97 protein-coding genes and 1 pseudogene (1 of these 98 only partly in view) are annotated in these 52,352 nt (G+C 29.3%); 1 reads left to right on the forward strand and 97 read right to left on the reverse strand.

Features of this window, described 5'->3' with window-relative positions; all coding sequences use genetic code 11:
* The 22 genes from MWJ95_RS24625 to MWJ95_RS09920 form a co-directional block, all read right to left on the reverse strand.
* A protein-coding gene (locus tag MWJ95_RS24625; protein WP_249074021.1) for a DnaB-like helicase C-terminal domain-containing protein crosses the window boundary here: on the reverse strand, positions 1-955 show its 5' portion. The gene continues 512 nt to the left of window position 1, outside the view; the window shows 955 of its 1,467 coding nt (coding positions 1-955); it begins with the start codon at positions 953-955; the stop codon falls past the left edge of the window.
* A gap of 12 nt (positions 956-967) precedes the next feature.
* On the reverse strand, positions 968-1,528 hold the full coding sequence (locus MWJ95_RS09825; RefSeq protein ID WP_249074020.1) for a hypothetical protein: 561 nt from the start codon (positions 1,526-1,528) through the stop codon (positions 968-970).
* A 65-nt stretch (positions 1,529-1,593) separates the two neighbouring features.
* Positions 1,594-2,712, reverse strand: coding sequence for an AAA family ATPase (locus MWJ95_RS09830; RefSeq protein ID WP_249074019.1), 1,119 nt, complete (start codon positions 2,710-2,712; stop codon positions 1,594-1,596).
* Positions 2,713-2,804: 92 nt separating this feature from the next.
* Positions 2,805-4,049 carry a P-loop NTPase family protein gene (locus tag MWJ95_RS09835; RefSeq protein ID WP_249074018.1) on the reverse strand — a complete coding sequence of 415 codons (1,245 nt, stop codon included), beginning with the start codon at positions 4,047-4,049 and terminating at the stop codon, positions 2,805-2,807.
* A 240-nt stretch (positions 4,050-4,289) separates the two neighbouring features.
* Positions 4,290-4,934 carry a RuvC family protein gene (locus MWJ95_RS09840; protein ID WP_249074017.1) on the reverse strand — a complete coding sequence of 215 codons (645 nt, stop codon included), beginning with the start codon at positions 4,932-4,934 and terminating at the stop codon, positions 4,290-4,292.
* Positions 4,931-5,299, reverse strand: coding sequence for a hypothetical protein (locus MWJ95_RS09845; protein WP_249105248.1), 369 nt, complete (start codon positions 5,297-5,299; stop codon positions 4,931-4,933). Before MWJ95_RS09845 ends, MWJ95_RS09840 begins: the two co-directional genes overlap by 4 nt.
* A 27-nt stretch (positions 5,300-5,326) precedes the next feature.
* Positions 5,327-5,494, reverse strand: a complete 168-nt coding sequence (locus MWJ95_RS09850) for a hypothetical protein (RefSeq protein WP_249074015.1) — start codon at positions 5,492-5,494, stop codon at positions 5,327-5,329.
* A gap of 82 nt (positions 5,495-5,576) precedes the next feature.
* Positions 5,577-6,143, reverse strand: a complete 567-nt coding sequence (locus tag MWJ95_RS09855) for a hypothetical protein (protein WP_249074014.1) — start codon at positions 6,141-6,143, stop codon at positions 5,577-5,579.
* Positions 6,144-6,186: 43 nt separating this feature from the next.
* Positions 6,187-6,585: a hypothetical protein gene (locus tag MWJ95_RS09860; protein WP_249105250.1), complete on the reverse strand. Its 399-nt coding sequence runs from the start codon at positions 6,583-6,585 to the stop codon at positions 6,187-6,189.
* 41 nt (positions 6,586-6,626) lie between these two features.
* The gene (locus MWJ95_RS24465) at positions 6,627-6,761 is read right to left on the reverse strand and encodes a hypothetical protein (RefSeq protein ID WP_283175738.1); all 135 of its coding nucleotides are present in this window, start codon (positions 6,759-6,761) and stop codon (positions 6,627-6,629) included.
* A gap of 266 nt (positions 6,762-7,027) precedes the next feature.
* Positions 7,028-7,282 carry a hypothetical protein gene (locus MWJ95_RS09865; protein WP_249105252.1) on the reverse strand — a complete coding sequence of 85 codons (255 nt, stop codon included), beginning with the start codon at positions 7,280-7,282 and terminating at the stop codon, positions 7,028-7,030.
* A gap of 44 nt (positions 7,283-7,326) precedes the next feature.
* Positions 7,327-8,310, reverse strand: a complete 984-nt coding sequence (locus MWJ95_RS09870) for an AAA family ATPase (protein ID WP_249105254.1) — start codon at positions 8,308-8,310, stop codon at positions 7,327-7,329.
* Positions 8,303-9,115 (reverse strand): nucleotidyltransferase domain-containing protein, encoded by an 813-nt coding sequence (locus tag MWJ95_RS09875; protein WP_249105257.1) that lies wholly within the window; start codon positions 9,113-9,115, stop codon positions 8,303-8,305. The genes MWJ95_RS09870 and MWJ95_RS09875 overlap by 8 nt, the downstream gene beginning before the upstream one ends.
* 11 nt (positions 9,116-9,126) lie before the next feature.
* The gene (locus MWJ95_RS09880) at positions 9,127-10,035 is read right to left on the reverse strand and encodes an RNA ligase family protein (RefSeq protein ID WP_249105260.1); all 909 of its coding nucleotides are present in this window, start codon (positions 10,033-10,035) and stop codon (positions 9,127-9,129) included.
* 60 nt (positions 10,036-10,095) lie between these two features.
* The gene (locus tag MWJ95_RS09885) at positions 10,096-11,343 is read right to left on the reverse strand and encodes a Gabija anti-defense Gad2 family protein (RefSeq protein ID WP_249105262.1); all 1,248 of its coding nucleotides are present in this window, start codon (positions 11,341-11,343) and stop codon (positions 10,096-10,098) included.
* A 47-nt stretch (positions 11,344-11,390) separates the two neighbouring features.
* Positions 11,391-11,747, reverse strand: coding sequence for a hypothetical protein (locus MWJ95_RS09890; protein WP_249105265.1), 357 nt, complete (start codon positions 11,745-11,747; stop codon positions 11,391-11,393).
* The gene (locus MWJ95_RS09895) at positions 11,713-12,177 is read right to left on the reverse strand and encodes a hypothetical protein (RefSeq protein ID WP_249105266.1); all 465 of its coding nucleotides are present in this window, start codon (positions 12,175-12,177) and stop codon (positions 11,713-11,715) included. The genes MWJ95_RS09890 and MWJ95_RS09895 overlap by 35 nt, the downstream gene beginning before the upstream one ends.
* Complete coding sequence (locus tag MWJ95_RS09900) at positions 12,177-12,782, reverse strand: hypothetical protein (RefSeq protein WP_249105268.1); 606 nt, start codon at positions 12,780-12,782, stop codon at positions 12,177-12,179. Before MWJ95_RS09900 ends, MWJ95_RS09895 begins: the two co-directional genes overlap by 1 nt.
* Positions 12,783-12,842: 60 nt before the next feature.
* Positions 12,843-13,217 (reverse strand): cold-shock protein, encoded by a 375-nt coding sequence (locus MWJ95_RS24695; RefSeq protein ID WP_481817348.1) that lies wholly within the window; start codon positions 13,215-13,217, stop codon positions 12,843-12,845.
* 36 nt (positions 13,218-13,253) lie between these two features.
* On the reverse strand, positions 13,254-13,649 hold the full coding sequence (locus MWJ95_RS09910) for a hypothetical protein (protein ID WP_249105270.1): 396 nt from the start codon (positions 13,647-13,649) through the stop codon (positions 13,254-13,256).
* A 12-nt stretch (positions 13,650-13,661) separates the two neighbouring features.
* Positions 13,662-13,892 (reverse strand): hypothetical protein, encoded by a 231-nt coding sequence (locus MWJ95_RS09915; protein WP_249105272.1) that lies wholly within the window; start codon positions 13,890-13,892, stop codon positions 13,662-13,664.
* 82 nt (positions 13,893-13,974) lie between these two features.
* The gene (locus tag MWJ95_RS09920; protein ID WP_249105274.1) at positions 13,975-14,244 is read right to left on the reverse strand and encodes a hypothetical protein; all 270 of its coding nucleotides are present in this window, start codon (positions 14,242-14,244) and stop codon (positions 13,975-13,977) included.
* 175 nt (positions 14,245-14,419) lie between these two features.
* On the opposite strand from MWJ95_RS09920, the gene MWJ95_RS09925 reads away from it, so the two are divergent.
* Positions 14,420-14,581, forward strand: a complete 162-nt coding sequence (locus tag MWJ95_RS09925; protein WP_249105275.1) for a hypothetical protein — start codon at positions 14,420-14,422, stop codon at positions 14,579-14,581.
* Between the two features lie 13 nt (positions 14,582-14,594).
* Here MWJ95_RS09925 and MWJ95_RS09930 read toward each other — a convergent pair whose 3' ends face one another.
* The 75 genes and pseudogenes from MWJ95_RS09930 to MWJ95_RS10300 form a co-directional block, all read right to left on the reverse strand.
* Positions 14,595-14,855 carry a hypothetical protein gene (locus MWJ95_RS09930; protein ID WP_249105277.1) on the reverse strand — a complete coding sequence of 87 codons (261 nt, stop codon included), beginning with the start codon at positions 14,853-14,855 and terminating at the stop codon, positions 14,595-14,597.
* A 44-nt stretch (positions 14,856-14,899) separates the two neighbouring features.
* On the reverse strand, positions 14,900-15,523 hold the full coding sequence (locus tag MWJ95_RS09935) for a sigma-70 family RNA polymerase sigma factor (RefSeq protein WP_249105279.1): 624 nt from the start codon (positions 15,521-15,523) through the stop codon (positions 14,900-14,902).
* Positions 15,524-15,534: 11 nt separating this feature from the next.
* Positions 15,535-15,792: a hypothetical protein gene (locus MWJ95_RS09940; protein WP_249105281.1), complete on the reverse strand. Its 258-nt coding sequence runs from the start codon at positions 15,790-15,792 to the stop codon at positions 15,535-15,537.
* A 129-nt stretch (positions 15,793-15,921) separates the two neighbouring features.
* Positions 15,922-16,113, reverse strand: coding sequence for a hypothetical protein (locus MWJ95_RS09945; protein ID WP_249105283.1), 192 nt, complete (start codon positions 16,111-16,113; stop codon positions 15,922-15,924).
* A 178-nt stretch (positions 16,114-16,291) separates the two neighbouring features.
* Positions 16,292-16,549, reverse strand: coding sequence for a hypothetical protein (locus MWJ95_RS09950; RefSeq protein ID WP_249105285.1), 258 nt, complete (start codon positions 16,547-16,549; stop codon positions 16,292-16,294).
* 50 nt (positions 16,550-16,599) lie between these two features.
* Positions 16,600-16,740 (reverse strand): hypothetical protein, encoded by a 141-nt coding sequence (locus MWJ95_RS09955; RefSeq protein WP_249105287.1) that lies wholly within the window; start codon positions 16,738-16,740, stop codon positions 16,600-16,602.
* A gap of 49 nt (positions 16,741-16,789) precedes the next feature.
* Entirely contained in the window at positions 16,790-17,221 is a 432-nt protein-coding gene (locus tag MWJ95_RS09960) for a hypothetical protein (protein WP_249105289.1), read from the reverse strand.
* Positions 17,222-17,246: 25 nt separating this feature from the next.
* Complete coding sequence (locus tag MWJ95_RS09965) at positions 17,247-17,510, reverse strand: hypothetical protein (RefSeq protein ID WP_249105291.1); 264 nt, start codon at positions 17,508-17,510, stop codon at positions 17,247-17,249.
* Positions 17,511-17,789: 279 nt separating this feature from the next.
* On the reverse strand, positions 17,790-18,029 hold the full coding sequence (locus MWJ95_RS09970) for a hypothetical protein (protein WP_249105293.1): 240 nt from the start codon (positions 18,027-18,029) through the stop codon (positions 17,790-17,792).
* A 29-nt stretch (positions 18,030-18,058) separates the two neighbouring features.
* On the reverse strand, positions 18,059-18,448 hold the full coding sequence (locus MWJ95_RS09975; protein WP_249105295.1) for a ribonuclease H family protein: 390 nt from the start codon (positions 18,446-18,448) through the stop codon (positions 18,059-18,061).
* 26 nt (positions 18,449-18,474) lie between these two features.
* Positions 18,475-18,684 carry a hypothetical protein gene (locus MWJ95_RS09980; RefSeq protein WP_249105296.1) on the reverse strand — a complete coding sequence of 70 codons (210 nt, stop codon included), beginning with the start codon at positions 18,682-18,684 and terminating at the stop codon, positions 18,475-18,477.
* A 102-nt stretch (positions 18,685-18,786) separates the two neighbouring features.
* Positions 18,787-19,230: a hypothetical protein gene (locus tag MWJ95_RS09985; RefSeq protein WP_249105299.1), complete on the reverse strand. Its 444-nt coding sequence runs from the start codon at positions 19,228-19,230 to the stop codon at positions 18,787-18,789.
* Positions 19,231-19,496: 266 nt separating this feature from the next.
* A complete protein-coding gene (locus MWJ95_RS09990; RefSeq protein WP_249105300.1) occupies positions 19,497-20,471 on the reverse strand; it encodes a phage lytic cycle repressor MrpR family protein in 975 nt (324 codons plus the stop codon).
* A gap of 18 nt (positions 20,472-20,489) precedes the next feature.
* Positions 20,490-21,824 (reverse strand): ParB N-terminal domain-containing protein, encoded by a 1,335-nt coding sequence (locus MWJ95_RS09995; protein WP_249105302.1) that lies wholly within the window; start codon positions 21,822-21,824, stop codon positions 20,490-20,492.
* 52 nt (positions 21,825-21,876) lie between these two features.
* A complete protein-coding gene (locus MWJ95_RS10000; protein ID WP_249105304.1) occupies positions 21,877-22,953 on the reverse strand; it encodes a tyrosine-type recombinase/integrase in 1,077 nt (358 codons plus the stop codon).
* Positions 22,954-23,322: 369 nt separating this feature from the next.
* Entirely contained in the window at positions 23,323-23,637 is a 315-nt protein-coding gene (locus tag MWJ95_RS10005; RefSeq protein ID WP_249105305.1) for a hypothetical protein, read from the reverse strand.
* 37 nt (positions 23,638-23,674) lie between these two features.
* Positions 23,675-23,908: a hypothetical protein gene (locus MWJ95_RS10010; protein ID WP_249105307.1), complete on the reverse strand. Its 234-nt coding sequence runs from the start codon at positions 23,906-23,908 to the stop codon at positions 23,675-23,677.
* A 36-nt stretch (positions 23,909-23,944) separates the two neighbouring features.
* On the reverse strand, positions 23,945-24,217 hold the full coding sequence (locus MWJ95_RS10015) for a hypothetical protein (protein ID WP_249105308.1): 273 nt from the start codon (positions 24,215-24,217) through the stop codon (positions 23,945-23,947).
* Between the two features lie 185 nt (positions 24,218-24,402).
* Positions 24,403-25,083 (reverse strand): hypothetical protein, encoded by a 681-nt coding sequence (locus MWJ95_RS10020; protein WP_249105310.1) that lies wholly within the window; start codon positions 25,081-25,083, stop codon positions 24,403-24,405.
* A 166-nt stretch (positions 25,084-25,249) separates the two neighbouring features.
* Positions 25,250-25,498, reverse strand: coding sequence for a hypothetical protein (locus tag MWJ95_RS10025; protein WP_249105312.1), 249 nt, complete (start codon positions 25,496-25,498; stop codon positions 25,250-25,252).
* Between the two features lie 125 nt (positions 25,499-25,623).
* Positions 25,624-25,902, reverse strand: coding sequence for a hypothetical protein (locus MWJ95_RS10030; RefSeq protein ID WP_249105314.1), 279 nt, complete (start codon positions 25,900-25,902; stop codon positions 25,624-25,626).
* Positions 25,899-26,264, reverse strand: a complete 366-nt coding sequence (locus MWJ95_RS10035) for a hypothetical protein (RefSeq protein WP_249105316.1) — start codon at positions 26,262-26,264, stop codon at positions 25,899-25,901. The genes MWJ95_RS10030 and MWJ95_RS10035 overlap by 4 nt, the downstream gene beginning before the upstream one ends.
* Positions 26,265-26,310: 46 nt before the next feature.
* Entirely contained in the window at positions 26,311-26,481 is a 171-nt protein-coding gene (locus MWJ95_RS10040; RefSeq protein WP_249105317.1) for a hypothetical protein, read from the reverse strand.
* Positions 26,482-27,370: 889 nt separating this feature from the next.
* Positions 27,371-27,667 (reverse strand): annotated as a pseudogene (locus tag MWJ95_RS10045) (transcriptional regulator); the annotation flags it as partial.
* 36 nt (positions 27,668-27,703) lie between these two features.
* Positions 27,704-28,321 carry a hypothetical protein gene (locus tag MWJ95_RS10050; RefSeq protein WP_249105319.1) on the reverse strand — a complete coding sequence of 206 codons (618 nt, stop codon included), beginning with the start codon at positions 28,319-28,321 and terminating at the stop codon, positions 27,704-27,706.
* A gap of 12 nt (positions 28,322-28,333) precedes the next feature.
* Positions 28,334-28,519: a hypothetical protein gene (locus MWJ95_RS10055; protein ID WP_249105321.1), complete on the reverse strand. Its 186-nt coding sequence runs from the start codon at positions 28,517-28,519 to the stop codon at positions 28,334-28,336.
* Positions 28,520-28,570: 51 nt separating this feature from the next.
* Positions 28,571-28,735 (reverse strand): hypothetical protein, encoded by a 165-nt coding sequence (locus MWJ95_RS10060; RefSeq protein ID WP_249105322.1) that lies wholly within the window; start codon positions 28,733-28,735, stop codon positions 28,571-28,573.
* 29 nt (positions 28,736-28,764) lie between these two features.
* Positions 28,765-28,965, reverse strand: coding sequence for a hypothetical protein (locus MWJ95_RS10065; RefSeq protein WP_249105324.1), 201 nt, complete (start codon positions 28,963-28,965; stop codon positions 28,765-28,767).
* A gap of 47 nt (positions 28,966-29,012) precedes the next feature.
* Complete coding sequence (locus MWJ95_RS10070) at positions 29,013-29,189, reverse strand: hypothetical protein (protein ID WP_249105326.1); 177 nt, start codon at positions 29,187-29,189, stop codon at positions 29,013-29,015.
* Between the two features lie 28 nt (positions 29,190-29,217).
* Positions 29,218-29,781 (reverse strand): hypothetical protein, encoded by a 564-nt coding sequence (locus MWJ95_RS10075; protein ID WP_249105327.1) that lies wholly within the window; start codon positions 29,779-29,781, stop codon positions 29,218-29,220.
* 48 nt (positions 29,782-29,829) lie between these two features.
* Positions 29,830-30,018 carry a hypothetical protein gene (locus MWJ95_RS10080; RefSeq protein WP_249105330.1) on the reverse strand — a complete coding sequence of 63 codons (189 nt, stop codon included), beginning with the start codon at positions 30,016-30,018 and terminating at the stop codon, positions 29,830-29,832.
* A 37-nt stretch (positions 30,019-30,055) separates the two neighbouring features.
* Positions 30,056-31,006: a hypothetical protein gene (locus MWJ95_RS10085; protein ID WP_249105331.1), complete on the reverse strand. Its 951-nt coding sequence runs from the start codon at positions 31,004-31,006 to the stop codon at positions 30,056-30,058.
* A gap of 34 nt (positions 31,007-31,040) precedes the next feature.
* Positions 31,041-31,217 carry a hypothetical protein gene (locus MWJ95_RS10090; RefSeq protein WP_249105333.1) on the reverse strand — a complete coding sequence of 59 codons (177 nt, stop codon included), beginning with the start codon at positions 31,215-31,217 and terminating at the stop codon, positions 31,041-31,043.
* Positions 31,218-31,260: 43 nt separating this feature from the next.
* The gene (locus MWJ95_RS10095; RefSeq protein WP_249105335.1) at positions 31,261-31,614 is read right to left on the reverse strand and encodes a hypothetical protein; all 354 of its coding nucleotides are present in this window, start codon (positions 31,612-31,614) and stop codon (positions 31,261-31,263) included.
* A 142-nt stretch (positions 31,615-31,756) separates the two neighbouring features.
* On the reverse strand, positions 31,757-31,996 hold the full coding sequence (locus tag MWJ95_RS10100) for a helix-turn-helix domain-containing protein (RefSeq protein WP_249105337.1): 240 nt from the start codon (positions 31,994-31,996) through the stop codon (positions 31,757-31,759).
* A gap of 112 nt (positions 31,997-32,108) precedes the next feature.
* Positions 32,109-33,011 (reverse strand): ATP-dependent DNA ligase, encoded by a 903-nt coding sequence (locus tag MWJ95_RS10105; protein WP_249105339.1) that lies wholly within the window; start codon positions 33,009-33,011, stop codon positions 32,109-32,111.
* Between the two features lie 92 nt (positions 33,012-33,103).
* Positions 33,104-33,445 carry a YhjD family protein gene (locus MWJ95_RS10110; protein WP_249105341.1) on the reverse strand — a complete coding sequence of 114 codons (342 nt, stop codon included), beginning with the start codon at positions 33,443-33,445 and terminating at the stop codon, positions 33,104-33,106.
* On the reverse strand, positions 33,438-33,776 hold the full coding sequence (locus MWJ95_RS10115; protein ID WP_249105343.1) for a YolD-like family protein: 339 nt from the start codon (positions 33,774-33,776) through the stop codon (positions 33,438-33,440). The genes MWJ95_RS10110 and MWJ95_RS10115 overlap by 8 nt, the downstream gene beginning before the upstream one ends.
* 165 nt (positions 33,777-33,941) lie before the next feature.
* Positions 33,942-34,283, reverse strand: coding sequence for a hypothetical protein (locus MWJ95_RS10120; protein WP_249105345.1), 342 nt, complete (start codon positions 34,281-34,283; stop codon positions 33,942-33,944).
* 35 nt (positions 34,284-34,318) lie between these two features.
* On the reverse strand, positions 34,319-34,825 hold the full coding sequence (locus tag MWJ95_RS10125) for a hypothetical protein (protein WP_249105347.1): 507 nt from the start codon (positions 34,823-34,825) through the stop codon (positions 34,319-34,321).
* Positions 34,826-35,232: 407 nt separating this feature from the next.
* On the reverse strand, positions 35,233-35,865 hold the full coding sequence (locus tag MWJ95_RS10130) for a hypothetical protein (protein WP_249105349.1): 633 nt from the start codon (positions 35,863-35,865) through the stop codon (positions 35,233-35,235).
* Between the two features lie 420 nt (positions 35,866-36,285).
* Positions 36,286-36,579, reverse strand: coding sequence for a hypothetical protein (locus MWJ95_RS10135; RefSeq protein ID WP_249105350.1), 294 nt, complete (start codon positions 36,577-36,579; stop codon positions 36,286-36,288).
* 52 nt (positions 36,580-36,631) lie between these two features.
* A complete protein-coding gene (locus tag MWJ95_RS10140; protein ID WP_249105352.1) occupies positions 36,632-36,787 on the reverse strand; it encodes a hypothetical protein in 156 nt (51 codons plus the stop codon).
* A 4-nt stretch (positions 36,788-36,791) separates the two neighbouring features.
* Positions 36,792-37,166 carry a hypothetical protein gene (locus MWJ95_RS10145; RefSeq protein ID WP_249105354.1) on the reverse strand — a complete coding sequence of 125 codons (375 nt, stop codon included), beginning with the start codon at positions 37,164-37,166 and terminating at the stop codon, positions 36,792-36,794.
* Between the two features lie 203 nt (positions 37,167-37,369).
* Positions 37,370-37,717, reverse strand: a complete 348-nt coding sequence (locus MWJ95_RS10150) for a hypothetical protein (RefSeq protein WP_249105356.1) — start codon at positions 37,715-37,717, stop codon at positions 37,370-37,372.
* Positions 37,718-37,756: 39 nt separating this feature from the next.
* Positions 37,757-37,921 (reverse strand): hypothetical protein, encoded by a 165-nt coding sequence (locus MWJ95_RS10155; RefSeq protein ID WP_249105357.1) that lies wholly within the window; start codon positions 37,919-37,921, stop codon positions 37,757-37,759.
* A 166-nt stretch (positions 37,922-38,087) separates the two neighbouring features.
* Positions 38,088-38,909 (reverse strand): metallophosphoesterase family protein, encoded by an 822-nt coding sequence (locus MWJ95_RS10160; RefSeq protein WP_249105359.1) that lies wholly within the window; start codon positions 38,907-38,909, stop codon positions 38,088-38,090.
* 42 nt (positions 38,910-38,951) lie between these two features.
* Positions 38,952-39,236: a hypothetical protein gene (locus MWJ95_RS10165; RefSeq protein ID WP_249105361.1), complete on the reverse strand. Its 285-nt coding sequence runs from the start codon at positions 39,234-39,236 to the stop codon at positions 38,952-38,954.
* Positions 39,237-39,495: 259 nt separating this feature from the next.
* Positions 39,496-39,726 carry a hypothetical protein gene (locus MWJ95_RS10170; RefSeq protein ID WP_249105363.1) on the reverse strand — a complete coding sequence of 77 codons (231 nt, stop codon included), beginning with the start codon at positions 39,724-39,726 and terminating at the stop codon, positions 39,496-39,498.
* Between the two features lie 28 nt (positions 39,727-39,754).
* The gene (locus MWJ95_RS10175; RefSeq protein ID WP_249105366.1) at positions 39,755-39,961 is read right to left on the reverse strand and encodes a hypothetical protein; all 207 of its coding nucleotides are present in this window, start codon (positions 39,959-39,961) and stop codon (positions 39,755-39,757) included.
* 43 nt (positions 39,962-40,004) lie between these two features.
* Complete coding sequence (locus MWJ95_RS10180) at positions 40,005-40,202, reverse strand: hypothetical protein (protein ID WP_249105368.1); 198 nt, start codon at positions 40,200-40,202, stop codon at positions 40,005-40,007.
* A gap of 30 nt (positions 40,203-40,232) precedes the next feature.
* Positions 40,233-40,475 (reverse strand): hypothetical protein, encoded by a 243-nt coding sequence (locus tag MWJ95_RS10185; protein WP_249105369.1) that lies wholly within the window; start codon positions 40,473-40,475, stop codon positions 40,233-40,235.
* A 69-nt stretch (positions 40,476-40,544) separates the two neighbouring features.
* Positions 40,545-40,742 carry a hypothetical protein gene (locus MWJ95_RS10190; protein WP_249105371.1) on the reverse strand — a complete coding sequence of 66 codons (198 nt, stop codon included), beginning with the start codon at positions 40,740-40,742 and terminating at the stop codon, positions 40,545-40,547.
* Position 40,743: 1 nt separating this feature from the next.
* Entirely contained in the window at positions 40,744-40,953 is a 210-nt protein-coding gene (locus MWJ95_RS10195; RefSeq protein ID WP_249105372.1) for a hypothetical protein, read from the reverse strand.
* Positions 40,954-41,094: 141 nt separating this feature from the next.
* Positions 41,095-41,829, reverse strand: a complete 735-nt coding sequence (locus MWJ95_RS10200; RefSeq protein WP_249105374.1) for a tRNA(His) guanylyltransferase Thg1 family protein — start codon at positions 41,827-41,829, stop codon at positions 41,095-41,097.
* Positions 41,830-41,874: 45 nt separating this feature from the next.
* Positions 41,875-42,210 carry a hypothetical protein gene (locus MWJ95_RS10205; protein WP_249105376.1) on the reverse strand — a complete coding sequence of 112 codons (336 nt, stop codon included), beginning with the start codon at positions 42,208-42,210 and terminating at the stop codon, positions 41,875-41,877.
* Between the two features lie 43 nt (positions 42,211-42,253).
* Entirely contained in the window at positions 42,254-42,532 is a 279-nt protein-coding gene (locus MWJ95_RS10210) for a hypothetical protein (RefSeq protein ID WP_249105378.1), read from the reverse strand.
* 34 nt (positions 42,533-42,566) lie between these two features.
* Positions 42,567-43,025, reverse strand: coding sequence for a YopX family protein (locus tag MWJ95_RS10215; protein ID WP_249105380.1), 459 nt, complete (start codon positions 43,023-43,025; stop codon positions 42,567-42,569).
* A 16-nt stretch (positions 43,026-43,041) separates the two neighbouring features.
* Positions 43,042-43,287, reverse strand: a complete 246-nt coding sequence (locus MWJ95_RS10220; protein WP_249105382.1) for a type II toxin-antitoxin system HicB family antitoxin — start codon at positions 43,285-43,287, stop codon at positions 43,042-43,044.
* A 41-nt stretch (positions 43,288-43,328) separates the two neighbouring features.
* Positions 43,329-43,520: a hypothetical protein gene (locus tag MWJ95_RS10225; RefSeq protein ID WP_249105384.1), complete on the reverse strand. Its 192-nt coding sequence runs from the start codon at positions 43,518-43,520 to the stop codon at positions 43,329-43,331.
* Between the two features lie 169 nt (positions 43,521-43,689).
* A complete protein-coding gene (locus MWJ95_RS10230) occupies positions 43,690-44,925 on the reverse strand; it encodes a hypothetical protein (protein ID WP_249105387.1) in 1,236 nt (411 codons plus the stop codon).
* Between the two features lie 111 nt (positions 44,926-45,036).
* Complete coding sequence (locus MWJ95_RS10235; protein WP_249105389.1) at positions 45,037-45,351, reverse strand: hypothetical protein; 315 nt, start codon at positions 45,349-45,351, stop codon at positions 45,037-45,039.
* Between the two features lie 17 nt (positions 45,352-45,368).
* On the reverse strand, positions 45,369-45,536 hold the full coding sequence (locus tag MWJ95_RS10240; protein ID WP_249105391.1) for a hypothetical protein: 168 nt from the start codon (positions 45,534-45,536) through the stop codon (positions 45,369-45,371).
* A 35-nt stretch (positions 45,537-45,571) separates the two neighbouring features.
* Entirely contained in the window at positions 45,572-46,057 is a 486-nt protein-coding gene (locus tag MWJ95_RS10245; RefSeq protein ID WP_249105393.1) for a hypothetical protein, read from the reverse strand.
* A 41-nt stretch (positions 46,058-46,098) separates the two neighbouring features.
* A complete protein-coding gene (locus tag MWJ95_RS10250; protein WP_249105395.1) occupies positions 46,099-46,350 on the reverse strand; it encodes a hypothetical protein in 252 nt (83 codons plus the stop codon).
* 47 nt (positions 46,351-46,397) lie between these two features.
* Positions 46,398-46,778: a zinc-finger-containing protein gene (locus MWJ95_RS10255; RefSeq protein ID WP_249105397.1), complete on the reverse strand. Its 381-nt coding sequence runs from the start codon at positions 46,776-46,778 to the stop codon at positions 46,398-46,400.
* A gap of 369 nt (positions 46,779-47,147) precedes the next feature.
* Positions 47,148-47,768 (reverse strand): hypothetical protein, encoded by a 621-nt coding sequence (locus tag MWJ95_RS10260; RefSeq protein WP_249105399.1) that lies wholly within the window; start codon positions 47,766-47,768, stop codon positions 47,148-47,150.
* A 236-nt stretch (positions 47,769-48,004) separates the two neighbouring features.
* On the reverse strand, positions 48,005-48,190 hold the full coding sequence (locus MWJ95_RS10265) for a hypothetical protein (protein WP_249105401.1): 186 nt from the start codon (positions 48,188-48,190) through the stop codon (positions 48,005-48,007).
* 26 nt (positions 48,191-48,216) lie between these two features.
* Entirely contained in the window at positions 48,217-48,381 is a 165-nt protein-coding gene (locus MWJ95_RS10270) for a hypothetical protein (protein WP_249105403.1), read from the reverse strand.
* Positions 48,382-48,455: 74 nt separating this feature from the next.
* Complete coding sequence (locus MWJ95_RS10275) at positions 48,456-48,743, reverse strand: hypothetical protein (protein ID WP_249105404.1); 288 nt, start codon at positions 48,741-48,743, stop codon at positions 48,456-48,458.
* Between the two features lie 298 nt (positions 48,744-49,041).
* Positions 49,042-49,311 (reverse strand): hypothetical protein, encoded by a 270-nt coding sequence (locus MWJ95_RS10280; protein ID WP_249105406.1) that lies wholly within the window; start codon positions 49,309-49,311, stop codon positions 49,042-49,044.
* Positions 49,312-49,400: 89 nt separating this feature from the next.
* Entirely contained in the window at positions 49,401-49,697 is a 297-nt protein-coding gene (locus MWJ95_RS10285) for a hypothetical protein (RefSeq protein ID WP_249105408.1), read from the reverse strand.
* Between the two features lie 62 nt (positions 49,698-49,759).
* Positions 49,760-50,119 (reverse strand): hypothetical protein, encoded by a 360-nt coding sequence (locus tag MWJ95_RS10290; protein WP_249105409.1) that lies wholly within the window; start codon positions 50,117-50,119, stop codon positions 49,760-49,762.
* Positions 50,120-50,303: 184 nt separating this feature from the next.
* Entirely contained in the window at positions 50,304-51,353 is a 1,050-nt protein-coding gene (locus MWJ95_RS10295; protein ID WP_249105411.1) for a DUF262 domain-containing protein, read from the reverse strand.
* A gap of 487 nt (positions 51,354-51,840) precedes the next feature.
* Positions 51,841-52,170 carry a hypothetical protein gene (locus tag MWJ95_RS10300; protein WP_249105413.1) on the reverse strand — a complete coding sequence of 110 codons (330 nt, stop codon included), beginning with the start codon at positions 52,168-52,170 and terminating at the stop codon, positions 51,841-51,843.
* Positions 52,171-52,352 lie beyond the last annotated feature (182 nt).

A 52,352-nucleotide genomic window follows, 5' to 3' on the forward strand; every position in this document is an offset into this window, starting at 1 on the left:
TTACTCGTTTAACATCGTCAATGCTATAATCGAATATTTTAACAAATTTAATTCTGCCTTTATAATTCTCAGTTATGTATTTTTGAGCCTCTTTGATCATCGCTAATTGCTCATCTGTATATGATCCTGTTTTTTGTTTCTTTCTCGTCAATCCGAAGTAATTTAGCTTTTGAGATAGTACTGTTGCTAAGAATAAATGCCTCCATGCATCAATATTCATCTCATTTGCTATAATTGTAATACTTTCACCTGCATCCAATATAGCCATTACATATGAATTTACTACATAACTTGACTTCCCAGTTCCACTAAAGCCTGCGAATATTTGAACATTTGAACGATGTAATCCCATTGTATGATAATTCATTAATGGAGATGTCGAATGATAACTTAGCCCTCTCTCTTCTCCTGAGTTACATCTATCAACAAAATCATCAGGTATATCTAGGTCAACTATTTCCACTCCTGACCCCCTACCTAAGAAGACATTATCCAACTGATATTCATAATAATCGTATAGCTGAGAAGTTGTCATTTGTTTAAATTTTTCAAGCTTACTCAATACATTGAATCCTTTATCATATAAATTAATCAACATATTACTTTTTGTTAAAGTATCATAGTAAGATTCAACGTTGTCTAAACTAAGGATTTTACACATCTTATCTACGGTTTTAAATCCACCTTTTAAACTAAACTCTTCTGCAAGTAATTGATTATCCTTTAAATGAGCAAATACAGAAGCATTGTCTAATGATTTATATTCTAAGTCTTTCATTTGCTTTCCTATTGAGTAATAAAATTTTGAATCATTTAAAAGTAGTTCTGTGCTTGGATTGAAATCTGAATAGTCATCAAATAACTCTGGATTTTTCCATAAGCAAAACACAAATGAAGCTTCGATAATGTTTCTAGAATGTACTAATTGTTCAGGATATTTCTTTAATTCTTCCACTAACATTCCTCCCTACAAATCGTCATCTAAGAATTGGGAAATATCTTTATTATTTTTATTACTAATTACTGATACTGTGGTAATTTCATCAAATAAATCAGTATCAACTTTACTTGATTCTACTTCAATCTTCTTAATATGTTGTTGATTTCGTTTAAAATCTAGATAGATATCATTCACACTACCTTCAACTATTGTCATTACATAACATGTAGCATGAAATTCACTGGAGAAGTCTTTATTCTTGATTGCCCAAGAAAGAACCTCGTAGTTATTAACGAAAGCCTCTTTTACAACTTGTACTGGATAGAAATTAAGTAACTTTGATACTCTACCATTCAATGTCTTAGGAAACACCATTCCTTTTTCATAATTATAAATTTCATCCATGATCCATTGTATAAGATTGTTTCTTTCTTCTGTCTCTGCTTGTTTTTTAGTTTCATTCATTTCAAATAATTCGTATTCAACCTGATTGCAGAAATATTTATTCTTTCCTTTAATTACTTCCTTATAGAAAGTTTCATTTGTGCCATCTTTTTTACAGTATGTACATTTAACTTTTCTAGCCATTTATATGCACCTCTTTGGTATAAAAATAGGAGGAGAAATATATCCCCTCCTTATGTAATTATGTATTAACTAAATTGAGCTAACGTTGCTTCATAAACTGAAGTTGGAGTATTTTCCACTTCTTTAAGAGATACTTTATTTTCAGTCATATATGTAATTACTTTTTGTTTTACTTCATCTGTTGCTTCATTAGATTCTTCTAAAATTTTACGTGCTAATTCTTTATTACGCTCTACATCAATCTTATCTTTTGCTTTCTCTACTGCTTTTGAAACCTTTTCTTCATACTCTTTTTCTTGCTCTACTTTAACCTCTTCAAACGATTTACCTTTGTTGGATGCATCATTTTCTAGTTCCTTACGAATAGCTTCATTAAGCGCTTCGATGAATGCATCAGCATCTAATGGAATTTGTTCTACTACATCTGCAAATCGTGATTTCGAATCAATATTAAAGTTATTATCACGGAAAGTAACAATACGAGATTCGTCAACAACTTTCCCTACTACTTTATCTGCTCCAACTTTTTGTTTTACTTTTTGCTTCTCTATTGTTCGATCAATAGAAGCAACTCCTAAGAAATGAAGTTTAGTCTTAATTGCATTAAAGTATTTTGCCATCATATTAGAAGTAAGTGTTTCATACTCATCACCAGTAACCAAGTCATTTGCTGATTTACGTTTTGTATGTCCAATGAAATATGGGGTTACTCCAACATCTTTCAATTCCCATAACTTATCGATCACTAATTCCACTGCTTTATCCTCACCTGCTTGGAATCCTCCAAAAGCAGCTTTAATTGATTTAACACGTTTTTCAGCAGATGATTCACGATTGTGCATACGCACAACTTCAGGTTCAATAATGCGGAATAACTCATCAATAGTATCAATTACTACTACACGTAAATCTTTATAATCAGTCTCTTTGTTTTCTACAACGTCTTCTACAAATTCAACCAAAGTAGTGTAATCTGGAATATCCTCATACATTGCTCCTGAAATGGCATCTACACCATCTTCACGACCAATATTTAAAATTAAATAACCGTCTTCTCCTGCTAGTTTCTCGCAAACTTTTTTCATTAAAGTGGTCTTACCTACGCCAGATTCACCAATTAATCCAACGTTATATTTAAGTGGGTCAATTTTTACTACATTTTTCTTTCCGAATTTTCGTGCCATAAATAATATTCCTCCAATAATTTTATGTATTTTTATATTTATATAGAGAGTGAGAACTTAATCTCACTCATTTTTAATTACTATTTTTTTACTTAGAATGGCAAATCATCAGGAGAAATGTTGAATGGATCATCTTCTTTTTTCTCTTCTTTAGTACTTTGAACATCTGATACAGTTGACTGACGTTCTATTGTTGTATAAACTAACTCCTCTACTTCAAAATCTGTTTCAATTGCTCCTGCTGAGAAGTTAGCACCTTCACCCATGTCTTTAATCTTAGGGAACATTAAGCGAATTTCATTTAAATTATCTCCAAATGTTTGACCTTTTGGTTTAAAGTCATCCATTGTAGCCATACCAATTTCAATTAAAGTCTTTTGATCTTCAGTTAAATCTGTTTCAGAGAAGTCCTTAACCTCAGCACCACTAATTACTTTAGCTGAGTAAGGTAACTGGAATACTTTTTTACCTTTTACAGTAAAGAACTTTTCCACAATATTGATATGTGCGTTATGTTTTGTATTCTCTAAATCATATGTAGATGCATTAAGTACAGTTTGCAATGGGAAGAATACGTCTTTACGATGACCAGAATCGTATCCTAAAATATATGTATTAAATGTCATGACTTTTTCTGATTTGAATAAAGACTTATCAATTACATCTTTATCAAAGTATAAATCTAAATCTAACGCTAATTTATTTGCTTCTTCTTCATCAGCTAACTCAAAGTGACTAGGTACGTAGTTAGTGTAGAACTTACCATTCCAGTGTGAAACTTTTACTTCTCCCTTTACTTTGAACTTTTTACCGCTTAATTTATCTTTATATTTTTCAAAGAAATTAACGACATCTAATTCATGTAAAAACTCATAACGATGTGGAACTGTTTCTTCTACTTCTTTATATAGTTGCTCCAATTTAACCTTATCTTCATCTGTTGCATTTTCGTTGTTTTCAATTTTCCAGATCTCTTTTCGTAACTCTCCATACTTTTCTTTAACTTCTTTATCAGTAGTTAAATCAATTACTGTTTTACTAAAGTCAGCTACTGTATTAATAATTGATTTATTATTACGATCATCCCAAGTAAGCTCTAACTTACCACCTTTTTCACCGAACAACTTTTTAGTGAATGAGAAAACTTTATCTGGTTGCCCTTTTGATTTGTAGTAACCACCTTCAAGTGATAAGAATACGCCATTCGCTTTCGATTCATTTAATACAGCCTTTAATTCTTTCTTTGTCCATCCAGAATCAAACTCAGTAGTTTTTACAGGTTCTTTCATTAGATTTAATGCACCAACAAATTCAAATGTGTTTTGTAATTTTACCATATCAATAAATCTCTCCATTTCAAATTATGTATTTTATTCATTAACTATCGAACCAAATCACAATGTACCTAACTAAACTTTAAATAATATTAGGATTTTACTTTGAGAATATGTAATGAGCTTTGGCGAAACTCACTACTTAATAACATGCGATTGTTATATATTTTATCTTCATATGTATTAATTTTAATTATTTACATCATTCAAGGTTCGATAGTTTAAAATTATGTATAACATTAATTATTTTGCTTGTTGTTTTTCTTCTTTAAAGTTGCTGCCTTCTTCTAATCCTTCTCGCTTGAAGTAATATTTACTTCTCGGATTCATCCAAGGCGGAGGCTTAACTTCTTTCCACTCATCTTTATTCAAAATACTACTTTTAACAACTTTAACAACCTGCTTTTCATGATCCTTTAACTTTTCATATTCATTACCCTTATCAATAGCCTTAGCAATCTCTGATAATATGAATGCATCTGTAACATTATCACTAGGATGTTTGAATCCCCACCGTTTTTCTATAGGCTCAACCATAAGTTTTTTGGATGCATTACCGTTACCAGTTGCAAACTTCTTTAAACTTTTTGGACTAACATCGTAATATTTAAACCCTGCATTATGCAGATGTTCTCTAATTATCCAACCGACTCCGTATTGATAATCAATACTTTGTCCAACTGAATTATAACTGAAATTTTCAATGCAAATGATGTCTGTTTCTATGTTTAATTTCCTTACTATTTCTTCAGCAATATAAATCATTCTTTCTGGATCTTTTCTGTATGTATAGAATAAATCAGTTTCAACTATAATCTTACCTTTTTCATCTTGTATAAAGAATCCTGTCATTGATGATGGGTCAATTCCAACATATCGCACGGTCAATCAGCATCACCGTCTACATTTTCTTTTAACTTAGGATTATGTTGAAGAAGATTTACTTTGTCTAATACATGTTGCACAATTTCATCTCGTAACTTTTCAATTCGTAAATGAGCATCTTCAATTTTCCCAGTCATTGTAGCAGATAAAGGTATTTCATAATTCACTAAGCCGTTTAGTAATGATTTTAAATTACCGAAGTATCCAACATCTTTGTAGTCGTACTCATTAATTAATGGAGCATTTCGACCTTTGCCTTCACGTTTTTGATAACGTTTCTGTAAGATGATGTTACGTTGATCGCTTGTAATTCTGTAGTCTTCAGTTAATTGCACTACATTCTTTTCTTCCACTGGAGTTTCAGCCAATATCAAATCACCTAACTTTCATGTATTTTATTGATTAATAATATCATTTCTTATAAAATGTAATTCCAGTAGCAGTTTCTTGATTGTCTTATTACACCAAACAGCATCATCACGAGTGAATTCTTGTTGTTCATTCATATAGTCTAGCATGTTTAAAATCTCCTGTTCATCTGTATAATTCAATCTACTGACCATGATCATCACTCCCTTTCTTAGCTTATATGTTTATTATAACATCTCAATTTCATATTTCAAGTATTTTTATGTATTTTATTAATTAATTTTTAAGTTCTGATTTTACTACTTTTAATTCCTCTTGTAATTGTACAATCTGCGCCTCTATTTTACTTACCTTTTCTAACTTTTTCTTCTGTAGTAAGTCTTTTTCATGCTCTGTAAACCACTTTTCTTCTAATACCCACAGATCACACTCATATCCTTGGAATTCATGCTTTATCATCTTTACCTCTTTAACAATAGACACCTCTGGTAGATGTGCATCACAAAGTACTCCGCAGCATCCTTTATCAGAATTATAACCTTCATCTTCTGGCTTACATGTACAATAATGACCTTTCATAGTACCAATGTCTAACTCAATATTATAAGAAATCTTATTTTTCATTTCATATACTTCAAACCATCCGTTAGAAGAAAAGTCGTGATCCTCAGGTTCGTTGTAGTCTAATGTATAATTGCCTTCTTCATATATAGTTAAAAATTCTTTCAATTCTGGATAATTTTCAAGTTGATACAGTGTTTCGTAGTAAGGAATTAATGTTGCTTTTGTATCTTCGTCTTGCTTAAGAATGTAACCCTTTAGATCATCATAAAATTTATGCATTTATCTTCCTCCGATTTTTATAAAATGTGATTATTATTTAGTATTATCCTAGAGCCTCCAATGTGTCCTGAATATGTCCCTTCACATAGTTAAATTGTGATATGTAATTCTTCAATTCGTTTTCAGCCTTCATGCGTTTGCCCTTTTCATCTTCATACATTTCAAGTAATTGCTCCTTAGTGAAAATAACAAATTTACCTTTGTAATAAAAATCTGCATTTGCATGCTCAAATGCTGCGATAACGATATCAATACCTTCTTTTGTTCCATCTGGATCACCAACATTTTTTAGGTATACATTTACATCTGGTACAACCTGCGATATTTTTTCTATATTTTCTTTGTTGTACTCAACATTCACATATACCAATTCTCCTCCGCCACAATCTTCATCGATAATCTTCATACTGTTTAAGATATCCAATTTTTCTTGATTCGTCATAATATATACCCTCCAATTTTTTATCAATGAACTTCTTTCATTTACAAACTTTTCGTTTCTACAACAATCTCTACCTCACTACGAATCATAATATTTAATACTAAGTATTCTTTATCATGAATAGTGAACAAACTACCATTTGATAAAACTTTACCTTCTTCTAAAATTGAATCCAATTGATACTCATCAATGAATGTAGCATTACAAAAATGCTTTATTATTGGACAATTGTTTAATCTTTCGACTTCTGCAACAAGTACTGGTACATCTTCTCTGGCATGTACAATGAATTCGGCATCTTCATTTGATAGTGTTACACTGCCTAAATAATTAAAACCATTTTTATTCCAAATACCTTTATCTTCTGGATCTAATTCTCATGCTCCTTGTGAAGCCTTTTCTATACGTTCTTTAATCTCATTTAACTGTTTTTTATCCATTATCATTCTCCTTCTTTCAATTTAGGCTTATAAACATCTGGACGAGTCTCTTTGTACCACGGAATAAATTGCTTCTTATATCTAATGAATTGAACAAAATATGTAACACCTTTAATTCGTTTGTACAACACTGTATTGACAAGATACCAAATTGGATATAAAAGTAAGCTAATTACTAATAGACTTCCTAAAATAATAATTAAGACTGCTGATATGTACGAACTGACCGATAAAACATTTATTACAAAATCATTCAAACTATATCACTCTCCTCTTTTAATAAAACTGAAATATTATTAAACTATTTAGCACTTAAATCTGCTGCGTGTAAAAACATTAGATCCTCATACTGCTCTACAGATAATAACTCATGTAATTTACGTTCTTGTTTTGCACTCATATCCATAGGAGTCATGTGAAATTGAACTAAGTCAACTACATATTTAATAAATTCATCTTCATATCCTAATATGGATAACCAATAGCAAGCTAATTGAGCACTTACAAATTCATGACCAATATAAGATGCGTATCGCTTCTCTTCACCTTTATAATTGATGAATGATTTACACCATCCTTTACCTAAGTCATGAAATAGTGAGGCGATTAACATTTCTTTCTTGCGATTACCTTTATAATTTTTCATTACAAATTCATATACGTAAAAGATATGACGACTAATTGAAAATGAATGATACTTGGAATCATGAGGGACATCATAAACATCCTTAAAGGAATCGATAATTTTCATTGTCTCCTCCATTAAATCTTCATGATTAGGATATTCATCAGATAGTAAGTGTTCAAATCGATTACGACAAAACTTATCTAACTTAAGCTCTGGATGAATAAACTTAACATCACTCCATCCTTCATTGATTGTAGGAATTTGAGCACTCGTATACATTCTATTCAATACATCAAATCCCACTTTACGATCACGCTTTGAATCATTATGTAGACATTCACCAAATAACGAATTGAAATAGTAAGCGTAATACTCTTCAGCTTTTAATTCATTTTTTATTAAGTGCATTCTGCGTTTACGATTCAAATTTGTCGCATCGTAAATAACATCTTTCCCTTTAGCTAAATATTGATTCACTCTTCTATGTAATTCATTAAATATCATTTCATTTTGAGACTGATCATTTACATCTCCTAACAATTCTTCACGTAAATTATCAGATGATAATACAATTGCATTTAATTGTTCAGCCATTTCTTTTGATCTTGTTGATTTACCAACTGCAGGTAGACCGATGAGAACATGTAGATTACTCATAATTACGACACTCCTCAATGATTTTGTTTTTGATAATGTCTTGTGATAACTTAATAAATTTATCCTTTACTGAATAATCAATTGTACTTTCATCAATATTCTTAAGTATTTCTTCTTTGAACTCTTTCCCTTGTTTCATAGTTAAATCCATTAAATATTTAGCGTCTTCTAGACTGTATTGATTCAACTTTGCTTTCATAATCATACCAATTGTATCTGATGGAATTAACGCTTCTTTCATTGACTTGTCATGACCATAGTAATCTTGCATCATTACGTATAATCGAATTACATGAGAAAGTTGCTTGCCATCATAGCCGTATTTTTCAATCTTATGAGCAATAGTTGGATAAGGATGACATAATGCTTTTTGTTTCTCACACATCATTCCATACATCGCTCTAATCATTTGTGCTGATAACTTTTCTACTAATTCATCCTTAAGACTAAAAATTTCATTAAATTCCTTTTTGAAACGTTCATCTACAATATAGTAATCAGTAAACAAAGTTTCAATATAAGCAGGATTGACTTTAATTAATGTTTGGAAGTAACTTCGAACATCTTTTAAATCACACTGTCCCCATTCAGTTTCAATTACAGTTGATATTGGTTTACTGTTATAGATTAGTTCATCTAATGTAGGCACAATAATAGCTTTCATATCGATATCGGATTGGTAATTTTCATTGTTGATATCTAAGTTATAGTTTTGAGAACCGTAAATTGAAATATATGCTACTGTATGACCTTGTGATTCAAGGATCTGCTTTTGCTTAATTAAACATTCACGTAATCTATTCATGCCCATTCTCCTTAACTAAAAATTTCACGTTTTGTCATTTTTACTTTCTGAGTAATAAGATGATTTAAAGTTTTAAAATCAATCTTAGGTTGCTTATGCTTCTTTATGATATTCCAAGTTTCCTCTTTGATTAATTCTGAGAATACTCGACCTAGCAACATTGGAATGTATTTACTTGTCCATCCTTCATTTTCATTTACAATCTTAGCAAATTCCTTTTCGATGAATGCTTCTGTACAATACTCATCTACAATAACTTCTTCGATAATTTTCCCTGCTTTTATTTCATTGTAGCCCATAGCTTTATTATGTATTTCCTTAAATTCAGTAGTAACGATTTTAGCCCATGTTTGACGTTTATACTTGTTATAGAAGTTATAGTTTTTAATTACAACACCTTCTCCTACTCCTGCACCATCTTTGATTAAGAATTGATTCTTGTCTAATGATTTTAGGAATGCTTCATAATTACCATTTACAACTTTTGCAATTGGAATGATAAAATCTAGATTATACTCTTCCAGTAAAGGCTTATAGATATCGTATGGAATATATTCTACACTTTCTTCTCCTTTATCGATAGTGATGTCAAACACATAGAACTTGCTCCAAGCATCTTCTCGATAAGTTTTTAATGAATGAGGTACTAACCATTCTCCGTATAAACGATGTGTGGGATGAGCTTCTAGATAGCTTTTGATATTTTCATTGTTTAATATGTATTCATAGAATCCTGCATTATCTTTTTCTAAAGACAGCTCTCGATTTCTGCTACCTGCTTTAATATTCCCTTCATCATCAAGCCATACACTAGCATTAGTTCCATCTAACTTAGGGAAAATTAGTACTTCTCCAAATTCAATATCTGTTACATCATCAGTTCCATAACGTTCTAAGTGTTGGTATTTTTTAAATTGCATAATCACAATCTCCTTTATGTATATTATTGTTTAATTTTATAAAAGCAGAATATTATTTAATTAGAATAGAGGTGAATCACAATAAGCTCCTACATTTGAATCTTCTTTAATTCCAAGCCACTCTTTCCATTCATTTTCTGGAACTTCACGAACAACATATACTTTACTTGCAGTTACTTTTGTAGAATGATCGATATCAAGTAAATCATCCGTATTAAACATTACTTCTAATAGAACTTTATCCTTCTTATCAAAATATGTAGACTTTTTAATTTTATCTTTTGTATTGAAGTGTAATTTACCTTTGTCACAAGAGTATGTACCGACTTCACCTTTTGCTTCAGCCATTTCACCGATTTTATAGATAAATTCTTGATCATAATAGCTGCCATATGTACCATCTTCATTCTTTTTAACAAACTTATATAACATATTATCTTTGAATACATCTTTGATATCTAACATTGTGTGATTTTCATGCTTAGTATGTTCATGCTCAATTTCACCATTGCTATGTACTCGATATGACTTTCCTTTAAACTCTACATACTTAATTGCTTTTGGTGAAATTTTACTCAATACTTCATCTAATTCAAAGACTAATTCTATTTCAGGTTTCTCAAAATATTCATCTGATAATGTAATTTCTGCTAATTTTTCAATAGCTGTTTCCATATTAAACTCTTCATCTTTAACATCTTCAAACAGTTTGTCTAGATTAACACCGTACATTCCACCTAAATGTTCTTGTAATTCCTCGTATGAGTTTATATCTAATTTCATGCATGTCATGACAATTCGTAGATATTCAGCTTTGGAAATTTTATATCCTTTTCCTTCATACTTCTGAACACGTAAAGCTGAAATTAATGGATATACAGTATTTGAATTAAACTTGATAATCTTTTGAGAGTTATGTTTCATAAAATCATCATGGAAATAAAACTTATTATCTTTGAAATCATAAGCACCCATAACAGAGGTGAAGTCAAATGAATCAAATACATCTTCTACTGTTTCAAAGCACTTAAAATGAATTGCTTGAATTAATAAATCATCTTCCGCAAATAATGTTGATTTCTTTGTACTGCTTAACACCTTGTTGCCACAATGATCAAACAGCTCTTCGATGAGACCTAATAAGTCATCTTCATTACGAGTATAAACATCGATATCATTAATTTCGCTATTAGTAAAAATACTAGTAATAGCTCCACCTGCTACAAATACATTGTATTTCTTAAATAGTTCAACTAGCTCACTACCTAATAACTTTAAGAGTTTCTTTTCTTCAAATTGTGTATTCAATATGTATTATCTCCTTTGAATTTATTTATTTTATAAAATAAAGATTTCTATGTATTCCATTTATGTATACTTTCCCAAGCCTGCATATCACCTTCACGCACAGAACCAAACTCAATTCCGTCTTGAAAATCAAAGTAATCATATGTTTGATCAATTAACTTATCACAAGTCTTACACCAGTAAGCTGAGGATATCTCTCCTCCATCAACTGAAGTCGTGTAGCGCATCATTGTACCTGATTCAAAGCGATTGGCACATCCCCAACATCGATGAGATTTTCTAGTTTTCACAGTTTTATTTGTTAAAATATCAATATCACTTCTCCTTATTTTTGATAATACGTGTATTTTATAGATATCGAATTGCTTACTATTGAAGTTGAGAATAATCCAACGGCAATTCACTAGGTAAATTCTTATCTTTAAATAAATTGCGATTTAATTTACTTGCATTCGAATTGTAATCTGAAACTGTACGTTGATACTGTTGTTTATATCCTTCTAGAGTTTTATTCAAGAAACTATTTTCATTTCGAATATCTTTAGACCAGTCTTTAGGTTCTCCATATGTAACTTTCAACTGTTGGATTTGTTTTTCTGTTGATTCGATATTCATCACTTGCTGTTTTGCACCATTATATAAATCTTTAAATTGTTCATAATTGGTTAATGCGTTATCTGCATTCAACGTTTGTTCAACAACACCATGCGTTGTTTCAGACGCTTTTTCTGCAACGAACAATGGAAATAATAAGAGCTTCAATACTAATCCGATTATTGATATTGCGATGATTCCACCGATAAAAGCTAAAGTATATTTAGTAGCTTTTTTCATTATTTAACTACCTCATTTTCTTCAGTTTGTTTATCATATTCAGACACTTTTCTTAATTCATTTTCATCAATATCTACAGAAATTGTACCGTTACCATCATCTAATTTATATGGCTCTGTTGTTAAGAAATAGTCTCCTTTATGTTGATGATACTGACCTGAAGGATCGAACCAGAAAATATATCCTCCTGAACTTCCGTATGCACCCATTTCATCAGGTGCTTCAACTACATGTGTATAAGAATATCCTCCACTTTTACCTTCATCATTTAACATTTGAGTAGAAGTCAATCGTTTATCACCAGAAGTTACTTTACCTCGTACTGGGAAACGACCAATAACTCTACCTGCTGACATAGGATATATCCATTGAAGCAGATTAGCATCATTTGTTACAGAAATTCGTTTTGCGATATTTTCTCTCTCTACAGAGTAATTAATTTTTGGTGTTTTGACTGATTCCATGACCTTTACTGATTGATTTAACTTTTCTTTATTATCTTTAGAGAGCTTATCTTGAGCAGATTCTGGCATAGCATCACATGCTCCTAATAGTGTACCTGTTAACAATAATCCACTTAAAAATCCCAATGTTTTCTTTTTCACAACTTACATCTCCATTTCTTTTTATGTATTTACTTCAATAAAATCGTACTATTATTTAAATCATATGTTCTTAAAAATGACTTCCATCCCATCAATCATTTTATCCATTGCATACATTCTACCTTTATTGAATTCACTATGATTGTCGCCAATGATATTTAGCAAATTTTCTCTTTCAAATTTTAAAAAGTCAATCATCTTTTCTACGCTCAAACTTTCTGATTTACTAGTGTTTGATTCACGTCTAACTCTTACTGCTTTTTCTCCTTGTCTTGGACATTCCTCAATTTCAAACTCTACACATTCACCTTCATCCAAAGCTTTGAAACCGTTTGTATCAATACCTGTAAAATGTACGAAATATTCGTTTTTATCTTCACCTTTAATAAATCCAAATCCTTTTTCTACATTAAACCAATTAACTACGCCTTTCATTTATTCATCTCCCTTTTCTTTCATAAAAGTGAATTATTATTGAATACTTGCATGTAATAGCTCTTCCTGATTCAATAATATCTTTTTGATAAATGATGCTAGACCTTTCCTTATATAGTTTTCATTATTTAATATTTGATCTGCTACACTACAATAAAATTCCCAGTTATCGTATTCATCAATTGTAAATTTAGCTACCTCATTATCATCTAAAATTTCAATGTCGTTATCGTAGAACATTTTCAACAATGATACGATTTCAATAGAAGGTAATTCTTTAGCATGGGATATCTCATCAGTCAAAAACTGAATGTGAGCGATAATATTACTTAAATATTCTGGTCGTAATTTACTACTAAATATTACATCATAACTCTCTTTATTTTCTGCATAGTAATGAGTTAACTTATAATTTATTGGTTTGATATTCATCTTATTTCCTCCTTAATATTTATCATTTTCAATTGCATTTAACATGTAGTCGATATCTACATAACTACAATTACCAACTTTCTTCATCTGAACTAAGTCTTTATGTATTTTATCTAGTTTGTTTAACAATACTGGTACATTGAATGCCATGTTAGTATGTTTGTCGATATCCATATAATCACTCTCACCAAATTCTGTCTCATATTCATTCCATTGCTTCTTAATTATTTCTAATTTATTCATTATCAGTTTCCTTTCGATAATTCTTATTTTTTACTTAACTTTACATCTAAACAACAGTGTTATGTATCAAGCACACTTAAATTTAAGTATGCTTCCTTTTAAATGTACTAATTGTATCTGTTATAAAAGTAATGACTCCAAATAAAGTATAGATAGCTAATAACACTTTAGGCTTTGTAAGAATTGCAAGTTTTTCTTCAGCGATATATTCTGGAACACCATCTTCAATCGCATCTTCTTTCATCTTTATGATATTTTCTTCTGATAATTTTTTATCGATATAAATCCTTTTGATTCCAGATAAGAATCCAATCAACAACCATCCTAAAATAAATAACCCAAAATAACTCATCACAATACCTCCTTAGTTATAATTCATAACTAGTTTTAGTATTTGAAGTTAAATCTATTCATCGCTCCACATCATTTCTAAAATAACATGACATATAAGATTTCTTATTATTTGAAACCAACTTAAACAAAGTGCTATCATAATCAATATATAAGTTGTAAAGGATTGATCATATATGTCTGAAAATCAAAATTCCAAAGTAGCTAATTTAGATGAACATATTGCTTTGAAAAACCTTGTAAAAAGTATCTCTGATGATGAGTTAGAAACTGCTAAAAAATATATAGAAGCTCTAGAACAAGTTAGCAAGAAGCCTAATACTAAACCTAAAGGATGAAATCATCCTTTTTTTATTTTACTTTATTTCCTTTATGCTCAAAAACATGATCAAGATGTCCTTTGACATTATGTAATTCTAACGAAGCCCATATTTGAGCAATACTGTCTTTAATCCCCACTAATTCTTTACGTTCATATTCAACAAGAATATTAGTATCATTCAGATGTTTACCTTTCTCCAATAAATCAGCAAGAGCCATTTGAGATGTGATTGTAGATATTAAATTTGCATGTTCAGTTGCTTTTGTATATATGTGTCCTTTAATTTTCATCTAATTTCCTCCTTACTTTCATAAAATCATTCTTTCATATAAAATCAAGAAACTATTTCACCACTTGAGAAATGGTAAATGTATTCTCGCGCATGTTCTCTAAACATAGTTGTTGTATAATGTACTGTCCTTGGACTTACTCCAATGATAGGTGCTACTTCATTTGTAGTTGTTTCTCTAAACATCAAAGGTAATAAGTATGGATGATACTTTTCATGTATCCATGATTTTGCATATTCAACTGCATTATGTAAGTATTTATAATCTTTCTTATGTAGAACATCACTATCAGAAGCATCTAAAATATCAATTAGCTTACTACCTTCTTCATTTACTTTTTCATTCAAAGATAAAAATTTATATTTCGAAGGATTTCTTTTTACTCTTGTTGCGCTTTTAATACTTTTTAATACTTCATTCACCATGATCGAGTAACAGTATGTAGAAAATTTACAACTCTTTGATGTATTGAATGTCTGGACTGATCTTGAAAAAGCAAGATTACAATCACTTATCACATCTTCACTATTAATTACTTTAGTACCTTTAAATTTTTTAATTACTTCAAATATCAATCCTTGATTTCTTTTATATAACTCTTCAAAAGCTAATTCGTTACTTTCACTTTGATATACCAATACTAATTCTTCATTTGTTAATTTTTCCATTCATTATTCCTCTAATATGTACTTTTCTCTTTGTTATTTAGCAACCTACCATTCTTCTGTAAAGTAGCACTCATAACTCCTTCTACTTTTAACAACTCGCTTATACTCTTTTCAGTATCAATAAATAATACATTAATTACTGGTGATTTATATGTAATTGAACCTAACTTAGATAATTCTTTAATAGTTTCTTTATTTTTGTATCTAATAATGTATTGCTGAGATGTCTTTCTATTGTATTCCATTTTGTCTACTAAATGAATAACCATACTTCCACCTCAATTCTTTTATGTATTCTTAAATAAAAACATCCTATTATTTAAAATACATTGCTTTAACAATTAGTAGTATATTATAGGATTAAATTATTAAAGCAATGCATTACATCCATAACTAACTCACCATTCACCTTTTACAATTTTATCGTTGATCGCTTCAGCTTCATTTTCCACGCTGTACCATTCATTCGTCATTTGAAGATTTAATTCTCCCATTTCCTGATAACCTTTTTCCATCTGTTTAATCATGGCTTGTCTTAGTTGGTCATTTATTATGGAATCATTACTTATCTGTTTTATCTCTTCAAACATTATCAACATCTCCGTTTCATCATTATGTATTTTATTAACTAAACACCGACTTTTGCTACATAACAACTATTTATTTATAATGAGAATGTTATAACTTTCATTTATTTGTTTTATTTGTTAAATATATCTTAAACTATTATTCAACCATTTTCAACTATTATTTTATGTATTTTATTATTTAATTTACTGTGAACACTTTCTCTTCATATACTTCACGTTTTAATAACACCGTATCAAAATTACCTTCTTCAATATGAGGCTTCAATTGTTCTAGCATTTTAACCCACTGATCCTCATTATCTGGATTGAAGTATGAAGGCAGCGCAATAGTCTTAATATCTGCCATTTCACCATTTTCGGCAATATCTTCTGCTCGTGACAATTCTATTGAATATGTAGTAGACTCATTTACTGTATCTACATGTTCTAACTTCACTCTAATCAACCTCTTTCTTTTTAATAATATTCCACTATTATTAAATTTGCCTATTTTTCATCATATCCGTCAACCCAAGGGAACAGATATCCCAGTCCGATGATAAAAGCTAAAAACCCAACAATACCAACGCTTTCAGAGCCTAAATATATGACAAACGCCACCAAAGCTAGTATTTTAACAATTTTCACGATATCACCTCAATTTTCTTTCAATAAAAGAGTGGTATTATTGAAGCTTTCACTCTTCATCTTCTTCATACTCGTAATCATGTACTTGCTCTTCATAAGCCTCTTTCAACAAGTCGCATAAATCTTCAAATGAAGAACTTGATAACGCACCATACTGAACATGATCTCTACAAATATTTGAGAATTTTTCTTTTACTTCTAACATCTCAATCTTACTTTTATCAATTACTAATTTATCCTCATATTTTTTACGAATAGCAATTTCCTTTTCATGCTCTCTTTCAAGCTCACGTTTCATTTGTTGCTCAATTTTAGCTTGTTCACATGTGCAATAATTCCTTGTACCACAATAATTACCATGCTCATCAAACCAGTCATCAATAACTAAACATTCATCACCACAATAAGCACACGCACGAGACCTTCCTATTTGTACAAGAGTTGTAGAATAATTATCATATCCATCTAAACGTTCCGTCATAATTTTAACTCCTTTTATTTATATTTTATTTTACGTACTTGATTTGAGTACGCTTAGTATTCTTAGCTGCTTTCATATCCTTGCTTCTACTTCCATAAGGTGTACGATCTGGATTTCCTAAATAACCAAATCTTTTGCGTTTAAAGTCTAGTTTTTCTGCAACACATATTATCTTGTCAAATTTAAGCTTGTCCTTCGCATATTGTAAAGCAGCCTCTTTGCTCTCTTTCTTTACATTCATATTATACTCATCACCATTTAAGACTAGTGAAACTATGTATTGATTCATTATGTATTTTCTCCATTTATGTATTATATTTTTGATAACTATGACGATAATTCACTCTAAACATCAAATATGTATAACTAATTTTAAATAATATCTATATATTATTATTATGTATTTTAATATTTAATTTCTTTTACTGCACCTACATTCAACATGTACTTAGTGTAACAAATTGAATCACAGTATAAATTATGATCATCCTCACCAACCAGATACTCATCTTTACTAGTTAGTTCATTAGAACATTCTTTGTTTGCACAGTGACCAATTACATTTGATTCATTCAGCTTCTTCACCTTCTCTGACATTACTGTTTTCCTTTAGTGGATTATACTCTTTTTGCAGCTCGAAATATTTAAATCCTACTCCTATTTTAATGTCTACCATTTGTTTAACGAACCAATCACATCTGGCAATCCAAGATTTTATACTATCGTCATCATTAAGCATTGAACCTTTATCATACTCATCGATAATCGATCCAAAAGTGTTCTTTAAATTCATGATATCTTTATTCATTTGTATCTCACCTTTATGTATATGTATTTTTAAATTACTCTTCTTAATTTTGTTTTCATCATCTTGCGGCACTCACTATCTGCCTTTTTAATTCTGTAATGTCTTCTATTCTTCCACATTATATTTGATTTTGTTACTTTAAGTAAATGCGCTATGTATCGAAAATCTTCATTATCAAACTTACCATGCTTAACTCCATATACAGTGACTAATGAATCTGTATTGATTGTTACTCCTTCCCACCCTTTCTTCATTACCATCTGTAAAGCTTTAATTATTGTTGTTGCTTCAGCTTTATTGGACGATTCATCAAATCCAATAAATGTTCGCCTTTTTATTCTTTTATTACCTCTCATGACAAAGTAGTGATGAGTAGATACTCCATCTTTATAACTACTGTCAGTATAAATTTTAATCATATGTATTACCTCTATCATTATGTATTTTATGTATTTGCTTTCCATTTTGCTTTTGATTTGTCTGTAAGCTCGATCATATCATCTATCCAATTTTGTGCAGCTTGTTCATCTTTGTAGGTCTTATCAAATATCCATCCATCCTCATCTCTAATTATTTTAAAGCCTTCTCCTCGTTTATTAGGAAAAATAAATAATCCAAAATCATTATAACGTTTTTCACTGTACTTTTTATTCATAACATACCACCTTTATGTATTTTGTATTATATTAATTTCAAGGTGCGACATTAGTGACACTGCCAATACCACACCCCAACATTAACCTACTTTAATAACTAATTAGTTAATTTTACGAAGCACTATGTACTCTGGATAATTCTGCTCTAAATGCTGCTTCATCTCGTTGATATTTTTTACATTCGTCAATTCTATGGTTGTCAGTGTATCAGCGTTAAATAAGAGTGCGTGTGTGGATGATAATACAATACTGTAATCACCTTTTCCATCTATTCTAATCATGTCTTGCACTTTAAATGTCTTGTTGGTAGAAGGGTAATATTTCAGCTCTGCTTCCTTTTGGAAGAAAATTATTTCCTCTTCATCCTCGTTAATTTCTAAAATTTTAGTAAACTTTAAATCTAGACACTCATTCATTATTTTATTACCTTTAATGCTTACTATGGAAAGTCCGTCAGGAGCTATCAATCCGTCAAATCGAGCCAATAGTTCCTCTGGTGTTTGGTCATAAATGGCTAATTCTGCTTCAATTTTTGCTATTCTCATGCTCATATTCCCCCTTTTAAAAAGTATTTACTATAAGTATAGTTTCATTTGTCATTTCCATAATCCAATTTTACCAATCATCCAAAATTATGTCAATACTCAAATACAAACGTTTGTTCTCATTTTTGTTCGATACTTCTTAATAATATTTAATTGATATGTAAATCATTATTTAAATATTATTAACAACCATTAAACATATTTTGTGTATTTTATTATTTTATGTATAAAGGAAACCGAATGACTTGCATTCAGTCCTTTTTGTCTTAGAAGTTTAATTTAAAATGTCCATACTCTTCTTCCATATAATCTATATCTATAATTTCTTTAAATCTCATAAATGAAGGATATTTTTTACCTTTGATTTCTAATCCATATAAATCAAATTTCTCAGCTACTTTAGTTGCTATTTCTTTTGTAAGCACTCTATCACTACCCATAAATTCATTAGAATAATACATTACACCTGAATTACTTATAGATGTTGTTGTAATCTGTACGTCATCGAACGCAGCCTTTATTACATTCCTAAAAGTATTCTGTAGCACTGGATATGTAATACGTGCGCTGTTAGTACCTACTCTGTTTTTTCTAAAAACGTATTCCCCATCAGCTATTCTGTTAACTTTTCCCTTTTCGCTTTTATATTCTTGTGTGTTATAAGTTTCGATCAACATCTCATACAATTCTTTAGATATTTCTAATTGTCTATTTGTTAAATCAACTTCGTCACATAATAACGAAGCATAATATTTATCATCTTTTTCTGATAAATCTTCTCTTCTTAAATTGATAATTTCTGAAAATTTATTACCACTAATACCTTCAAATAAAGCCAAAACCAAAGCCTTATCTTTTATATTGAATATGTTCTCGAAATATTTAAATAAATCTTTTCTAGTATAATATTTTATTCCTTCTTTATATAGATATTTAGAAACAAATTCAGTGTTAACTGTATCTATGATCGGATTGAGTGGGTTATCGCCATACCCATTATCTTTTGCCCAGGTAATGTAGTTTTTTATTGTACTAATAAAACTTACAGCAGAACGTTCTGTTTTTCTCTGCACCCAATAAAATAGTTCATCCAACATATCAAAGTCCATATCAAATAGATCTTTTCCTTTTTGAGCTTCAAACGGTTCGGTTTTTTTAAAGTACATTCTATATTGATTCTTAGTTTCCTCAGCATGATCAGACGCTTCTAAAAAGGCTTCTTTATACTCCACATTATACATTTATTAATCCTCCTATATCTATATCAGACTTTCAAAATATTTAACGATGCTACTTCTGTCTTTTTTAGATAATTTACCTATATTCTTATTTAACAATTTATATTCATTCCAACGATTATTATCAATATGGAATTCATTTATATTAATAATTTTTTCTAATTCATCATATCTCATGTCTTTTTCATTCATCTTCTTCATTAATGCTAAATGTCCTTCAAAAATATCAGCATCGAAAAGCACTTTATATTCGTCATTTTCATGTTTTCCAAAAACACCAAACAAATAGACTAAATATTCATTTATTTCCTCGGCAATTTTTCTAGCTTCTAATCTACTATTGATTTTAAAAACACTGCTTATTGCATTATATAAAGTGTTATAAGGGATAAATTCATTACCTTTTAATGAATGTTTGATATCTGTGCTTGTCGTGATTCTATCTTTAAGTTCGCCTTTTGACTTTAATATACTTATTACATCGCTTGCGTAATTTTCTTCTTTCAACTCATTGGCTCTACCTTTCGTCAAAGGAGTATGTTTATTTAAATCTAATTGATATCTCTTAATTTCCTCATCTGATTTGTTGGATATAATTACAGGGAAAGACCCTTGAATGTCTTTGTCTCTAATATACGCACTATAAGTCCCTAATGTTCTATGCATACCATCGACTATATCTAATATAGTTCCCTCTGTTATTGTTAATGTATTCTTATCATTATCATAAATTAATTCTGACTCTTCTTCAGAACTGAACTGTTTAGCATTTAAGATTATTGTAGATGGTCTTAATTTATTCTTTAAAGTTAAATTTCTTATTTCATTTACTTTCTTTTGTAACACAATAGGTACTTCTGTCACTAATCCGTATCTTACAACCTTACGCATACCTCTTTGTACATTTGGGTTATAATCTAATTTACCATATCTAAAAAGTCTACCGACTTCTTGTTTTGTAAAAGATGTTAAATAATATCCATCACCCAAATCAATAACATTTTGTTTTACCATTGGAAAATCTATTTCATCCATTGATTGAATATCTACAAATTGATAACTTTCATACTCTTTTCTCTCTCGTTCTGTAAACCAGTCATTCATCCATTCATTCTGATCAATACCTAACTTAATAACAAGTTGTTGACCGAATAAGGCTAATTCTTCAGCAGTCAACTTACCAACATTATTCGCATTGTTAAATAGTGAGTAAATACTAGTTTTTTTAATACCATGCTTACCGTTCAAATGTTCTACTATAAGCTCCACTTCTTTTTTATTAACTGTTGAAGCAAATAACTGTATCAAACTTTTAATTTCTGTTTCTAATTGCTCTCTTGTTTTATTAATTTGCATATCTAACGCCCCTTTCGCACTAGAGTTATTTTACCACTTTTTATCTGACTTGTCATAGATAATCACTCTCTGACGTTTTATTTTTTATCTTGTTATTTAGTAAAAGTAACATCTCTGGACGCATTTCTTCTAAACATTCTAACAATAATTCATGAGAAACTGTTTTATACAACTCTTCAGAAGTATTCATTTTTGCAGATATAATACCTGTGACATTTAGATTAGTTAATCTAAGGTATCTCATTGTTGTATTTACATTACTGTGTCTAGCTTTCTTCATTGCAGTATCAATGCAGTTTCCATTATTAAGATAACACATAGTAACTGCTAGTTTTTTGAATGAGTGAAAACTGTAGTCTATTCCTGTTTTATTTAATAAATTATTCCCTCTATCCATCATTCCTCTTAACTGTTTATAAGTAAGATTAAATAATTTATCTGCATTTCCTATTTCTTTTAATTGTAGAAGTTCTTCATATAATTCTTTATCTATTTTATCAATCCACTCTTTATTTCCTTTACCTTTATTATAACCGTTAGACTTAAGAATGACTCCATCTTCAACTTCAGTGAAATTAGACCAATCTACTGTTAGTAGCTCACTAGCTCGCAAGGCTGTCTCAGTAGCTAACTTTATTATTAATGATTTTTCAAGTCCTTGCTCTTCTTTGGCAAAATAATCTGCATATTCCATAGCTAAATCAAAAGGAATCATTTCTATTTCTTCTCTAGTGTCTGGTAAAGACTTAACCAAATTTAATTTCTCTAAATCATAAGAAATGATATCCCAATTTCTTAAATATCTTATTAATTCTTTTATTACTGAGATATGTCTATTAATAGTTGCGTTCTTATACTTAGGCTCATCATCTTCATTTAGTTCATCATGTAATCCATTGAAGTAATCTTTTAATGTAGATACAGTTAAGTTTTCGATATCCTCTTTAGAAATATACTTGTATTCATTTTTTCTAATCAGATCTTTAAATATCTTATTTAAACTGCTTCTATAGTTCTTAAAACTACTTTCTGATTTCTTTTTGTACTCATTTAAAAAATCATTTATATGATCCCCTATATAAGTAACCATTTGAACAGCATTCTGATTTGTATTAAGAGCAGCAACCATAACTTCCAACCACCTTTACGATATCCTTTGATTAATAATAGTATATCCATATTTTTGTTAATTGTAAAGCATTTTATGTATTTTATTATTTATTATTCGAGAGCCGACTATTTTTTTGAATCGACTCTCAATGTTTTATAATGTTCCTTTTATTTAATGCTGCTATTCAACATTGTTCTAATTTCACGCAAAAGTTCATCAGCATAATAACTCTTACCTAATTTTATGTAGTCGTCTTCAGTAAGTGTTGAAGCGAAAGGATTTAGAGCACACCTTGAATCACTTTCTAATTTACTAATGATATTCGCAATAATTACACGTTTCTTCATAATTTATATCAATTCCTTTCTGTTTTAGTAAACGTTAATTTTATTTAATTAATTGTTGTTTAATACTACTGATGATTTTCTGATTATCTTCTAGACAACTGAATAAATGGTTAATATCCCCATATCCATCTTCGTTGAAAGCATTCTTAATTGGGTTTATTCTCGCTACCTCGATATACCCATTTGCATCATTAAAATACATGATCACTTTAATGAACTTCTTACCGTTTTTTCGCTCACATAATATGTATTCAAAATCTCTTGGAGCAATCACATGACTAAATAAACGACCACGAATTACGTCATTTGAATCAATCGATGTTATAGTTGAACCGTTTTCAAATTTGATTTCCATCGAATCTCTCCTTTTAGCTTTTCATAATACTTACCTATTATTCAATCTCTAATGATTCTAAAATGCGCTGATTATCACAATTCAAACTTTCTATTTCCTCATTTTTAAAAATTAAATCTGAATGCAGTTTAGCAATTTCCTTTATTACATTTTGAAAAGTTTCATCGCTTTTGAATCTGTTACTTTCTATGCTTTCTAATTCTCCTGTTAACTTAGATATTAGATTGAACGCATAATCAACACTCTTTGTATGTATTAAATTCTCTTCCATTAACATCACCTTTTCATATTATGTATTTAATAATATTTAGTTTTTATTTAATTCTTTCATTAACTTTATGTTTCTTATCTCATTCATCTCTTCTTTAGATAGCTCAATTAAATCATACGATTGTATGTGACTAGGAATAAAGCATCCTTGTATACAATCATTACCAAAATAAATCGTACTCCACATCCCTAATAATTTTTCTGCTTCTCTTTTATCTGTAATGATAGATGTCCATAATGTCTGTTCTTTATATAAAAATACTTCACTTAATGTACTTCCGTCACAAAATTTTATATTTGCTTTAAACATATACTCAACTCCGTCTGTTTCAGTTGTTCTTTTAATCCAATATAATCATTAATAGCAAACAGTAAATTATCTACTTCTCTTTTAGAACGTCTATTTGATAGCGATCCATTTACCAGTATACTTAACTTGTTTTCTTTTGACATGGCTATTCTATACACTCCATTTCAATCAAAGATTCCTTTTATTTAATCTAAAATTTCTATTTTGACTTTCTTACCGTCCTTCAAGAATTCATTTACATCTACACCACTAACACGGAAAATTTGACTATGTGAACAACTATTCCAACGGTTTTCAATTACACCTTCTATTTCTTTTACAAATAAAGAATTGATTTGATTGAATAAATCATCATCACTATCTCCAAAGTCATATCTTCGTTCATACTTGATGTCGTCAATATAAAACTTAAAATAAATCGCAGCATTACTATCATGACCACCTGTATGGATATCCATAAGTTCAAATGAATCATTACACATACCGAACTTATCAATAAGTATACTCTCTATTAAATCAGCTTTATTGTAATATGATGTTATGTATGAAATTAAACCATCAGTATCTTTACAAACCATGTAATCCCAATAGTCATAATCCTGTATCGCTCCACCCTCTAATACTATTTCTTCTCCATGTAAATAGTTGCCCTGTTTGTTGTGATAGCTAATACTAACAATTAGCATATCCTTGCTATCCTTATTTATCGAATTCACACTAACATAAGGAGCTGCTTTATTAATCTTATCAATAATATCCGTATAATCACTTTTCTCAACTTTCATCGAATAGTTCTTCACCAGATGATCGATTAATGTCTCTTTTGTTGTGAATGATTTGTTATCTAATTTTGAAAAATACTCCATAATTAATTCTCTCCTTCTTATTTATGTATTTATTTTAGTAATATTAGTTTTTTATTGATTGTCTATTATTACCTCAACAAAACTCTAAGGGTTCACCTAGTTCAACAGCTAATTCCATTCCATTTGCCAATTCTATAGCTCTTATCTTGTCATAATCATCTTCTGCTCATTCAGAAACCAGTTCTCTCAGTCTAGGTGCTACCTGCTTACATTCTTCTATTGTAAGTTCATCTTCACAATCAGAATGATTTAGTAAAGGGATGATATTATCTTGGTAAATATGAAAAGGAATGTTGCCTCCGAATCCTACCATTCCATCTAAATTCATACCAATTTTCGATGCTAATCTTCTTCTAAAATTATTGAATCCACCATAACTCCAATGTGCCTCACCGTGACTAAAATCTAAACCCATTTTATACTCCTCCTTTTTTTGTATTTCCTATAAATACACGTTCATAATGCAGATACTACATATTTAATCATTTAAAAATTACTGTCCTACTTAGAAAAACACATACTTTCAATAATATATCTCTTTTATCCAAATGTAACTTTTTCTCCACGATCAACCATTTTAGTTAATAGTAATTCATCGATTAGTATCAGCGTTTTCTTTAATTCATTGGCATTAAACATACGTACATTTATTGATTTAACAGTAATATTACCATCATAATTTTCCTCTTCTATTAAAGGATTAAAATATAACATTGGATTCGCTATTCGTTTATAACCAACTGACCACAGACTATCATTATGTATTGTAATACTTAAACCTAAATTTGCTATTTTATTACAGAATTCATTATATGTCATTTATAATTCTCCTTATCATTTAAATTAACATCATTTCTTTGTTGATATTGATCGTATGACTCCATAAACTCAGGAGTGGTCTCAGGTTCTGGAGACATACTCTCAGAAACGCTTTTAATAAAATTTTCATCCTTTAGATTTTCAATCATCTTACCAAATACATTTACTTTATTTTTACTATCTAATTCATCTTTCAATTTCATATTTTCTTCTTGTAATTCCTTTATGTACAAATTAGCAAAATAAAACACTTCTGTTGGGCAGCAAGCCATTGATTCAGTGCACTTTCCATCAACGTAATCTGGAATCAATTCTCTCATTTCTACTGCTTGATCAGACATTATTTCTTCATTTGATTTCATTATTTCACTTCTCCTTCTTTTTCAATAATACATCTGTTTTATGTAATTATTTATATTTTCCTTCTACATATATTTCTTTCATCCGTTTGTAATACTCTTCAAATGTCAATTCCCTTACATAGAACTCCGAACCAAGAGTTGAAGCTTGTTTTTCAGCTACATGTTTGTAGTTGTACGTGTATATATGTTCATCACCTCTAAATAATCCATAACTCATTTTACACATCATCCTCTACAATATCTTCTTTATCTAATACATAGATAGTGTCAATTAACTTGAATTGCATACACTGAACACATTTGTACTCAATTGACTCTGTGAATTCTCCACATCTAAAACACATAGATTTATTTGATGTCATTTATTTCATCCTTCACCTGTTATTTTTGTAATAGACGGCTTTTATAACAAATCCATTTCTTTGATAGTTACTTCTTCATATGTAAATCTGTCATTTTTAATTGTATAAGTTATTAAATCATAATTAACATTATCAAAACTGCCACTATAATTATTTTCTACAAATTCAACAGCCTTCGTCTTATCTTTGTACACTCCTAATGTATTATAACTATCAGGTTCTCCATACTTATCTTTATAATAATTAACTAGATAAACTTTATCGATGTCATTCCTCTCCTTTCGTAAACGCTATTTTTCAAATTTGAATACCTATAACTTCATTTATTCCATCGAAATTCTTATCATCTAAGTATCTATTAATTAAATTTTCTTTGTTGAAGTTCATAATCTCAGATATTAATTTACTTGTTTCAACTTTAAACTTATCAGGAATACCATATTCACACTTTCTTGAATCACGAGTCTCTAAGGTAAGAGGTTCTTTCTTAGAATCACCGCCTACGTTCGCCTTGCTGATTATGTACTTTGTTGGTTTGAAGTTAATTTCAGACTCATCTATATATCCTAAAAAATTAGCAAGCTGCTGTTTGTTTTGACTGTCTACCCATACAACATCATTTATTTTGAGATCATTAATATTTGTATTGAAGTAATACGTTTTTTCACTTGTCGGTAAATCACTTAAACCTTTAAAATTAACTTTTGCTGTTTTAACTTCTTTATATACTTGGTGACTAGAATTTTTATTCTTTTCTTTATGTATTATTGGGTTTATAAAACTATGTATATTTGTAATTAATAATAATTGATATAGTGGTATTCGAATAAAACGTTTATCTTTCTGGAAAACAAAAACCTCAGATACATTTTCAACTTGTTCTGTATCCAAGTTAACGATCATCTCTTTTCCTTCGATGGGAATGAAATGGAAAATCTCATTATCTTTTGAAATAGAGAAATATTGATAAGCAAAAACTAAACGTAGTTTATTACCAGTGACTTTTGTATAAAATGGTTTTAAATACTCAATTTTCATCATAATAATATCGACTCCTTTTCTAATAAAATATGACCTTTACTTAATATCTGTAAAACTGTAGTTCTCTGGTAAATGAATTTGAAAATTATACTTACCATGTTGATAATGAGGTAAATCTTTTTTTAATTCTTGATATGTAATATAAGGCGTATCACCTTTGACTAAATCAAAGTTTGGGGTTGTTTTTGCTGTCTCCGTGATACCGTTGCCATTTAATTTATATGATACTGTCATAGTTGTTAGCAAGTTGCTATTTATTGATCCTGTACCAAAGATAAGGCTTCCTGATACTTCTGCTTCTGCATCAATCTTGATGTAGAATACTTCAGCTTTAGTTACAGGTAAGTCATTGATATAATTATCCCCATATTTATTTTTATATTCTGCTATTTCTTTATTGTTCTTTTCATTAACTACAGAATGCTTTGAAGCTGCATTTATTATTGGTAAAAATATAACCATTACACTAAATAAAACAGCGAGTCCAAGAGCACCAATGAATTCAAAATTTTCTCCTATCCATAAGCAAATAATACTCAGCACAATAAACAGTCCAATATATAAAACGTATTGCCACCAAGTAAAACTTGCCAAAAAATGACTTTCATGTAATCCTACACTATCACCTATCTTAACAACTTCTTCGTAGTTCATTAAACCTCTCCTTTATTCATATTCAATTGCAATAATATTAGACAATACAAACACGATGCTTTTACCACTATTTAAATTAACTGGTACAGTCCATTCAGCATTTCCTGATGCAGCCCTAGTAATTTCATTCATTACACATTCAGCTTCATTTCCTTCAAAAACATAATTATCTTTCACTGTGTAAATTTTTAAATCCACCTTTTCACCAACTTTATGTATTTTCTTTTATAAAATGAAATTATTATTTAATCATACTTCATTCACTATTGTTTCTAAATCTTCTATAACCTTCTTTAATATTTCATTTCTAATTATAGAAAATAATAATGCTTCTGTACCCTCTGGGTTGTAATTTTCTAATTTAACTCCATTAATCTTATAATCATGTATCAGCTCTTCTATTTTATTTATCATATTTATTCTCCTCTTATGAAAGTAATTTATTATTTAATCTGTTCACTGACAATAAAGCAATCTCTAAACCAATGTCCTTTAAACGTAAATTTACCTAACCCTCTAATTCTATGATTCCAAACACACCCAACGAATGGATCAACTAAAATTTTATTACCTTCACTAATTCCGATATATTCATGTTTGTTAGAATCATATTCTATAAGTTCAACTTCAATAATTTCGTACACGAGACGCCACTCCTCGTTATTCATTAAAAGCGTTCTATTATTTGATGTTAATATCCTAATTCTGCACCATGCTTATAACCGATCTCATAAGAAGTATTTAAATTATCACAGTATTTTTCTGCAATTTCCAAATCATCCAGTACTACGATTGTTCTGAAATTTAAGTCCTCTAATCCTTTTATGCGAATTTCATATTTACCTTCATTTTCAACTACGTAATACATTACAAACACCTCTCATTCAATAAATTCGTTATTTTAATGAAAGTTGACCTCTAACATATTCAACAAATTCATTACCTCTATCACAAAATTCACTAACCATTGCACAAACTAATCCAAATGACATTCCTGAATGACCTTGATCCTCTAATAACTTCTTGGCATCATCAAATGTTCCATCATTATTTAATACTTTTACTATATCTAAACAATTCCATAATTCCATTCCGTGATATAAATCATTAAGTCTAATAGGTACGATTTCACTCCAATAATCCCATTTATCTTTTTCCAGAACAGACTTACCTTTTTCTATCCAAATTTCAGTATGCTCAGGAATCATTGCTTCGTGCTCTCGTTTCTCTTTTTCATACCTTTCTGCTCGTTCCTGTTGTTCCTTATCAAATTCAGATTTATTTTTTCCTATAATGTCTAAATACGCACTGTCCATTGTTACCGTATCAGAATAAAGAGTCTTACCATTAAAATCTGCACAAGCTAAAATACCTTTTTCTTTAAACTCTAGTAAGTGATTAACAGCATCCTGTATTGTACTACCTGCTGATAACATAATTTCTCTGTAATTTTTATTCATTTTACATCCTCCAGTTATGTATTTGTTTTTATAATATCAACTTTTTATTTAATTACAGTTCAATAAGCTACTCTGAGCATTTTTACGTCCTAAATTACTTACATTCATTTTATATACCTTTTTTACAGTAGTTGGCGATAATTCTAATCCATCTTTATAATAATAAGTAGCACCAAACTTATTGTGAGGATTATATCCCATTGATTTAAGTATCTTTCTTATGCGTAAGCTCTTCATTTTTATCAGCTCTCCTTTTTATTAATTATTTTATTAACTAAATATACATACCTCTTAAATAACCTTCAATAAGACCATCGTTTTGCAGTTTATTTAAAACAACATCCACTTTATCAAATACCATTCTAGCGTATTTGTGATTCATATCATTCATTAATATACGTTGATAATCGTAAGGTTGTAAGAAGTTTTCATCCAACACATCTATATTTTTAATCACTAGTGACTTCTTATCTACACTTATACCAAATGAAATATCATCGATCAGCATACTAAAGAAATATAAAGTTGGCTCATGATGATTACTAAATCCATACTCCATTAAACTTTCAACTGTCTGATTAGATTTTATTTTTATTCGATTAGTAAATCCTTTAGAAGTTAATTCTTCTTTTGTTGGTGGTTTAATTTTGTAATGCTCGCTATTATATTCACTAAACGCAATTAAGTTGAGCTTGCTTTCTATGTATTTTCTACGTTCTTCTGAAATGTTAAATTCCACATTAGTCTTATCAATTCCTACTAAAACAATTTCATTTCCTTTTACAGTGATCTCTTGTGTACCATAGTTAAACACATGATTATTCTTAACAATTTTACCTTTTGTAAAGTTATTAGAAAGCAATACATTTCGTGTTAATTTGAGAGTTGCTTCTTCTTTGCTTGTTGAGAAATTGTTATTGAATTTATATTGGTATTGATTATAAATTTCATCTGATATGTATAATGGATATTTTAATAAGTTGTCCTCAACCATAGTCCAGTAATTAGTTAATTCCTCAATAGCAGCTTTACGGATTACATTCTTAGATGCTTCTCGTTGACCTTCATAATAACCTAAGAAATTTGCATACTGTTCTTTTCCTTGACTATCGACAACTAAAATATCGCCCTTCTCTAATCCTTCAATGTCTGTGTTAAAATAGTACTTCTTTTTGTTTGTACGTTGGTTACTAATCAGATTAAAATTCACCTTTGCTATTTTCATTTTATTTGTTTCTCCTTTTTATAAAATCGAATTATTATTTAGCATGAATTATCATACTCCATGTCTCATCTATTGAAATTTCTAGAATATCAAAGTTGAAACAATTCAAAAGTGCGTTATCTGGAAATCCTGAAAACATACGTTTACCATCTATATGAATTTCTATTCTTTCTTCTTTATTAATTAATGGAACTAGGTCTACTACTTTCATTAAATCTCTCCTTTTATGTAATATACGAATATTATCTAATGATTTAATTAGTATTTAGTACCATTAAATTTTCATTATCGTTGAAGTAGATTACAAATACTTCAAATTCCTTATCATAATGAGTCTCTTCATCAGCAGCTCCTTTTTTACTAATGAACTTTTTCACTAAAATAATCTCTTTTTTAATTTCTTTGATATTACTATACCTATGTGACATTAATGATCCGACATTTCCAAGATATTTTGGCTTATCATATTCTTTGAGTTTTTCTAACCTTCTATCTAGATGGCTCTCTCCAAGCTTGTTAACTCCGATTGGGACAATTTGATAAGGTTTACCGAAAGTAATTGACCATACTTTATCATCCACTCCGAAACCCTCTTTAATTTCAATCACTCGTTTTCCCTCCTAAAATTTAGTAATGTTTGATTTCTTAACCTAAGTATAAATAATAAAATACATAAAGTAAAGTATAATTTATGTATTTCTTTATTTAATTTTATAAAAGGGAAATATTATCTAATAAAAAAAGAGTCAATCAAGACTCTCCACTCACCTCATCATTTTCTTCTACAATTGAAAATAACTCATTCATATCAGTAATATCAAAAGCATTTACCATCTCATCAATTGCATGTTTTGTATAACTTTTAGTTTTATTATTATAAAGTTCGCTAATAGTACGTGCAGAAAGTGATGTTCGCTCTGCTAAATCTTTTTGTTCCCACTCACGCTCAGCTAGTAAAACCCTTAATCTAAGTTTGACTGTTTTCATCATCAACTTACCACCATATCTTTATTTATCAGTAACTAAATTATAAGATAACTCTTCAATTTATGGAATACTAAAGCAGCATAATAAAAGTCACCCATTTAATAATGAGCGACTACTAAATACTTTCTTCATGAACTTTATTAAAATTAAAACCTTTAAATGAAACAATCCTCAATGATCCTGTGCTTGTTTTCTCAAGATATTGTACCTTACAGAACAATCTTGGTTCTAGCCACATTATATCTCGTTCCACATTATTTACTATCTGTTTAGCTATTTCTCTAAATGCTCTTTTTTCATCAGGTTTAAAGCCAAACTCTACATTCGCAACTGGTCTGTATTTACCATTACTTAATTGCGTACCTACAATCATTGTAAATGGATTTTCTTTATAACCTAATATAACAACATCCATTACTTTGAAATGCTTGTATTTCAACCAACTATGCGAACGATGGTTAGTTTTGTAAGTAGAATCACTTCGCTTTCCTACAATACCTTCCATACCTTTATCCTTTGTTAACTTAAAGATATCATTACCATTGCCCACTACAGAAGGTGTGATCAACAAATTATTCGAAGGTTCGATTATTGATGATAGTATTTCTTTTCGTTCCACTAATGGTTTACTCATAACAGATTCATCTGTCGCTAACACATCAAAAGCAATAAATGTAGTAGGATGAGTTAACATAGCTTGTTCAATTTTCTCTTTATTTGAAAGTCTACCTCGATATGCAAAATCATCAAATATAGATATACCATTCCGTAAAACTACACCTTCACAATCAATAATTGCTTCATGTTCATGAATTGATTGTCCTGCAGCTTGTAATTCTGGAAATTTAGCAGTTACATTATTCCCATGACGAGTATAAGCTTCTACTTTGTCTCCTTGTTTATGCAAAAGGATGCGCCAACCATCCCATTTTATATCATAAATCCATTCAGGATTATCTATTATTTCATCATTGTTACCCATATGCAAAAGCATTGGTTTAATTGGAGTAAATATCATTATATCATCTCCTTATTTACCATTATCTCATGAATGAAAGTGTAAAAATACAAGAAATACAAGGTATGAATGGTAAATAAGTTGTTTTAATATCATTTATTTAAATATCGTTGTATTAGATCTTCAGTATGAGACTTAAGTGCTTGCTTGGCATAGTTCAATATTTCATCTTCCCCACCTGTTTTAATAATGACATCACTAAAATATTCACTTACATTTATCCACTTCACTATCTCAATATTTTTCTTGGCAAGCATACGTTTCTTATTGTAAAAATCGTTTCTCAAGTCTTTTAACAATTTATCTATAATATTTAAATAAACTTTTGACATTTTTAACTTTTCAAGTGATGAATAATCATGTTGCAAGGAACGAATAGCCATGTCTAATTTTATATAATCATACACATCATTACGATCCTCTGGTCTAATCATCAGCGTCCACCAACTTTGCGTCTTGGATATCGTAAAATGAAATACGTTTTACAGAAATGTCTGTATCCAGTAGTAGTTCCTTTTTATACGGATCAATGCCTGTAACTAGACCAGACTTGTCTTGTAGATGATTATTGTTCCATAGTGTTAAAGTAATCAGTTTTTGCATTTTAAAAGCACGTTGTATAGTTTGTTCAATCTCCTCTATTTCCCACTCAGTTAATTCACGCTTTTTATCGTAAAATTGCTCTTGTTTCCACTTTCTTATTTCAACTAAATGCTCAGGCAACATCATCGCTGTCCATTTTTGACTTCCTCTGTCTTTTATCACTTTTAGCACTCCTCACCTAAAACGGAACGTTTGTTTGTATTTATTATAGAACTAACGTTCCATTTTAGGCAAGAAAAATTAGAGTTAAAATACAAATAACTTCTTTACACTCACTTTATATTCAATTTTAAATATGTATTTCACTAAATAAAAGATAACTATTATTTAACGTTTCATCGAAATGCTTGTACCTGCTTTTACATCTCCGCCAACGTTACCGCAGCTTACTGAAGTTCCTGCTTTAACTGAACCTTTAATATTTTGGCATGTAATAGATGTCCCACCTTTAACATCCCCTAAAACATCACCTTTAATTGTTGCAGAAGAATCTGTTTCTAATTTGTTTATACTTCCATCTACAATAATATGTACATCACCTGATAAATTACCTGTCTCAATGACTTTACCATCAACATAAATCTTATTATTAATTACTGAAATATTATTACCTTTCACATTCACTGTTTTACCATTAATCGCTACTGAATTAAATGATTTTCCAAACACAGTACCCATCTCCCATCTTTTTATCGAATATTTTCTTATGTATTTTTAAATTTTAAGTATTCATTTCTTGTGATTTCATAAATTTTATCATCATAGTACTTACCATCTAATAACATTACTTCGTTTTTTCTATAACCAACTACTCTTCCGTTGTATTTCTCTATGTATTTGTCGTACATTTTTTCAGCTTCATTACCTTTAATTACTTTAAAACTAATTTTATTAAAGTAAAATTTGTCAAACAGGTCTGTTAGAAAACTTCTAAAGTCTTTTGAAAAAGTATAATTTATATCGTGAAAATTAATCGCATATAAATCAGTAACATTTCGAGTCTCCCTGTCAATATAAGCACCTAGTAATCCTACAATTTCATTGCCTTTCACGCTGACCATCTGTAAATGATTCCAACTATCTCTTGGTACATCAATATCATACCTAAAGTAAGATGAATAAAAGTAGTATTTATATTTTTCATCTAACATGGCTTTTCTCATTAAGGCTTGTAATTTATGATCATGGTCTACTGCAAATTCTAGTGTCATGACGAACCTCCTTATTAATGTTTTCTAAACCTTCAATGAAGTACAGTAAATCCTCATACACCTCTGCTTTAATTTCTTCCTTCTTATCATATCTAGCGTTCTCATATGTATGTGCTAATGATAATTCTATGTGGTACTTCAACCATTCATATTTCACCATCTTTTATGTATTTTAATATCTGTTTGTCATATAATGATATTTCCCTAAAGTAATAACTTTCTTGAATAAGTACAGACAAATATATGTTTCACGTTCATCTGATCCCCATTCGTCATTAGTGTTGAAATTAGCACCAAATAGTACTGTTCCTTTATCACAACTACCTATTTCTAACTTCCATCCATATTTGTTATACATGGTATTACTCCTGTTCTAATTTATTAATATTCTCATTTTATAAAACAATTTAATCTTCCTTGTACTCTAGATGCTCTTCTAACCATTCAAGATGTCTTGGTAAATCATAAGAATTATAACCTTCTATACTTGCTTCCATAAACGATTCAGCTACCGTCTTTAATCTTAATAAATCTTCTTCACTCATAGTAACTCTAATTGCTGTTCTTACACTCTCATCTTTCCAACGATTCATTACTACGTTAGGTTCTGTTATGCTCATATAATAATATTTATATGTTTTGTAATCTGTTTCATTAGCTTGTTTTACAACACATTTCTCAGCTTCAAATACATATCCATATTCTCTCTCGAATATCTCTTCAAATTTAATTCTTTTGTAGTAATCAATTCTGTGAAAACTATCCTTACTTCCTGTTTTCCATTCTTCAATGTAATTATCCTCAGATAATAGTGATCTAATTATCTCACCTAACTGTTTCACTTTCGGAAAATCGTGCGTTCTGCTATTTAAAAGAACTTTGCCTTTATACAAAACATCAATATCGTAGTAAAAATACATTATTCCATTATCTTTATTAACTAATTTGTCTTCTCTAAATGGTTGCAAAGATGGATTTGAATACGTAATTACTAGATCACCTTTAATAAAGGTACGTCTTATTGTTGTATATTCGCTCATTTATCTATTCCTTTCATCTATATAATATGTTACTTAGTTGATAAAACGAGTGACCTAACAGCGTACAACATTCACATGCTTGGGTGTTTCTCATAATAGAGAGCAGGGTTACTGGTTTGTCACTCTCCTACTGTTAACCCTTTTTCGGATGACTATGTAATTAAAATTTCTTAGCTACTAAAGTTGAAATCTTATCCACTATAGGCTCATAAACATATTTATCTAACCCGAACATTATCTCCTCTACGTTGTATGCTAACCACCTTAGAATAAATAATGGAAATGTGATTGGCAGCATAATGATTCTTGTGATGTTATCAATAATATCTTTTACTTTCATTTGCCTTTTAGTACCAATAAAATGATTGACCATGCATTAATCTCTCCCTATGTGTATTACATCAATTTTATATGGACAACTTATAAACCTGTAAATATACTCAATATAATTAACATAAAAATAACAACTACAGTACAACCAACTACCATCCCTACTGAAAACACTACAGGAAACATATCATTCCATTCTTTTTTCTGATAATCACTCATATAATCTTCGTCTTTTTTAAATGTGCTTACATAGGATTCTTCTAGATCATCATTCCAGTATTCTGCGTCTCTAGGAGTATAAACCCTTCTAACTGGACTATATTTAGCTATATCTCTTTGTTTTTGTTCAGCTTTACGCTTATTTTGATAATATCTAGAATCCAAATTTACACCTTCTTTTAATATAATTTTATTTACAATAATAGTCTCGTTTTATTTAAAGATCATTTATTGCTTTACATTTTCCCAATACAAATTCTAATACCTTTATTAATTCGTCCATATCTCTATCATGTATGTAGTATGTTTCAAATATTGCTTTTTCTATATCCTCTTCAAAGTATTCATCGTTATCTTCTTTAAAGTACTCCATCTTACTACCACCCTTTTCTATAACTGATTAACTTATTTTCTAATCTAGACTGAATGTATTCATTATCGAACTTCGACATCATCCAAAGTATAATTTTTATTTGTAATTCTTCGTTTAAAGTAAAACCGTGGTTAATTTCAGTTACTTTTTCTTTACTTACTGAAATTCTATTTTGTACTTTATCAACCATTTCTCGTTTAACTTGATCGACGACTTGATTTACTAAAATTGATTTATTTTCGTTGGATAGTAATTGATTACGTTTACGTCTAGATTCAAGTGAATCGTCTAGTGAAAGTAATTCAATTCTTTTTGAAATTTCTTTATTTCTATTTTCTAATTTTTCGATTTCACTTACCAATTCGCCAAAAGTCCTCATACATTCACCTTCTAGCTTTTTATAATACTTTGTTTTTATGTAATTAATTCATCTACTTTCTTCAGATTCCATACATTCATTACAATAGATATCACCTACATAGTTATATAGTGCATCTGACTCTTTTTCTATAAAGTTCTCACATATTACACATTCCAATTTAAAACTCATCCCTTTCCTTAATCTTTATTGGTTATGATTCACTAATTCCATAAGTAGGATAAGTTATTAGTAAACCAATAATACATAGTATTATCATTAGACTTCATAATAGCTTTAACAATTTCATTTTCATCGTTATTCTGATTAGACTCAACATAGGCATTCATAAAATCAATCATGTCTTGTTTAATACCAACATCTAATTTCATAGTTTCGAAATCCATATGTTTATTAATGAATTGTATAATTAATTCTAGGAATATCGCATCTTTATCTGTTAATTCAACATCTAATTTCTGAAAGAATTCTATACGTGTTACTTTTAGTTTATCTGGAATTTCAATTCTCCATTTCTCACCTAATTCTGACCAATCAAATCCTTTAAACATTCAAGAGCCTCCTATCATTAAATAAAATGACTGTATTAATTAGTATTCTTCTACACTAAAGACACTATAATTTTCATCTCTCAAGTCATCTTCTCTCTTCCAATAAACAATTTGATTGCCATCAGTAAATGTCATGACACCGCACCATTTTCCACCTTTTAATTTACGATAAAGTTTAATTCTAGATAGAAGTAATTTAATCATGAAACACCTCATTTCTTTTAATAAAAATCCAATATTATTTAACTTCATTTTTGCATTTCTTACACTTAAATTCTTCAAGTTCATATCCATCTGCTAGCACAATAATATCACCAGTAGCAACCATTTTTTCTCCACACTTCTTACACTTTTTCATTTAATTCACCTCTTATTTAATTTCAAATGACTTAATCGTATTCCACTCTAGCGCAAACTTCTGACGTTCTTCCTTACTGTATTCAAGTGGATTCATATGATTTAACCATTCATTCGGATAACCTAAAGCATTAATATAAAATTTAATTCCTGCTTTATCGTACACGCTTTGTTCGTGACAGTGACCGAATATATTGTGCTTTGCCTTAATCTGCTTTAATTCATTTAAATAACATGATGAGCTGCCATATTTATGATGACTGTTAATTAAAATAGAAGGTACATGTGTTATTAATACATCTACTTCTTCCATATTTTCATACGCCAAACCTTCATGATAATTTTCATTTCCTATATCCATCCCATTAATTAAGCGTGAATCATTCGATATCGTGTTGAAGAAATTGACATCATTAAAATCTGTAAGTGGATACCATGAAGTTGATCCTGCAAACTTTAAATTCTTATAATTAAAAACTTTGAAATCTGTAAGCATTGTTACATTTGTCAATGTGTCAATCAAAGTCATTAATTCATATTCACGCTCTTTACTTTTCTTCTTGTATTTATCACGCTGTCCATTTGAAACTAAATAGTAATCGTGATTTCCTAATACAAAGAATACATGCTCATACTGCTTTGAAAAGTATTCTAAGCACCACTTAGATTGAATGTTATAATGCGATAAATCACCTGCAATAACTAGTACTTCTCCTTTTGTATCTGGTAATAACTTTTCTAAAAATAATTGAGTTTTATTTTCCCATTTTTCATAATTCCCATCATGTAGAATATGAAAATCTAAATGTAAATCTGAAATGTAATCCACTTTCATTTTACCAATCCTTTAATATGTATTTTTCACAATTAATCCAAATCATTGTTCAGTATTTAATTTCGTAAAATCATAGTACAGTTTATTTTGCTCATCTAGATGGTTTGTCAACATTACACAATCAATTAACAGATCTTTATCTTTTAATAAATCAGTTACATTAAAATCGATCTCTTTGATTTGTTTCATTACGAAATTTAGTAACATTATTGATTGGTTGTATCTTTGATTAAGTTTGACGTAGTCCTTTCTTAATTCATCAACTTCTTTTATCATATCTCTTAAATCATTGGATATTTTAATATACTTTGTATCAGGATGTTCCACTTAATACACCCCCCATTTAGATTTCAATAAAAAGTCTCTTTTACTTAACATACCATTTCTTATAATATTGCTTTAAATTATGATACATCTTAATCTGTTCTTTGCTTCCAACTATAATCGGTGATTCAAATTTCATCATAATTTTAATTGTATTTAAATCATAATCATTTAATTTCTTTTTATATTTGAACCTAGCTAACAATTTTAGTCTTCTGTATTTCATATACTGTTTTCACCTTTCATAAAAGTTTAGTATTATTTAATATGAGTATCTGTACGGCATTAAATCATTTAGTACAATTTGCAATGATTCGTCAAAGTTATGCACAGTACTCAATCTAACTCGTTCCACTGTATTCATGAAATCTTGAAGAGATATTAATTCTTGATCATGAAATTTACAATACAACTTTAATTCTTCGTATGCTTGAATAAGTTTTTCTTCAATTAGCTGTTTATTATGCAATAAATTACCGTCAGTATACTTCATTTAAATTCCCCTTTATGTATTTACTCATTTAATTAGATTTGCTTTTAATAAGCATTCTTAATACCATTTCTTCATTCTCGATAAACTCTATAGCACTTTGAATATTTCTTTTTGTTGTGTCTAGTTCAACAAGTCGTTTTTCTACTTGTACAGATGAAACAAAATCATTAGTATTCGCACCCATTGTACCAACCGTAATTTCAACAACCGCTTTGGAATAAAAACCGCTCATCATCTTCACTCCTCTTTATCTTTATAAAAGCATGATATTACTTAAATCATTTGGAGCAGACTTCTCTTAAATCAATATCTAGCTTGTTACCAAATTTATCTTCAATGAATTCACCATTATATTTATGCTGTTTCATTACTTTTAAAATATCATCTACATTATTAAATTCAATTCTATGAAGTGTTCCTCCAAATCCTTTTGAAATCTTATGAATATTGTCTATATGGCATAAATAAACGCTCATAGTATCTCATCTCCTGCATAATTAATTTTCTCACTTTCGTTTCCCTAATATCATATTCGTTTTCTTACCTTCAAGAAATCCATTACTTTTCTTTTCAGTTTTAGTGTTCATTACTTCTGTCATTTCAATATATTCTTCCATCGTGAAACCTAAATTAATCGGATTAGTTTCTTCATTTTTATATACTTCCATTAAAGCTCTAGATAGTTCGTTTAATGATTCTTTTAGACTTTTACTTGTACCTGAAGTCGCAGCAAACTTATCTTCTTCCATTTAACCACTCCTCTATTTTAATAATATATTGGTTTCATTTAATTTATTCTTTAAAATCACCTATGATTATTAAGCGTATTTTTCATTCAGTAAATCTGTAATAGTATCACTTAAAAATACAAGACTAATTGAAGTAACTTTTTCATTGTAATCAGTAAAAACATCAACATTTCCATATGTTTCAGATTCCTTTAAAATTACATTTGTGCAGCTAGAACCTTTATAATAATAAGCACCTATAGCAATTGAAATTAATTTTCTTTCCAAATCAATTCCCCTCCATCATGCTTACTTTGTATGCTTCAGCATAGGCATTCAGTTGACATTCGCTAATCATCGGATCAAATTCACTTGCAAAGCGTCCTAATCTATCTGCAATACCAATTAAAAAGTTAATGTCTTGATGAGTAATTTCATGCATTAGTCCATTCTCTGATAATCCTTTTATGTATTGAATTCTTTCTTGTTCATTCATCATTTCAATCACTCCTAATATTTTATAACTAAATATTACCACATTACATTTATAAATACAACACATTTTATGTATTTTATTAATTAAAAAGAGTAAGATGAACTCACCTTACTCTTAAATGCTTAACTTAGTTATATCTGATATTTAAACTTGTTGAGTATAAACATACTGTTCAATGTAATTTCTATCTTGTGAAAATACAGGAATTTCCCCATCTACTGCCCATCTAGTTCGTTTTGTTTCACCTTTATCGTATGTTTCTTTAATGATACATGCTCCTCGCTTTTGCCATGTAGGAATGTCATTCCAATTAATACCTTTTTCCATTAACATATCTTGTTTCATACTGCCATTTTTCTTGTGTAATTCTTTAGATGAAAAGTGAGCTTGTGCTACCATTGAAATACTATTCTTAGTAGCATCTTGTTGTCTCCATAAGAAGTAGTTACATACTTCATCATGAGGCAATACCCAAGCACGACAATCAAATAAAGCTAATTCTTTCTCTGGATACTTTTCACGCATTATTTCATTAAATTTAGCTGTAGCTAACGATGATGCAATTGAAACGATTTTCTGAATGTTATTATCGAACCAAGCTTCAGTCGTTAATTTATCATAATTAGTTAAAAGCAAACTGATCTCATCGGATTGGTGATAGGCAATTTTACATCCCATAATGTTTTGGCATAAATACTTACAGGTTTCCCACATTGCATTCGTTAAATCTAGATCAAACGGTTTTTCCATTCCTCGTGTGTAAGTATGAAATGCCTTTCCATCGATACGTAATAACACTGGTAAACGTCTAGGTAGTTTATTTCTATTTGCGTTTTCGTACTCTTTCATTCTGTCTCCGAATTTTTCTGTTTTACTCATTAAATTCATTCCTTTTTATATGTATTTTGTAATACAAATATATTATTAAAACTCAAAGCGCCCATCAAAGAATTCTGATGCAGGTCTAGTAAACTTAACTTTCTCATGATCACACAATGTATTCTCATCGAAAGGATGATAATTTACCGCATATTCAGCCCTACCATTTTCATTTAATACACTGAAATGAGTGATTCTGTATAAGTTTGTAGTTGCTTTATGTCTCACTAAATTACCTGCATGTTCATCATTTAAAGCGTTTAATTTCCCTTTAATTTGTTCAACTGAAACTCGTTTTGAAATAGTCCATTCATTTTTAACATCAACAAAATCACCTTCTATGACACTTCTCCAAGCATCGATTACGTCTTTGTTTTTCATATACTCATTCTCCTTCCATATCTTCATAAGACGTGACTATTATTTAACATCGATTAATATAAGTGTACTCTAACTCCTCGATTTTACGTTTTGCATTTTCTATTAAAGCCTCTTTCTGACGATCTGCACCAAGATGATAATTTGTAATAGCCACCAACTCAATAATCGAGTTAAGTATTTCAGTAGATTCTTCAGAATAATTAAAGCTCATCAACAGTTTGTCAATTGTCTTTTTCTGAGTAGAGTCTAATTCTACATATTGTTTTTGTAATGTTTTATATACGCTACCTCGTGATACTGCTTCTTCGAATTTAAATTCCATTTTAAACATTCTCCTTTACTTTTTCATAATAGAATCATTTTATCAACTCTGGGTTTTCATAAATGTTGCCAATGATTTCTAAAGTAGTTGCAACTCCGTCGAATTTGCTGTTAGGTATATCAGGTATCGTTGCATCAACTAGATAATGATAAAGTACAGAATATGTTCTTTCGTATTCATCAGCATGTAAACCTTTCACCAAAAACGATCCATGCTCGTATTTAATTACGTTGTTTTGATTGTGAGTTTTAACAATATCCCCCTCAAAAATCTCCTTGTCGTTTTTGTCCTTTAAGTCAGTGTACTGACCTACGCTCTCCGAATAAACTTCAATCCAACCACCACTTTCAGTGAAAACAAATGTCTCACCAGACTTACCAACTTCCTCAGCAAATTCTTTTGTGAATTTAGTTGTATGGACACCTGTACCATATATCCATTGACTGTTAAACATTTCCTCAACTGCATATCCACGAATCTTAATTTGTCTCATTATGTATTTCCTCCTTTTAATAATTCCATAACTTGCGATGTCTAGTATGTAGTTCTTCTATTCCTCTTGTATCTAATGTCTTTTGGTGAGCACTTATCAGCTCTTTAAGATTATTTAATGCTTCAATTTCAGTTTTACCAATACCTACTCTTTCAGGAGATAATCTAAAATAAACAATGAATCCATTTTTTGTTTCATTAATGATTAAATGTGGCTTATCTTCATCTTTTAATAACTGTTTAAGCATTTGTTTTGTCATCATACAAACGTACCTCCTTTTAATAAAACTCCTCTTTTACATAATTATTTTACCATCATTTTTAATGCTAGTTCTTTAACTTCATTGCTTTCAAAATTTGCTAAACCCATATTAAACCTTGTTATAAATGCATACTTCAATGACATTATTTCATGCTCACTTATATTTGGAATATCCTCTTTAAGCTTATTTAAATACAGTTCTACGGCAGTATCTTTGTATAATGAAGAACCCATAGATAAGCCTCCTTTGTTTTTAACAGTATTTACTTCTCATAATCATAATAGTACCACAGTTTATTTAATTCAATTAATTATTTATGTATTTTATTAATTAAATAGAGTAGAATTAAATCTACTCTACCAAATAACACTATCCTATTATTTAGATGAGTAACAATATTAGTTACTCATCTTTTGGAGTATGATAAAACATAACTGCAACTTTAATTTCTTTATTCTTATCCCCATTTAAATGGAATATATAATTAAACCAACTACCATCTTTTTCATCCACAAACTTAATAAAGTTTTCATGCTTTTGAATTGATTCTTTTGCTGTTTCAATGACGCTTGTAATATCTTTATTCCTTACAAACATTATCACAGAAGTCTTAGAATCTCTCCAAGTTAAGTATCCTAATAATTGGTCAATTGTTTGTAAGAATCCTTTTTCACCTGTCCAAAATTTACACTCGCCAACAAATACATTTTCACCTTCATATCTTAGCAAAATGTCGGTTTTACCACTTTTGTTAAATGTTTCCCCAGTAGCGCTACCATCAAAGTGTGGTTCTAACAGCACTAAGAAATGATCTCTCAATGCCTCTTCGCCTTTATTTCCATAAACGGCAGGTTTACGTTCAAACTCTTTACCCATATCATTTATTATTTTCAATATATCATTATAAGTTTTATCGTCTAATGTTGGATCAGGAACAAAATTGCTTTCAGTTTCTACTGGTTTCATTGTAATTTTCTTTTTTACTTGAACACTAGGAATAGAGAATGTTTTGGGCATATCCCCTTTCTTCCTTATAGGTATAGTTAATCCAGACTTTAGTTCCCTTCTTTTCAAAAGCTCGGCTTTCCTACTTTCGAAAATAGAAGTGATTAATGATCTGATATTCGAGTTATAGGATTCAATATCAGAGTTTAAATTTCGTACATAATCTATAATATTACCTTTGAAATTATGAAATTCTCTTTCGCACTCCTGATAATTATCACTAAATACAACATACCTCTTCACTATCTTATTATCTGTTATATACGCACTTGGAAAAATACTATAGAATGATGAAGGTCTATAATATAGCATTTCTTTATCACCTTCAAAAGGTATTGTGTAGTAAAGAACTGGCTTTTGATAGCTTTTACCACTGTATACATTAAAATGTCTAGGAAAATTTTCTGCTGAAATTGCTTCTTCTTTTTCATCACCATATATTTCATTTTCTAAAATATTGATGGTACTTATTTTATTTTTATCATATAAATGATCGATGTATTGCTCTTGACCTACATTTAAAATATATTCCTCTTTCTCTTTTTGAATAGAGTCTCTTATATTCTCTTTTCGAAAACCAATATAGCTGAATAAATCCTTAGTGCAAAATAATACGGTTTCACCATAATACAAAGATAATACCTACCTTCTATATTTTTGTGTATATCATACCAAATTATGATTATTTTTACCAATTTCCAACAAATTACTTCTATAATACGAATCTATTATACAACCTTACCTCTACTCATTATCAAACGCTTCAATTTCTGTTGAATATCGTTTCAAGTCCTGTTCATTGAAACAATATTTGTAATAGCCAACTGTATAATCGCTATTCATAAAATGGTCTTGTAAAGGCACATACAATGTGTACTCATTATTTAAAACACATTCCAATCCACCATCATCTAATGAGTATGAACCTAATATTTTAATCAAATCTCCAATGTCATTAAAATGAACATGGACACCAAAATGTAATTCACCTTTTTCAGCCCACATACACATTTCATTCTCCATTAAAAATGCATGTAAATCTGGATTAAATTCTGCCATTTTTATCCTCTTTTCATTTAGTTCTTATGTATTGACTCCATAGCGATATCAAACCATCTTTGTGCATCTAAATTTAATCTTCGTGAATTCTTTTTCTCATCTTCTAATTGTTTTCGTAATTTGCTATTTTCATCTTCAATATATTTAGCTCGTGCTTTCATTTCTTCATAATTTATATTCTCCATATTTACATCTCCTTTTTATAAAATGAACATTTTAACTAAACTTTAACACCGAAGTAATATGTATATTTATATCCTCTAAAATCCCATTTGTCATTTTTATATTTATCATTAGTTTCTACAAATGTATATTCATTTAATTTATCAAATTCATACATTACTTTCTTAAAGAAGTCCTCATTTCTATCTTTCCAATCTAACATTTTACCTAGTCTTCTGGATTTAGATTTAAATTTAGTAAAGTATTCAAGTGAACTTTGTGGAGTAATATATTCCTCATCATTTACCCATTCTGCAATAATCACATATGCAGCATTATCATAATTACTCTTACACATATACTTGTAAATATCTTTTGCTAATAACTTTGCCACACGCTCAAGAGTTGCTTTACGTTTTAAGCGATTATTGTTATACTCTTCAAGTTTTTCGACCATCCATGCTAACGGATACATCATCTTATAATATGTATTAATTAATTTTGATCTAAAGCTTTTTATCTTCTTATGTGTTGAAGGTTTCATGTCAATTCTCCTTAATTATGTATTTTTATAATAAATCACTTTTATTTAAAATGTCGCCCAATTATATATGTACCATCATTCAATTGATATAGATTGTTGAATTTATCTATTGCTATACTTTCTCCGTTTAACCTTACTACAAACTCATAGTTGCTCTTTGGAAAATGTTTGGAATCTTTGTTATAGAATTTATCAACTTCACCATTTAATTTATAGAAGAGATAACCTATAACAATGTTAGTTTCTTTATGCGTTTCCAATGTATCTTCTTTTGAATTAATTATTAATTTCATAACTTTAAGCCCCTTATCGTTTTATAATATTCAGTTTTCATATAAATTTACTTTACCTCTCGAAACCATTGTGGGTTCAACATAATATGTATAGCTTTCATTAACATTGGAATATCAAAATAACCAAAATGACATTGATTCTGTTCAATTCCTAATAAGATGGACATTCTTCGATATGCCTCGCTACGTCCTAATAATTTCTTCTTCCAGACAATATCAAATAGATCGTGACAAGTAGTTTTTAGTACTTTCATTTCTTTAGTCGCTAAAACTCCCAGTGGCTTACCATTGTCATGACAGCCTACGCTCGCTTTACAGTTCCTACATAAATAACATTTTCCATTACCATACTCCTTCCCATAAAGCTCTTTATTTGAAGTAAATACGATATCATGGTTACAGTAAGGGCATTGCTTTGGTACTTCCAATATGATTCTTCCTCTCTTTCGATAATATCTATTATGTAATTTTAAGATTAATTCCAATTGATTTTAGACGTTTTAACACATTACAGCACACTTTATACATCTAATTAATTGGGGGCTTTATATGATTTAAATAATGCCTAATTTCCCTAACTCCGATTTTTACCACCTTTCATTTTTTAAATGCAGACTTTCAATTAAATAATTGCAACCTTTAACTTTTATAAATGTAAAAACCCTTGCATAAATCGGAGTGTATATATACAGATACATTAATAACCATTAAGATACAATAAGAACCAGTATATACGATTTCATTTTCTACCGAAAAGTGAACTCGTAATGTACCTCTTTTTTTCCTTTGCGCTGATACTATATATTAAATAAATTCACTCTGTAATGATTATTATATTTTGTAAATTTATCCTCATCCAATGGATCATCAAATTGTACCTCATGTTTAGTAATAGTAATTAACTTTAATTTCTTTAATTTATTATTATATTTACTAAGTTTATCATTTTGTATTTTTAAATCTTCGCAAATAGCTATGTATGATGGGTAACAAAAATCTTTCATTATGTCTTTTCTATTTATGTATGACTCGTAATAGAACATTAATCTAAATCCTGTATGTTCTACTTCATTTATTCTTCTCAGTAAATTTACTGGTAATTGAGTAAACCGTTTTTCATGACATGGATGTAACAATTCAATTTCTAAATGTTTATTGATAGGGAATTTTTCTACAGGGTTTTTAATCAACCCTTGCTCATATAACACATTGAAACACTTCTTCAATGTACGATTATCCTTAAGCTTCATAATAGACTTCAAGGCACTATGATCAACATAAATCACATCATCGCAAGATTTAAACTTTTTATAAAGTAAATACGCATAGACAACAAATGACTTCTCATCGATATTAAATCCAATGTTTCTAACAACTTCAGTTGGTACTTGTAACCATAATTTATTCTCCTTAACCATTTAAATTAATCCCTTTATGTATTTTCTATTTTAAGATTACTTAACACGCAATTTGACACTTCTTTATTTTCCAGTATCTCAACTATGCTATTATGAAATTCTGATTCTTCAGCACATCTCCAACAAATACTATTCAATCCTTCTTTTAATTTTCCTTGCAGCTGATTAGATTTCTCTTTGCATGAAAACACTGCATCTCACCTCTCTTTCATAATAGATGTGTTTTATATAAAGCTTTATTCTTCTAAAGCACTAATTACGAATTCTCTTAAACTTAAGTAATCACTTTCCAAATCAGATACTAATGCGTCCATTTCATCATCACTTAAATCCTCTGAAACATTTTCTGCTACAAATGAGTACAGCTCTACGTTGTTGTTTTGTAATTCACTTATAAATTCATCAAGTTCTTTTTCACTCAACTATAATACCTCCTTACTTCTTAATTTTAAAAATATTTTATAAATTTAATATCAAAATCATTTGATTTAATAAACTCTAGTAATTCTATGTCCTTTTCGCTCCAACCATTTTCCTCTATTAATTCTGCTTCAGATAAGTATTCAACAGACTGGTTAATTAAATCTTTTACTCTTTCGATATCAATTTTCAATGTAGTTCCTCCTTTTAATAATAGTTCTATATTATTTTACTTTTACCAACGTACTTCATATGTAACAATCACACTTATTCAATAAGTATTAAACCATCCTTGGTACTTTTTAGTCCTAATTTCTTCAAAATGGCGTTTAATTGTGCCCTATACCTAGCTTTCAATTTATTCCTTGTTTCAGCATCCTCAAAATAATCGTTTTCATACTTGGACAACCAATAAATAGCCTCACTCATTGGCAGTTCCTTAATAACCAACATATTGATTGCACGTAATCGATTACTAAATTCTTGATTAGTTAATCCTTTATTTTTATAATAATCCGATGCTATTTTATAAATCTTGTCTTCTGAGTACTCCATTTCTAAATACACCTTCTTATGTTATTCAATAATAACTTCATTTTATTAATATCAATACTTGGAGGAAATAGTACACTGACCATTATTGTAACAGTACTTGTTTGCACTATCACTCCTTATGATCACTGTACTACCAACCATTAAAAAAATAAATTCCAAATAGATTTTACAAAAAACCAAGAATCATAAATGATGAATCCAGAAATAACAACTGTAATAATAAGACCAATGACAACTCCTAAATAGCTTAATATTTTTTTCAAAATTGCACCACATCCTAATAAAAGACTTCTATTATTTAATCATCACTTTCTAAATATTCACGAATGAGGTTATTTAGCTCTTTACTTTCCATCACTCTATGAACCATGCTTTTAACTTCCTCTAAATCTTTCATTACTTTTTCAAAATCTTCATTTACATAATTGTAGAAACCATTTTCATCACGTACTTTTGCAACATCTTTAAGCTTACCAAAGTCTTCATATACTTGTTGATAATAATCTGTCAAATGTTCTTGAGCTTTATATAGTAGGTATTGTGTGTCCATAGGTACTTTATTCGTCATTTTTAATTGCTCCATTCTTTTGTTTTATAAAATGCTGATATTATAATCAATGAATACTATTTGTTAATTGTTTCCATTGTTTATATTGGCTATTTACTGTTTAGTTCTTTAATTAACTCATGAAGATTATATCCTTTTTTATTTGCCCATTCTTCAACTTCTTTTACTACATTTACATCTGTTTCTTTAGTTTTAATACGATCATAAACTCTAGTAATTAAGCTTATAGAAAAATCATCGTCTTCTCGGCTTTCTGGTGAGAATGAGAAAATTTTAGCAATTTCATACTCGTGAGCCTCTACATTAGCATTTGGATCAGTTATTGCTCTAGCTTTAGCTCTTATGCTTACTAATGATATCTCTTTACCGATTTCGTCTAATTTCATATAAATCACTCTTTCATTTTTTCTACTTCAATAATATTATACTTTTAATGAATCATAACTTTCTAATACTCATATACATCAACTTTTTCTAAATCATTATTTTGAATTGTAACTACAATCTGTTTGTTAAAATCTTGTTCGATTAACTTAATTTCATTTAACATCTCTTTCGGTGCGTCTAATTCTAAAATTAAATAATTCGAGTTTTGAAATGATTCGTGCCACTTCCTGAAATCTTTTGAAAACTCCTTTAATATCATATCTTCACCTTTAGAACAATAATTGACTCTTCCACCATATATGTTTTGATTGCCTACATAATCAATGACACTTATTTTATTTGCGTTCACTTTTTCACTTAATTGCTTTACATAATCAACTAACACGCTTGATTTGTTTTGGTTTCCTTCTAATACGATCATCTGTAAATCCTCCTTATCCTACCTAATTAAATTTTACTTGATGCTGAAATGGTATACAACTTCCAACTACAAACTTTAATAATCATTTCTAGTTAGTTGAAGACACCATTTTTCTTACCACAAGATTACCATATTTCAATGATAACAGTCAATACATTTTGTGTATTTTGTTATTTAATTTTATTTACACTTCAATTTTTACCTTTTGGCTATAGAATTCATCTAAATGTTTTGTGATCGATTCTAAGCGTCCTTCTACGTTTACCTTCTTAATTCCCCATGAACTCGCAAACTCTTTATAATTAGTTGGAATCTCATTAGAAACACCTTGTATAGTATTAGAGAACAACGTCAACCAATCAATAAGATGCTGCTTGTCATAGCCTTGAGCTTCAAAATGTTTCATTGCATATATTAATGTTGGTAGGTTAATTTTTCTCAATAAGAATTTGTCTGCTTCATTACCATAAGCTTCATGTAAAAGGGTCATAGCTATTTCTACTGAATCAAAAATACCTTCATTCACTTCTTCATACAGTCTCTCAGAATACTTTGTTAGCTCATCACTAGCAAAGGACTTCAACTCATATCCTTCATCAAATAACATAAGGGTCTGCAGCAACACTGCTTGATCTTCACCTTTTCGCAATTGTGTTGGTGTGAAGTATGCATTCTTAATCATAAATGAATGCTCAGAAAGTTTATTTAATTTAATTGATGCATTTATACCCATAACAGATTTATTCTTCTGATGTACGCTTAAACTAACACCATTGTTTAACCTATAAAAAAGATCAAGTTTCTCAGTCTCTGTAATGTCACTTAAATAATACATATTTAATGTTTTAGTTTGAAATTCTATTTGTACTGGTTCTGGTAACTCTTCAAATTTCATTTTACCTATATTAAAGTAAGTACCATTTATATTGACTGAAGGTGTATCAGGATGAAGTGAATAATCACCTTTAAAATATGAGATTAGATTTGTTATGCGCTGCTTTCCATCGATAACATTATAGGAATTTGCTGTTTTATTATCTTTAGTCTCAACTTCAGCAATTGTGTAGACTTGAGGAATTGGATAATCAGCTATTAACGAATGAACTAGTAAGGACTTCTGTTTTAAATTCCATTGATCATCTTTCCGTTGAATTGGAAAATCAAAGAATAATCTTTCACTTTCAATAAGTTTATCGAATTTACTAACTGACATTGGCATACTTGCTTTTATCATTTCCTTCACTCCTTAAATTCTGTTAGATTTAATTTTCAAAATCACACAATTAATAAATCAATACTTCTAATTATCTCTATTTTCGTATTAGGAAATTCTACAGGTTTCAAATTTTGAAATGTAAAATTCTACGATTTTGATTTTTTAATTCTATAGTTTTGATTTTTCGTTTTATAAAATTCTGTGCATTTCAATTTTTGTTTTCAGAATTCTATATTTTCTGATTTTTATTCATAGAATTACAGTTTCTTCATATTTTATATGTCGAAAATATATTCGTTATTACCTCTTATATCCACTTAATTTAAATAATATTGAGATATTACATAAACATATACAGTAAAACAGCTTTTGGCATAGCTAGCGTAATCTTAGAGCGTTGTTTGTATTATTTACGATATCAAATACCAATCACCAAAATACGTTATGTATATATTTATTTAAGTATTAAAAAATAAGACTATATATACATATTATTATGTTACTTTTATTGATTAGCTAATAACTTCATGTATCCCTTTTGCAGCTCTTTCATTTGATCTTTGTAGTAATCAGTTTCATCTTTAGTGAAATTTGGCGTAAATAAGTTAGGTAGTTCCAGTTCTACATCTGAATTATTTACTGAAATTTCATATCGAGCTAAATCATATTTATCGACTAATTCAAAACCATATTCTTCATTTATATTGTTAATGCACTCTTCTCTTACTTCTCCATCCATATGCAACAAAGTGTTATATACTTCATATTTATTGTAGCTTATTTCTGGATTGTACCCCACTGAATTATTTGCAACTAATTTTAACTGGTTCATCATTTTAATTTCCCCTTTTATTATGTATTTTATTTATTTTGTTATTTTATGTTTTTTAATTTCATTATATCACACCAACTTAACTTGCATAACCATGAAATTGGATTATTTTTCATATTCTGAATTAAATATATAACTAATTAATGGATAAAATGTAATTTTATTTATTTTATTAATTAGTATAA

This window comes from Lysinibacillus sp. Bpr_S20, assembly GCF_023337835.1.
In the GTDB taxonomy this organism is placed as follows: Bacteria; Bacillota; Bacilli; order Bacillales_A; family Planococcaceae; genus Lysinibacillus.

What these genes read in the sequence shown, in the direction of transcription:
- MWJ95_RS10000 (WP_249105304.1), bottom strand. Translation starts at nt 22,953, where the DNA reads ATGGTTGCTGCTCTTAATACAAATCAGAATGCTGTTCAAATGGTTACT.
- MWJ95_RS10235 (WP_249105389.1), bottom strand. Translation starts at nt 45,351, where the DNA reads ATGGCAGAATTTAATCCAGATTTACATGCATTTTTAATGGAGAATGAA.
- MWJ95_RS09850 (WP_249074015.1), bottom strand. Translation starts at nt 5,494, where the DNA reads ATGGTCAGTAGATTGAATTATACAGATGAACAGGAGATTTTAAACATG.
- MWJ95_RS10285 (WP_249105408.1), bottom strand. Translation starts at nt 49,697, where the DNA reads ATGAAATTAGACGAAATCGGTAAAGAGATATCATTAGTAAGCATAAGA.
- MWJ95_RS10185 (WP_249105369.1), bottom strand. Translation starts at nt 40,475, where the DNA reads ATGGAAGAAGATAAGTTTGCTGCGACTTCAGGTACAAGTAAAAGTCTA.
- MWJ95_RS10300 (WP_249105413.1), bottom strand. Translation starts at nt 52,170, where the DNA reads ATGATGAACCAGTTAAAATTAGTTGCAAATAATTCAGTGGGGTACAAT.
- MWJ95_RS10150 (WP_249105356.1), bottom strand. Translation starts at nt 37,717, where the DNA reads ATGTTTAAAGGATTTGATTGGTCAGAATTAGGTGAGAAATGGAGAATT.
- MWJ95_RS10010 (WP_249105307.1), bottom strand. Translation starts at nt 23,908, where the DNA reads ATGGAAGAGAATTTAATACATACAAAGAGTGTTGATTATGCGTTCAAT.
- MWJ95_RS10290 (WP_249105409.1), bottom strand. Translation starts at nt 50,119, where the DNA reads ATGATCGTATTAGAAGGAAACCAAAACAAATCAAGCGTGTTAGTTGAT.
- MWJ95_RS09975 (WP_249105295.1), bottom strand. Translation starts at nt 18,448, where the DNA reads ATGATTAAAATTTATACTGACAGTAGTTATAAAGATGGAGTATCTACT.
- MWJ95_RS10195 (WP_249105372.1), bottom strand. Translation starts at nt 40,953, where the DNA reads ATGATGAATGAACAAGAAAGAATTCAATACATAAAAGGATTATCAGAG.
- MWJ95_RS09895 (WP_249105266.1), bottom strand. Translation starts at nt 12,177, where the DNA reads ATGAAAAAAGCTACTAAATATACTTTAGCTTTTATCGGTGGAATCATC.
- MWJ95_RS10180 (WP_249105368.1), bottom strand. Translation starts at nt 40,202, where the DNA reads ATGAGCGTTTATTTATGCCATATAGACAATATTCATAAGATTTCAAAA.
- MWJ95_RS10030 (WP_249105314.1), bottom strand. Translation starts at nt 25,902, where the DNA reads ATGACATATAATGAATTCTGTAATAAAATAGCAAATTTAGGTTTAAGT.
- MWJ95_RS10025 (WP_249105312.1), bottom strand. Translation starts at nt 25,498, where the DNA reads ATGGGTTTAGATTTTAGTCACGGTGAGGCACATTGGAGTTATGGTGGA.
- MWJ95_RS10085 (WP_249105331.1), bottom strand. Translation starts at nt 31,006, where the DNA reads ATGAAAATAGCAAAGGTGAATTTTAATCTGATTAGTAACCAACGTACA.
- MWJ95_RS10200 (WP_249105374.1), bottom strand. Translation starts at nt 41,829, where the DNA reads ATGAGTAAAACAGAAAAATTCGGAGACAGAATGAAAGAGTACGAAAAC.
- MWJ95_RS09930 (WP_249105277.1), bottom strand. Translation starts at nt 14,855, where the DNA reads ATGAAAATTAAAGGACACATATATACAAAAGCAACTGAACATGCAAAT.
- MWJ95_RS09970 (WP_249105293.1), bottom strand. Translation starts at nt 18,029, where the DNA reads ATGAATAAAGATATCATGAATTTAAAGAACACTTTTGGATCGATTATC.
- MWJ95_RS09960 (WP_249105289.1), bottom strand. Translation starts at nt 17,221, where the DNA reads ATGACGGAACGTTTAGATGGATATGATAATTATTCTACAACTCTTGTA.
- MWJ95_RS09980 (WP_249105296.1), bottom strand. Translation starts at nt 18,684, where the DNA reads ATGAATAAAAAGTACAGTGAAAAACGTTATAATGATTTTGGATTATTT.
- MWJ95_RS09965 (WP_249105291.1), bottom strand. Translation starts at nt 17,510, where the DNA reads ATGAATCAATACATAGTTTCACTAGTCTTAAATGGTGATGAGTATAAT.
- MWJ95_RS09835 (WP_249074018.1), bottom strand. Translation starts at nt 4,049, where the DNA reads ATGGTAAAATTACAAAACACATTTGAATTTGTTGGTGCATTAAATCTA.
- MWJ95_RS09825 (WP_249074020.1), bottom strand. Translation starts at nt 1,528, where the DNA reads ATGGCTAGAAAAGTTAAATGTACATACTGTAAAAAAGATGGCACAAAT.
- MWJ95_RS09870 (WP_249105254.1), bottom strand. Translation starts at nt 8,310, where the DNA reads ATGAGTAATCTACATGTTCTCATCGGTCTACCTGCAGTTGGTAAATCA.
- MWJ95_RS10160 (WP_249105359.1), bottom strand. Translation starts at nt 38,909, where the DNA reads ATGAAAGTGGATTACATTTCAGATTTACATTTAGATTTTCATATTCTA.
- MWJ95_RS10005 (WP_249105305.1), bottom strand. Translation starts at nt 23,637, where the DNA reads ATGGAAATCAAATTTGAAAACGGTTCAACTATAACATCGATTGATTCA.
- MWJ95_RS09830 (WP_249074019.1), bottom strand. Translation starts at nt 2,712, where the DNA reads ATGGCACGAAAATTCGGAAAGAAAAATGTAGTAAAAATTGACCCACTT.
- MWJ95_RS09855 (WP_249074014.1), bottom strand. Translation starts at nt 6,143, where the DNA reads ATGCATAAATTTTATGATGATCTAAAGGGTTACATTCTTAAGCAAGAC.
- MWJ95_RS10075 (WP_249105327.1), bottom strand. Translation starts at nt 29,781, where the DNA reads ATGAATAAAAATTACAGAGAAATTATGTTATCAGCAGGTAGTACAATA.
- MWJ95_RS10220 (WP_249105382.1), bottom strand. Translation starts at nt 43,287, where the DNA reads ATGATGACAAAACAAATGCTTAAACAGTTATTAAAAGATGAAGATAAG.
- MWJ95_RS10040 (WP_249105317.1), bottom strand. Translation starts at nt 26,481, where the DNA reads ATGAGTTATGGATTATTTAGAGGTGATGAACATATATACACGTACAAC.
- MWJ95_RS09860 (WP_249105250.1), bottom strand. Translation starts at nt 6,585, where the DNA reads ATGACGAATCAAGAAAAATTGGATATCTTAAACAGTATGAAGATTATC.
- MWJ95_RS10125 (WP_249105347.1), bottom strand. Translation starts at nt 34,825, where the DNA reads ATGACACTAGAATTTGCAGTAGACCATGATCATAAATTACAAGCCTTA.
- MWJ95_RS10175 (WP_249105366.1), bottom strand. Translation starts at nt 39,961, where the DNA reads ATGATGAGCGGTTTTTATTCCAAAGCGGTTGTTGAAATTACGGTTGGT.
- MWJ95_RS10210 (WP_249105378.1), bottom strand. Translation starts at nt 42,532, where the DNA reads ATGGAATTTAAATTCGAAGAAGCAGTATCACGAGGTAGCGTATATAAA.
- MWJ95_RS10280 (WP_249105406.1), bottom strand. Translation starts at nt 49,311, where the DNA reads ATGACGAATAAAGTACCTATGGACACACAATACCTACTATATAAAGCT.
- MWJ95_RS09915 (WP_249105272.1), bottom strand. Translation starts at nt 13,892, where the DNA reads ATGAATAAATTAGAAATAATTAAGAAGCAATGGAATGAATATGAGACA.
- MWJ95_RS10060 (WP_249105322.1), bottom strand. Translation starts at nt 28,735, where the DNA reads ATGATAAATAAAATAGAAGAGCTGATACATGATTATAAGATTAATGGA.
- MWJ95_RS10130 (WP_249105349.1), bottom strand. Translation starts at nt 35,865, where the DNA reads ATGAGCGAATATACAACAATAAGACGTACCTTTATTAAAGGTGATCTA.
- MWJ95_RS10155 (WP_249105357.1), bottom strand. Translation starts at nt 37,921, where the DNA reads ATGATTAAATTACTTCTATCTAGAATTAAACTTTATCGTAAATTAAAA.
- MWJ95_RS10105 (WP_249105339.1), bottom strand. Translation starts at nt 33,011, where the DNA reads ATGATATTTACTCCAATTAAACCAATGCTTTTGCATATGGGTAACAAT.
- MWJ95_RS10140 (WP_249105352.1), bottom strand. Translation starts at nt 36,787, where the DNA reads ATGGAGTACTTTAAAGAAGATAACGATGAATACTTTGAAGAGGATATA.
- MWJ95_RS09940 (WP_249105281.1), bottom strand. Translation starts at nt 15,792, where the DNA reads ATGGTTATTCATTTAGTAGACAAAATGGAATACAATAGAAAGACATCT.
- MWJ95_RS09935 (WP_249105279.1), bottom strand. Translation starts at nt 15,523, where the DNA reads ATGGAAAAATTAACAAATGAAGAATTAGTATTGGTATATCAAAGTGAA.
- MWJ95_RS09925 (WP_249105275.1), top strand. Translation starts at nt 14,420, where the DNA reads ATGTCTGAAAATCAAAATTCCAAAGTAGCTAATTTAGATGAACATATT.
- MWJ95_RS09875 (WP_249105257.1), bottom strand. Translation starts at nt 9,115, where the DNA reads ATGAATAGATTACGTGAATGTTTAATTAAGCAAAAGCAGATCCTTGAA.
- MWJ95_RS09985 (WP_249105299.1), bottom strand. Translation starts at nt 19,230, where the DNA reads ATGAGAATAGCAAAAATTGAAGCAGAATTAGCCATTTATGACCAAACA.
- MWJ95_RS10070 (WP_249105326.1), bottom strand. Translation starts at nt 29,189, where the DNA reads ATGTATTACGTAGTTGAAAATGAAGGTAAATATGAAATTCGCATAAAA.
- MWJ95_RS09920 (WP_249105274.1), bottom strand. Translation starts at nt 14,244, where the DNA reads ATGAGTTATTTTGGGTTATTTATTTTAGGATGGTTGTTGATTGGATTC.
- MWJ95_RS09945 (WP_249105283.1), bottom strand. Translation starts at nt 16,113, where the DNA reads ATGTTTGAAGAGATAAAACAGATAAGTAATGATTCCATAATAAATGAC.
- MWJ95_RS10295 (WP_249105411.1), bottom strand. Translation starts at nt 51,353, where the DNA reads ATGATAAAAGCAAGTATGCCAATGTCAGTTAGTAAATTCGATAAACTT.
- MWJ95_RS09995 (WP_249105302.1), bottom strand. Translation starts at nt 21,824, where the DNA reads ATGCAAATTAATAAAACAAGAGAGCAATTAGAAACAGAAATTAAAAGT.
- MWJ95_RS10015 (WP_249105308.1), bottom strand. Translation starts at nt 24,217, where the DNA reads ATGTTTAAAGCAAATATAAAATTTTGTGACGGAAGTACATTAAGTGAA.
- MWJ95_RS10275 (WP_249105404.1), bottom strand. Translation starts at nt 48,743, where the DNA reads ATGGAGTACTCAGAAGACAAGATTTATAAAATAGCATCGGATTATTAT.
- MWJ95_RS10205 (WP_249105376.1), bottom strand. Translation starts at nt 42,210, where the DNA reads ATGAAAAACAAAGACGTAATCGATGCTTGGAGAAGTGTCATAGAAGGT.
- MWJ95_RS10145 (WP_249105354.1), bottom strand. Translation starts at nt 37,166, where the DNA reads ATGAGGACTTTTGGCGAATTGGTAAGTGAAATCGAAAAATTAGAAAAT.
- MWJ95_RS09880 (WP_249105260.1), bottom strand. Translation starts at nt 10,035, where the DNA reads ATGCAATTTAAAAAATACCAACACTTAGAACGTTATGGAACTGATGAT.
- MWJ95_RS10170 (WP_249105363.1), bottom strand. Translation starts at nt 39,726, where the DNA reads ATGAAGTATACTGACGGTAATTTATTGCATAATAAACAGCTAATTGAA.
- MWJ95_RS10080 (WP_249105330.1), bottom strand. Translation starts at nt 30,018, where the DNA reads ATGAAGAGCTTACGCATAAGAAAGATACTTAAATCAATGGGATATAAT.
- MWJ95_RS10090 (WP_249105333.1), bottom strand. Translation starts at nt 31,217, where the DNA reads ATGAAAGTAGTAGACCTAGTTCCATTAATTAATAAAGAAGAAAGAATA.
- MWJ95_RS10100 (WP_249105337.1), bottom strand. Translation starts at nt 31,996, where the DNA reads ATGATGAAAACAGTCAAACTTAGATTAAGGGTTTTACTAGCTGAGCGT.
- MWJ95_RS10050 (WP_249105319.1), bottom strand. Translation starts at nt 28,321, where the DNA reads ATGAACTACGAAGAAGTTGTTAAGATAGGTGATAGTGTAGGATTACAT.
- MWJ95_RS10245 (WP_249105393.1), bottom strand. Translation starts at nt 46,057, where the DNA reads ATGAAACCTTCAACACATAAGAAGATAAAAAGCTTTAGATCAAAATTA.
- MWJ95_RS24695 (WP_481817348.1), bottom strand. Translation starts at nt 13,217, where the DNA reads ATGAAAGGCGTAGTTAATTGGTTTAATGTAGAAAAAGGATTTGGATTT.
- MWJ95_RS10020 (WP_249105310.1), bottom strand. Translation starts at nt 25,083, where the DNA reads ATGGAGTATTTTTCAAAATTAGATAACAAATCATTCACAACAAAAGAG.
- MWJ95_RS09990 (WP_249105300.1), bottom strand. Translation starts at nt 20,471, where the DNA reads ATGTATAATGTGGAGTATAAAGAAGCCTTTTTAGAAGCGTCTGATCAT.
- MWJ95_RS09910 (WP_249105270.1), bottom strand. Translation starts at nt 13,649, where the DNA reads ATGAATATCAAACCAATAAATTATAAGTTAACTCATTACTATGCAGAA.
- MWJ95_RS10260 (WP_249105399.1), bottom strand. Translation starts at nt 47,768, where the DNA reads ATGGTTAAGGAGAATAAATTATGGTTACAAGTACCAACTGAAGTTGTT.
- MWJ95_RS10250 (WP_249105395.1), bottom strand. Translation starts at nt 46,350, where the DNA reads ATGAAATTAATAATTAATTCAAAAGAAGATACATTGGAAACGCATAAA.
- MWJ95_RS10215 (WP_249105380.1), bottom strand. Translation starts at nt 43,025, where the DNA reads ATGAGACAAATTAAGATTCGTGGATATGCAGTTGAGGAAATGTTTAAC.
- MWJ95_RS10240 (WP_249105391.1), bottom strand. Translation starts at nt 45,536, where the DNA reads ATGGAGAATATAAATTATGAAGAAATGAAAGCACGAGCTAAATATATT.
- MWJ95_RS10035 (WP_249105316.1), bottom strand. Translation starts at nt 26,264, where the DNA reads ATGAAATCAAATGAAGAAATAATGTCTGATCAAGCAGTAGAAATGAGA.
- MWJ95_RS10110 (WP_249105341.1), bottom strand. Translation starts at nt 33,445, where the DNA reads ATGATTAGACCAGAGGATCGTAATGATGTGTATGATTATATAAAATTA.
- MWJ95_RS10225 (WP_249105384.1), bottom strand. Translation starts at nt 43,520, where the DNA reads ATGGGTTCTTCATTATACAAAGATACTGCCGTAGAACTGTATTTAAAT.